General features: G+C 62.1%; 57 protein-coding genes and 3 tRNA genes (2 of these 60 cut by a window edge). 26 read left to right on the top strand and 34 right to left on the bottom strand.

The features are described from left to right. On the top strand, positions 1 to 746 hold the 3' portion of the coding sequence (locus ACFWEM_RS21460; protein ID WP_378536786.1) for a multidrug effflux MFS transporter. 436 nt of this gene lie to the left of the window's left edge; only the last 746 of its 1182 coding nucleotides appear in the window; its start codon lies off the left edge, out of view; it ends in the stop codon at positions 744 to 746. Between the two features lie 5 nt (positions 747 to 751). On the opposite strand, the gene ACFWEM_RS21455 is transcribed toward ACFWEM_RS21460, so the two are convergent. The 5 genes from ACFWEM_RS21455 to ACFWEM_RS21435 all read right to left on the bottom strand — a co-directional run bounded on the left by ACFWEM_RS21455 (position 752) and on the right by ACFWEM_RS21435 (position 8364). Next, on the bottom strand, positions 752 to 1495 hold the full coding sequence (locus ACFWEM_RS21455) for an IclR family transcriptional regulator (RefSeq protein WP_378536783.1): 744 nt from the start codon (positions 1493 to 1495) through the stop codon (positions 752 to 754). Positions 1496 to 1565: 70 nt separating this feature from the next. After that, positions 1566 to 3497 carry an ABC transporter ATP-binding protein gene (locus ACFWEM_RS21450; protein WP_378536780.1) on the bottom strand — a complete coding sequence of 644 codons (1932 nt, stop codon included), beginning with the start codon at positions 3495 to 3497 and terminating at the stop codon, positions 1566 to 1568. Then, positions 3494 to 5227: an ABC transporter ATP-binding protein gene (locus ACFWEM_RS21445; protein WP_378536777.1), complete on the bottom strand. Its 1734-nt coding sequence runs from the start codon at positions 5225 to 5227 to the stop codon at positions 3494 to 3496. The genes ACFWEM_RS21450 and ACFWEM_RS21445 overlap by 4 nt, the downstream gene beginning before the upstream one ends. A gap of 115 nt (positions 5228 to 5342) precedes the next feature. Beyond that, on the bottom strand, positions 5343 to 7697 hold the full coding sequence (locus ACFWEM_RS21440; RefSeq protein WP_378536774.1) for an MMPL family transporter: 2355 nt from the start codon (positions 7695 to 7697) through the stop codon (positions 5343 to 5345). Between the two features lie 55 nt (positions 7698 to 7752). Next, the gene (locus ACFWEM_RS21435; protein WP_378536771.1) at positions 7753 to 8364 is read right to left on the bottom strand and encodes a TetR/AcrR family transcriptional regulator; all 612 of its coding nucleotides are present in this window, start codon (positions 8362 to 8364) and stop codon (positions 7753 to 7755) included. Between the two features lie 254 nt (positions 8365 to 8618). On the opposite strand from ACFWEM_RS21435, the gene ACFWEM_RS21430 reads away from it, so the two are divergent. Continuing rightward, complete coding sequence (locus ACFWEM_RS21430) at positions 8619 to 9731, top strand: GGDEF domain-containing protein (RefSeq protein WP_378536768.1); 1113 nt, start codon at positions 8619 to 8621, stop codon at positions 9729 to 9731. A 12-nt stretch (positions 9732 to 9743) separates the two neighbouring features. Here the strand turns inward: ACFWEM_RS21430 and ACFWEM_RS21425 are convergent, their stop codons facing one another. Beyond that, positions 9744 to 10199, bottom strand: a complete 456-nt coding sequence (locus ACFWEM_RS21425) for an RrF2 family transcriptional regulator (protein ID WP_378536765.1) — start codon at positions 10197 to 10199, stop codon at positions 9744 to 9746. A 128-nt stretch (positions 10200 to 10327) separates the two neighbouring features. On the opposite strand from ACFWEM_RS21425, the gene ACFWEM_RS21420 reads away from it, so the two are divergent. Next, positions 10328 to 11269, top strand: a complete 942-nt coding sequence (locus ACFWEM_RS21420) for a sterol desaturase family protein (protein ID WP_378536762.1) — start codon at positions 10328 to 10330, stop codon at positions 11267 to 11269. Here ACFWEM_RS21420 and ACFWEM_RS21415 read toward each other — a convergent pair. From ACFWEM_RS21415 to ACFWEM_RS21405, 3 genes are all read right to left on the bottom strand, one after another. Then, positions 11235 to 11570 carry a DUF202 domain-containing protein gene (locus ACFWEM_RS21415; protein WP_378536759.1) on the bottom strand — a complete coding sequence of 112 codons (336 nt, stop codon included), beginning with the start codon at positions 11568 to 11570 and terminating at the stop codon, positions 11235 to 11237. The genes ACFWEM_RS21420 and ACFWEM_RS21415 overlap by 35 nt on opposite strands. 1 nt (position 11571) lies before the next feature. Beyond that, on the bottom strand, positions 11572 to 11922 hold the full coding sequence (locus tag ACFWEM_RS21410) for a YidH family protein (protein ID WP_378536757.1): 351 nt from the start codon (positions 11920 to 11922) through the stop codon (positions 11572 to 11574). Between the two features lie 123 nt (positions 11923 to 12045). Beyond that, a complete protein-coding gene (locus tag ACFWEM_RS21405; protein WP_378536754.1) occupies positions 12046 to 12729 on the bottom strand; it encodes a YceI family protein in 684 nt (227 codons plus the stop codon). 246 nt (positions 12730 to 12975) lie between these two features. On the opposite strand from ACFWEM_RS21405, the gene ACFWEM_RS21400 reads away from it, so the two are divergent. Next, complete coding sequence (locus ACFWEM_RS21400) at positions 12976 to 13149, top strand: hypothetical protein (RefSeq protein WP_378536751.1); 174 nt, start codon at positions 12976 to 12978, stop codon at positions 13147 to 13149. Positions 13150 to 13338: 189 nt separating this feature from the next. Here ACFWEM_RS21400 and ACFWEM_RS21395 read toward each other — a convergent pair whose 3' ends face one another. The 3 genes from ACFWEM_RS21395 to ACFWEM_RS21385 form a co-directional block, all read right to left on the bottom strand. Beyond that, positions 13339 to 14001 carry a TetR/AcrR family transcriptional regulator gene (locus ACFWEM_RS21395; protein ID WP_378536749.1) on the bottom strand — a complete coding sequence of 221 codons (663 nt, stop codon included), beginning with the start codon at positions 13999 to 14001 and terminating at the stop codon, positions 13339 to 13341. 125 nt (positions 14002 to 14126) lie between these two features. Continuing rightward, entirely contained in the window at positions 14127 to 15038 is a 912-nt protein-coding gene (locus ACFWEM_RS21390; protein ID WP_378536746.1) for an SDR family NAD(P)-dependent oxidoreductase, read from the bottom strand. An 84-nt stretch (positions 15039 to 15122) separates the two neighbouring features. Continuing rightward, entirely contained in the window at positions 15123 to 15971 is an 849-nt protein-coding gene (locus ACFWEM_RS21385) for a MaoC/PaaZ C-terminal domain-containing protein (RefSeq protein WP_378536743.1), read from the bottom strand. Positions 15972 to 16388: 417 nt separating this feature from the next. Here ACFWEM_RS21385 and ACFWEM_RS21380 point away from each other — a divergent pair, with 417 nt between their 5' ends. From ACFWEM_RS21380 to ACFWEM_RS21340, 9 genes are all read left to right on the top strand, one after another. After that, positions 16389 to 16802 carry a Zn-ribbon domain-containing OB-fold protein gene (locus ACFWEM_RS21380; protein ID WP_378536740.1) on the top strand — a complete coding sequence of 138 codons (414 nt, stop codon included), beginning with the start codon at positions 16389 to 16391 and terminating at the stop codon, positions 16800 to 16802. Further along, positions 16799 to 17956: a thiolase gene (locus ACFWEM_RS21375; RefSeq protein ID WP_378536737.1), complete on the top strand. Its 1158-nt coding sequence runs from the start codon at positions 16799 to 16801 to the stop codon at positions 17954 to 17956. The genes ACFWEM_RS21380 and ACFWEM_RS21375 overlap by 4 nt, the downstream gene beginning before the upstream one ends. A gap of 90 nt (positions 17957 to 18046) precedes the next feature. After that, entirely contained in the window at positions 18047 to 19330 is a 1284-nt protein-coding gene (locus ACFWEM_RS21370) for a cytochrome P450 (RefSeq protein WP_378536734.1), read from the top strand. A gap of 29 nt (positions 19331 to 19359) precedes the next feature. Beyond that, positions 19360 to 19554: a ferredoxin gene (locus ACFWEM_RS21365; protein ID WP_378536731.1), complete on the top strand. Its 195-nt coding sequence runs from the start codon at positions 19360 to 19362 to the stop codon at positions 19552 to 19554. A 2-nt stretch (positions 19555 to 19556) separates the two neighbouring features. Beyond that, on the top strand, positions 19557 to 20795 hold the full coding sequence (locus ACFWEM_RS21360; RefSeq protein ID WP_378536728.1) for an NAD(P)/FAD-dependent oxidoreductase: 1239 nt from the start codon (positions 19557 to 19559) through the stop codon (positions 20793 to 20795). Next, a complete protein-coding gene (locus ACFWEM_RS21355) occupies positions 20792 to 21895 on the top strand; it encodes an NAD(P)-dependent alcohol dehydrogenase (RefSeq protein WP_378536725.1) in 1104 nt (367 codons plus the stop codon). Before ACFWEM_RS21360 ends, ACFWEM_RS21355 begins: the two co-directional genes overlap by 4 nt. A gap of 19 nt (positions 21896 to 21914) precedes the next feature. After that, positions 21915 to 23348: an aldehyde dehydrogenase family protein gene (locus ACFWEM_RS21350; protein ID WP_378536722.1), complete on the top strand. Its 1434-nt coding sequence runs from the start codon at positions 21915 to 21917 to the stop codon at positions 23346 to 23348. Between the two features lie 250 nt (positions 23349 to 23598). Next, the gene (locus ACFWEM_RS21345) at positions 23599 to 25164 is read left to right on the top strand and encodes an AMP-binding protein (protein ID WP_378536720.1); all 1566 of its coding nucleotides are present in this window, start codon (positions 23599 to 23601) and stop codon (positions 25162 to 25164) included. Positions 25165 to 26782: 1618 nt separating this feature from the next. Continuing rightward, a complete protein-coding gene (locus tag ACFWEM_RS21340) occupies positions 26783 to 26968 on the top strand; it encodes a hypothetical protein (RefSeq protein ID WP_378536717.1) in 186 nt (61 codons plus the stop codon). Positions 26969 to 27057: 89 nt separating this feature from the next. Here ACFWEM_RS21340 and ACFWEM_RS21335 read toward each other — a convergent pair. The 4 genes from ACFWEM_RS21335 to ACFWEM_RS21320 all read right to left on the bottom strand — a co-directional run bounded on the left by ACFWEM_RS21335 (position 27058) and on the right by ACFWEM_RS21320 (position 28536). Continuing rightward, positions 27058 to 27148, bottom strand: a tRNA-Ser gene (locus tag ACFWEM_RS21335). A 56-nt stretch (positions 27149 to 27204) separates the two neighbouring features. Then, entirely contained in the window at positions 27205 to 27396 is a 192-nt protein-coding gene (locus ACFWEM_RS21330) for a CsbD family protein (RefSeq protein WP_003943869.1), read from the bottom strand. Positions 27397 to 27534: 138 nt separating this feature from the next. Then, positions 27535 to 27996 (bottom strand): nucleoside deaminase, encoded by a 462-nt coding sequence (locus tag ACFWEM_RS21325; RefSeq protein ID WP_378536714.1) that lies wholly within the window; start codon positions 27994 to 27996, stop codon positions 27535 to 27537. Then, positions 27997 to 28536, bottom strand: a complete 540-nt coding sequence (locus ACFWEM_RS21320; protein ID WP_003943823.1) for a tRNA adenosine deaminase-associated protein — start codon at positions 28534 to 28536, stop codon at positions 27997 to 27999. A gap of 48 nt (positions 28537 to 28584) precedes the next feature. On the opposite strand from ACFWEM_RS21320, the gene ACFWEM_RS21315 reads away from it, so the two are divergent. Further along, positions 28585 to 29559, top strand: a complete 975-nt coding sequence (locus tag ACFWEM_RS21315; protein ID WP_378537164.1) for a prephenate dehydrogenase — start codon at positions 28585 to 28587, stop codon at positions 29557 to 29559. Positions 29560 to 29585: 26 nt separating this feature from the next. Here the strand turns inward: ACFWEM_RS21315 and ACFWEM_RS21310 are convergent, their stop codons facing one another. Further along, complete coding sequence (locus tag ACFWEM_RS21310) at positions 29586 to 30173, bottom strand: putative glycolipid-binding domain-containing protein (RefSeq protein ID WP_378536711.1); 588 nt, start codon at positions 30171 to 30173, stop codon at positions 29586 to 29588. A gap of 238 nt (positions 30174 to 30411) precedes the next feature. Between ACFWEM_RS21310 and ACFWEM_RS21305 the strand changes: the two genes are divergently transcribed. The 5 genes from ACFWEM_RS21305 to ACFWEM_RS21285 all read left to right on the top strand — a co-directional run bounded on the left by ACFWEM_RS21305 (position 30412) and on the right by ACFWEM_RS21285 (position 34868). Further along, positions 30412 to 31557, top strand: a complete 1146-nt coding sequence (locus tag ACFWEM_RS21305; RefSeq protein WP_030535749.1) for a DNA cytosine methyltransferase — start codon at positions 30412 to 30414, stop codon at positions 31555 to 31557. Continuing rightward, complete coding sequence (locus tag ACFWEM_RS21300) at positions 31554 to 32429, top strand: hypothetical protein (RefSeq protein WP_378536708.1); 876 nt, start codon at positions 31554 to 31556, stop codon at positions 32427 to 32429. Before ACFWEM_RS21305 ends, ACFWEM_RS21300 begins: the two co-directional genes overlap by 4 nt. Positions 32430 to 32439: 10 nt before the next feature. Next, on the top strand, positions 32440 to 32844 hold the full coding sequence (locus tag ACFWEM_RS21295; RefSeq protein ID WP_019746481.1) for a very short patch repair endonuclease: 405 nt from the start codon (positions 32440 to 32442) through the stop codon (positions 32842 to 32844). 10 nt (positions 32845 to 32854) lie between these two features. Continuing rightward, on the top strand, positions 32855 to 33544 hold the full coding sequence (locus tag ACFWEM_RS21290) for a DUF998 domain-containing protein (protein ID WP_029254264.1): 690 nt from the start codon (positions 32855 to 32857) through the stop codon (positions 33542 to 33544). A gap of 79 nt (positions 33545 to 33623) precedes the next feature. After that, complete coding sequence (locus tag ACFWEM_RS21285) at positions 33624 to 34868, top strand: alpha/beta hydrolase family protein (RefSeq protein WP_378536705.1); 1245 nt, start codon at positions 33624 to 33626, stop codon at positions 34866 to 34868. Between the two features lies 1 nt (position 34869). Here the strand turns inward: ACFWEM_RS21285 and ACFWEM_RS21280 are convergent, their stop codons facing one another. The 10 genes from ACFWEM_RS21280 to ACFWEM_RS21235 all read right to left on the bottom strand — a co-directional run bounded on the left by ACFWEM_RS21280 (position 34870) and on the right by ACFWEM_RS21235 (position 42791). After that, positions 34870 to 36048 carry a cation:proton antiporter gene (locus tag ACFWEM_RS21280; RefSeq protein WP_378536703.1) on the bottom strand — a complete coding sequence of 393 codons (1179 nt, stop codon included), beginning with the start codon at positions 36046 to 36048 and terminating at the stop codon, positions 34870 to 34872. 34 nt (positions 36049 to 36082) lie between these two features. Continuing rightward, entirely contained in the window at positions 36083 to 36712 is a 630-nt protein-coding gene (locus ACFWEM_RS21275) for a pyridoxamine 5'-phosphate oxidase family protein (RefSeq protein WP_378536701.1), read from the bottom strand. Further along, positions 36709 to 37524 (bottom strand): ABC transporter ATP-binding protein, encoded by an 816-nt coding sequence (locus ACFWEM_RS21270; protein ID WP_378536699.1) that lies wholly within the window; start codon positions 37522 to 37524, stop codon positions 36709 to 36711. Before ACFWEM_RS21270 ends, ACFWEM_RS21275 begins: the two co-directional genes overlap by 4 nt. After that, on the bottom strand, positions 37521 to 38573 hold the full coding sequence (locus tag ACFWEM_RS21265) for a FecCD family ABC transporter permease (RefSeq protein WP_378536696.1): 1053 nt from the start codon (positions 38571 to 38573) through the stop codon (positions 37521 to 37523). Before ACFWEM_RS21265 ends, ACFWEM_RS21270 begins: the two co-directional genes overlap by 4 nt. Beyond that, the gene (locus ACFWEM_RS21260; RefSeq protein WP_378536694.1) at positions 38570 to 39613 is read right to left on the bottom strand and encodes a FecCD family ABC transporter permease; all 1044 of its coding nucleotides are present in this window, start codon (positions 39611 to 39613) and stop codon (positions 38570 to 38572) included. The genes ACFWEM_RS21265 and ACFWEM_RS21260 overlap by 4 nt, the downstream gene beginning before the upstream one ends. Further along, positions 39610 to 40644: an iron-siderophore ABC transporter substrate-binding protein gene (locus ACFWEM_RS21255; protein ID WP_378536691.1), complete on the bottom strand. Its 1035-nt coding sequence runs from the start codon at positions 40642 to 40644 to the stop codon at positions 39610 to 39612. The genes ACFWEM_RS21260 and ACFWEM_RS21255 overlap by 4 nt, the downstream gene beginning before the upstream one ends. A 156-nt stretch (positions 40645 to 40800) precedes the next feature. Continuing rightward, positions 40801 to 41577, bottom strand: a complete 777-nt coding sequence (locus ACFWEM_RS21250; RefSeq protein ID WP_378536689.1) for a helix-turn-helix domain-containing protein — start codon at positions 41575 to 41577, stop codon at positions 40801 to 40803. A 151-nt stretch (positions 41578 to 41728) separates the two neighbouring features. Beyond that, positions 41729 to 41801 (bottom strand) — tRNA-Arg (locus ACFWEM_RS21245). An 82-nt stretch (positions 41802 to 41883) separates the two neighbouring features. Next, positions 41884 to 41975, bottom strand: a tRNA-Ser gene (locus tag ACFWEM_RS21240). Between the two features lie 96 nt (positions 41976 to 42071). Next, on the bottom strand, positions 42072 to 42791 hold the full coding sequence (locus ACFWEM_RS21235; RefSeq protein ID WP_378536687.1) for a dienelactone hydrolase family protein: 720 nt from the start codon (positions 42789 to 42791) through the stop codon (positions 42072 to 42074). A gap of 61 nt (positions 42792 to 42852) precedes the next feature. Here ACFWEM_RS21235 and hisC point away from each other — a divergent pair, with 61 nt between their 5' ends. The 3 genes from hisC (at position 42853) to ACFWEM_RS21220 (ending at position 46631) form a co-directional block, all read left to right on the top strand. Next, positions 42853 to 43929 (top strand): histidinol-phosphate transaminase, encoded by a 1077-nt coding sequence (gene hisC, locus ACFWEM_RS21230; RefSeq protein WP_378536685.1) that lies wholly within the window; start codon positions 42853 to 42855, stop codon positions 43927 to 43929. A gap of 100 nt (positions 43930 to 44029) precedes the next feature. After that, complete coding sequence (locus ACFWEM_RS21225) at positions 44030 to 45724, top strand: bifunctional metallophosphatase/5'-nucleotidase (RefSeq protein ID WP_378536682.1); 1695 nt, start codon at positions 44030 to 44032, stop codon at positions 45722 to 45724. A 37-nt stretch (positions 45725 to 45761) separates the two neighbouring features. After that, positions 45762 to 46631 (top strand): MYG1 family protein, encoded by an 870-nt coding sequence (locus ACFWEM_RS21220; protein WP_378536677.1) that lies wholly within the window; start codon positions 45762 to 45764, stop codon positions 46629 to 46631. A gap of 20 nt (positions 46632 to 46651) precedes the next feature. On the opposite strand, the gene ACFWEM_RS21215 is transcribed toward ACFWEM_RS21220, so the two are convergent. Further along, positions 46652 to 47662 carry an alpha/beta hydrolase gene (locus ACFWEM_RS21215; protein WP_378536674.1) on the bottom strand — a complete coding sequence of 337 codons (1011 nt, stop codon included), beginning with the start codon at positions 47660 to 47662 and terminating at the stop codon, positions 46652 to 46654. A 399-nt stretch (positions 47663 to 48061) separates the two neighbouring features. Here ACFWEM_RS21215 and ACFWEM_RS21210 point away from each other — a divergent pair, with 399 nt between their 5' ends. From ACFWEM_RS21210 to ACFWEM_RS21195, 4 genes are all read left to right on the top strand, one after another. Further along, positions 48062 to 48682, top strand: coding sequence for a LysE family translocator (locus ACFWEM_RS21210; protein ID WP_378536672.1), 621 nt, complete (start codon positions 48062 to 48064; stop codon positions 48680 to 48682). A gap of 25 nt (positions 48683 to 48707) precedes the next feature. After that, positions 48708 to 49112: a DUF4259 domain-containing protein gene (locus tag ACFWEM_RS21205; protein WP_378536669.1), complete on the top strand. Its 405-nt coding sequence runs from the start codon at positions 48708 to 48710 to the stop codon at positions 49110 to 49112. A gap of 160 nt (positions 49113 to 49272) precedes the next feature. Continuing rightward, entirely contained in the window at positions 49273 to 50481 is a 1209-nt protein-coding gene (locus ACFWEM_RS21200; protein WP_007731694.1) for an aspartate transaminase, read from the top strand. A gap of 25 nt (positions 50482 to 50506) precedes the next feature. Further along, on the top strand, positions 50507 to 51175 hold the full coding sequence (locus ACFWEM_RS21195; RefSeq protein WP_007731695.1) for a 4-carboxy-4-hydroxy-2-oxoadipate aldolase/oxaloacetate decarboxylase: 669 nt from the start codon (positions 50507 to 50509) through the stop codon (positions 51173 to 51175). Between the two features lie 59 nt (positions 51176 to 51234). Here the strand turns inward: ACFWEM_RS21195 and ACFWEM_RS21190 are convergent, their stop codons facing one another. The 6 genes from ACFWEM_RS21190 to ACFWEM_RS21165 form a co-directional block, all read right to left on the bottom strand. Further along, positions 51235 to 52278: an L-idonate 5-dehydrogenase gene (locus ACFWEM_RS21190; protein WP_378536666.1), complete on the bottom strand. Its 1044-nt coding sequence runs from the start codon at positions 52276 to 52278 to the stop codon at positions 51235 to 51237. Between the two features lie 11 nt (positions 52279 to 52289). Further along, positions 52290 to 53045 (bottom strand): SDR family oxidoreductase, encoded by a 756-nt coding sequence (locus ACFWEM_RS21185; protein ID WP_007731698.1) that lies wholly within the window; start codon positions 53043 to 53045, stop codon positions 52290 to 52292. A gap of 95 nt (positions 53046 to 53140) precedes the next feature. Continuing rightward, entirely contained in the window at positions 53141 to 54475 is a 1335-nt protein-coding gene (locus tag ACFWEM_RS21180) for an MFS transporter (RefSeq protein WP_047271513.1), read from the bottom strand. Next, entirely contained in the window at positions 54472 to 55545 is a 1074-nt protein-coding gene (locus tag ACFWEM_RS21175; RefSeq protein WP_007731701.1) for a biotin-dependent carboxyltransferase family protein, read from the bottom strand. Before ACFWEM_RS21175 ends, ACFWEM_RS21180 begins: the two co-directional genes overlap by 4 nt. Then, complete coding sequence (locus ACFWEM_RS21170) at positions 55538 to 56245, bottom strand: allophanate hydrolase subunit 1 (protein WP_378536664.1); 708 nt, start codon at positions 56243 to 56245, stop codon at positions 55538 to 55540. The genes ACFWEM_RS21175 and ACFWEM_RS21170 overlap by 8 nt, the downstream gene beginning before the upstream one ends. Continuing rightward, positions 56242 to 56536: the 3' portion of a LamB/YcsF family protein gene (locus tag ACFWEM_RS21165; RefSeq protein ID WP_054827080.1), read on the bottom strand. 509 nt of this gene lie beyond the right edge of the window; only the last 295 of its 804 coding nucleotides appear in the window; its start codon lies beyond the right edge, outside the window — the gene reads right to left on this strand; its stop codon occupies positions 56242 to 56244. Before ACFWEM_RS21165 ends, ACFWEM_RS21170 begins: the two co-directional genes overlap by 4 nt.

The following is a 56536-nucleotide window of genomic DNA, read 5'->3' as shown; positions in this document are numbered from 1 at the left end:
TAGCGCCCATCCTAGCCCCCTCCATCGGTGGGGCACTGATGTCCGTAACGCAGTGGCGCGGAGTCTTTCTCGCTCTCTTCCTCCTGGGCATCGCGATGATTGCACTCGCGGCAGTATCGCTACCGGAGACACTTGCACCCGAGAATCGGTCGGGCAAAGGCATCGGCGCCATCGCGCGAAACTACATTGCGCTCGTCAAGGACGCCCATTTCATGGTGTTGGTGCTCGTGTGCGGTCTCGGCCGCGGCGTTTTGTGGTCGTACATCGCCGCGTCGTCCTACGTGATGCAGGAACAGTTCGGACTGAGCGCCACAGCGTACGGATTTGCCTTTGCCGGCGGCGCCCTCGTTCTGATCGGTTCGTCCCAGCTCAACGTCGTGCTTCTCGGCCGGTGGTCGCCGAATTCCATCACGATCTGGGCGATGTGGGGCAGTAGTGGCGTCGGCGCTGCATTTGTTGTTGTTGCCGCCACCGGCTCGTGGGGATTCGTCGGGTTTGCCGTCCCCATCCTGCTGATGCTCTGCGCAACGGGTTTTGTCATGCCCAACGCACCGGCGGTTGCACTGTCCCGTCATGGAGAAGCCGCAGGCTCAGCAGCCGCGCTGATCGGATTTGCACAGTTCGGCGCTGCCGCTGTGGTTGCGCCCATCGTCGGTCTTCTCGGCAACACCAGCCTTGCCGTGGCCATCTCCATGACCGGGGCTTCGGTTCTCGGCGTGATCGCGCTGCTCTGCGTGCGTCGATAGAACGGTTATGCCGAGCGTTCGAGAACCGATACCTTCCGGCTGATTCCCGCGGCCGCCGCGCGCAACGGTTCGGCAAAACGCTCGGCATCCATTCGATACCGCGGACTCGACACACCGATCGCGGCAACTGCTTCACCGTGTCCACCGAAGATCGGGGCAGCGATACTCGATGTTCCCAGGCGAACCTCTTCGGTCTCGACCGCCAACTGCTGCGAACGAACAGCGTCGAGTTGCCTGCGTAACCCGTCTTCCGAGTTCACCGTCCGATCGGTGAACTCGACAAATCCGTTGCCTGTCACCGCTCGAAAAACGGAATCCGGTGAGTACGCGAGTATCGCCTTGCCCGTTGCCGTGGCATACATCGGCAGCCGGCCGGCAACCCGCGACGGCAGGTCCACCCCGTGATGACCGGAGATCTTGTCGATGTACAGAACATCGAGGCCGTCGCGAATCGCGAGGTGAACCGTCTCCCGGGTCGCCGCGTGAAGATCCTGCACATACGTCAAGGACACCTCGCGCAGAATCCGTTGACGCGGAACCAACTGCCCCAGTTCGAAGAGCCGTAAACCCAACCTGTACCTGGTGCCGACCCGTTCCAGTAGACCAAGAGACACCAGCTCACCGGCTATTCGATGCACCGTCGCCTTCGCAACACCACTCCGATTCGCAAGTTCGGTCAGCGACAGCGCACCCGAATCCGCATCGAAGGAATCGAGTATCAGGCGCGCTTTCCCCAGCAACGAATGCATCGCCGAGCGCCTCCAGTACACAGAATGTGGTCCACCCAGCGGACCAAGTCTGCTCCAGTCTACTGAGGCATCAGATCTCCGCGCCCACAAATTGGCTGTTGTACAGACGGAAGTACGCGCCGCGGGATTCGAGCAGAGCTTCATGGCTCCCCTGCTCCACGATCCGGCCGTCCTCCATCACCACGATCAGGTTTGCATCACGAATTGTCGAAAGACGGTGTGCGATGACAAAACTGGTGCGGTCGTTGCGCAGAACCGCGGTGGCGCTCTGGACCAGTAGTTCGGTGCGGGTGTCCACCGAACTGGTCGCCTCGTCGAGGATCAGGATGGACGGCTGCGAGATGAAGGCGCGGGCGATGGTGATGAGCTGCTTCTCGCCGGCACTGACGTTGCTGCCCTCCTCGTCGATGACCGTGTCGTAGCCCTCGGGCAGGGAGTGCACGAACTTGTCGACGTAGCTCATCTCGGCTGCGCGACGAATTTCCTCGTCGGTGGCACCGGGCTTGCCGTACGCGATGTTCTCGCGGATTGTTCCACCGAACAGCCACGCGTCCTGCAGAACCATGCCGATGCGTGAACGCAGATCGTCTCGCGTCATGTCGGCGATGTCGACGCCGTCCAAAGTGATTCGGCCCGAATTCAGTTCGTAGAACCGCAGGATGAGGTTGACGAGGGTGGTCTTGCCGGCGCCGGTGGGGCCGACGATCGCCACCATCTGACCCGGCTCGGCGGTCAGGGACAAGTCCTCGATCAACGGCTGTTCCGGCTTGTAACTGAACGTGACGTTCTCGAACTTGACGCGACCCTTGTCGACCGTCGGCGACTTCGCGCCCTTCGGGTCCTCCGACTGCTCCTCTTGGTCGAGCAGCGCGAACACACGCTCGGCCGAAGCGACGCCGGACTGCAGCAGATTGGTCATCGACGCGATCTGCGTGAGCGGCTGCGTGAACTGCCGCGAGTACTGGATGAACGCTTGCACGTCGCCGAGAGTCATCGTTCCGGAAGCGACGCGCATACCGCCCACCACTGCGATGGCAACGTAGTTGAGGTTGCCGAGGAACATCACGGCCGGCATGACCAGACCGGAGATGAACTGCGCCTTGAAGCTGGACTCGTACAGATCCTCGTTCTGCTTGCGGAAGCGCTCCTCGACCTCCTGCTGGCGGCCGAACACCTTGACCAACTCGTGGCCGCTGAACGCTTCCTCGACCTGTGCGTTGATTCCGCCGGTGCTCTTCCACTGCGCCACGAAGTGCTTCTGTGAACGCTTCGCGATGAACGCTGTGACCATGATCGACAGCGGAACGGTTGCCACCGCGATCAAGGCGAGCAACGGTGAGATCCACAGCATCATCACCAGAATGCCCAGTACGGTCATCACCGACATGACCAACTGGCTGAGCGTCTGCTGCAGGCTCTGCGCGACGTTGTCGATGTCATTGGTCACGCGCGAGAGAACATCGCCGCGGGCATGGGTATCGAAGTACCGCAAGGGAAGTCGGTGAATCTTCTGCTCGACGTCCTCACGCAACCGGCGAACGGTCCGCTGCACCACGATGTTGAGCAGATACGCCTGCAACCAACTGAACAGCGACGCACAGACGAACAGCAAGAGCACGATCATCAAGACCTTGCCGACGGCGTCGAAATCGATTCCGGTTCCTGGTACAACGGCCATGCCGGACACCATGTCCGCTAGCTGACCCTGCCCCGAAGCACGCAACCCCTCGACAGCCTGTTCCTTGGTAGTCCCCGGCTGGAGTTGCTTGCTGACGATGCCGTCGAAGATCAGGTTGGTCGCGTTTCCCAGGATCTTCGGAGCGATCGATGAGAGTACGACGCTTGCGGTCACCAAAGCGAAGATCAGGACGACGATCGGCTTGTCCGGACTCAAGCGTCCAAGAAGACGTTTGAGCGAAGGGCCGAAGTTCATGGCCTTCTTGGTGGGATCGCCACCCCCGGGCGGGCCGATGGGAGGCGAGGAAGTCGGTCGATTACTCATGATGCGTCCTGTACGGCTAGCTGAGAGGCGACGATTTCGCCGTAGGTGGGACAACTGACCACGAGCTCGTCGTGCGTGCCGATCCCCACGATGGCGCCGTCGTCGAGCACGAGGATCTGATCAGCTTCCACGATGGTGGAAATACGCTGCGCGACAACGACGATGCAGGCGTCTTGCGTGACCGGCCGGAGCGCCGCACGCAGCCTCGCATCGGTAGTGAGGTCGAGTGCCGAGAAGGAATCGTCGAACAGATAGATTTGCGGCTTACGCACCAATGCTCTGGCGATGGCGAGTCGCTGACGCTGACCGCCCGATACCGTCGTACCGCCTTGCGCCACCGGTGTGTCCAGGCCTTCGGGCATGGCACGGACGAAGTCGGCAGCTTGGGCGATCTCGAGGCACTCCCACAGCCATTCGTCGGTAGCTTCGGGGTTTCCGTAGCGGAGATTGGTGGCGATAGTGCCGGAGAACAGATACGGCTTCTGCGGGACCAGACCGATCACCGAGCAGAGCAACTCCGTGTCGATGTCGCGGACGTCGACGCCGCCCACCGATACCGATCCGGAGGTGGAGTCGATCAATCGCGGAATCAGGTTGAGCAGAGTCGTCTTTCCCGATCCCGTACCGCCGATGATCGCTGTCGTCTTACCGGGCTCGGCGCGGAAGGTGATGTCACGCAGTACGGGTTCTTCGGCTCCGGGGAACTGGAACTGAGCGCCACGAAGTTCGACAACTCCCGGGTCTTTCAGTTCTCGGACCGGATTCTCGGGCGGGATCACCGACGAATCCGTGTCGAGCACCTCGGAGATACGTTCGGCGCACACCGATGCACGCGGCAGCATCACCGCCATGAAGGTGGCCATCATGACGGCCATCAGGATCTGCATGATGTAGCTGAGCATCGCCGTGAGCGAGCCGATCTGCATCGAGCCCTCGTTGATCTGATGACCACCGAACCAGATCACCGCGACGCTGGTGACGTTGCTGATCAGCATCACGAGCGGGAACATCAGCGCCATGAGGCGGCCGACGCCGAGTGCAGTCTCCGTCAGCTCACGGTTGGCGTCGCCGAAACGCTCTACCTCGTACGGTTCCCGTACAAACGCTCGGACGACGCGGATACCGGTGATCTGTTCGCGAAGAACGCGGTTGACAGCGTCGAGACGACCCTGCATGACCCGGAATCCGGGAACCATCCGGGCGATCAGGAAACCCATCGAGACAACGAGGAGCGGAACGCTGATCCCGAGGATCCAGGACAGATTCAGGTCCTGACGCAGAGCCATGATGATGCCGCCGACGCACATGATCGGCGCCATGACGAGGATGGTGCAACTCATCACGACCATCATCTGCACTTGCTGGACGTCATTGGTATTGCGAGTGATCAGCGAAGGCGCACCGAAGTGCCCGACCTCCCTGGCCGAGAACGTCCCGACCTGATGCAGCACCGACGCTCGGAGATCGCGCCCGACGCCCATGGCGACTCGCGCTCCAAAGAAGACCGCACCCACCGAGCACAGGATCTGCGTCAGCGTGACCATCAGCATCATCCCGCCGGTGGAGAGGATGTAGCCGGTGTCGCCTTTGGTCACGCCGTTGTCGATGATGTCGGCGTTGAGACTCGGAAGGTAAAGGGCCGCCATAGTCGAAATAAACTGCAGGACGACAACGCCCGTGAGTTCACCCCGGTACGGCGTCAGATAAGTGCGCAGCAGCCTGATCAGCATAGTGAGCGAAGGTTACCAATCCTGGCCGACATGTGCCGCTGGATATTTCGATACCCGGAAAACAGCTGTGCGCCTTTATTAACCGCGGGGGGTTAACAAAGGCGCACAGCAGAGATCAAGCAGATGCGGACTGCAGTTCCGCTTCCTTCTCGTCGCGGAGGGCCTTGCTGAGCTTCTCGCCCTCGATGTCGACGTTCGGCAGAATCTTGTCCAGCCACTTCGGCAGCCACCACGCCTTGTCGCCGAGTAGTGCCATGACGGACGGGATGATCACCATGCGCACGATGAAGGCGTCGAAGAACACTGCCGCAGCGAGCGCGAAGCCGATCGACTTGATGAACGAGTTCGGTTCTGCGATGAAGGCACCGAACACGGAGATCATGATGACCGCAGCCGCACTGACCACACGGGCACCGTGGTTGAAGCCGATGGTCACGGCCTCCTTCGCGGTTGCACCGTGGACGTACTCCTCACGCATACGCGTCACGAGGAACACCTGGTAGTCCATCGCCAGTCCGAACACCACGCCGATCAGGAAGATCGGCATGAAACTCACGAGCGGTTGCGGGTTCGAGATGATGCCCAACCAGCCGTGCTGGAAGATCGCCACCGTCGCACCGAATGTCGCGAGCACACTGAGGAGGAAGCCGAGCGTCGCAGTCAGTGGAACCAGGATCGAACGGAACACCAAGAGCAACAAGATGAATGCGAGGCCGACCACTACGGCAAGGTAGGGCACCAGTGCATCCTTCAGCGTGTCCGAGACGTCGCCTTCGAGTGCGGTCTGACCGGTGATGCCGTAGCTGACGCCGATCGAATCGTTGAGTCCCGCTTCTGCTCCGCGGAGACTGCCCACCAGATCCATCGTGGCCGGATCGGTCGGTCCACTCTTCGGAGTGATCAGCACCTGCGCGGTATTGCCGGCGTCGTTGACTCCGACGACCTGCGCGTTCTGAACGTCATCGAAGCTCGAGATGGTCGAGACGACCTCCGCGAACGCCTCCCCGGCGGGGACGCTGGCATCCTTGGCGTCGACGACGGCGATCAGCGGTCCGTTTCGGCCGTCACCGAAGCCCTCGTCGATCAGGTCGTATGCCTGACGCGCACTGGTCGCCGGGTCACCGGTGGCCTCCGACGGCAATGCCAGACTCAATCCCGTTGCGGGTAGGGCCAATGCGCCCAGTAGGACTACACCACCGATCAGCGGAACGAGCGGACGGCGGACGACGGCGTTGATGAAGCGCAGCGCCAACTTCGGCTTGCCCGAATCTTCGTCTTCAGACTCCTCCGCACGCTTGCTGAGGAAGGGAATCTTGCCGGCAAAAGCCTTGCGCCCGAACATGCCCAGGATCGCGGGCAGCAAGGTCAGAGCGATCAGGACCGCGATCAGCACGGTGAAGGCTGCTGCCGCACCCATGTCCGAGAGGAACGGGATGCCGACGACGCGCAACGCGACCAGCGCGATGATGACCGTCAAACCGGCGAATACCACTGCGGAACCGGCAGTTCCGACAGCGCGGCCCGCTGCTTCGGCACGGTTGTCGGTGAGCGTGAGCTCATGCCTGAACCTGGACATGATGAACAGCGAGTAGTCGATCGCCACCGCCAGGCCGATCATGATCGCCAGCGTCGGAGTCATGGAGCTGAGATCCATGAATCCGGTGGCGACAGTGATTCCGAGGCTGCCGATAGCGATACCGATGATCGCGGTGAGCAGCGGAAGTCCTGCGGCCACAAGCGAACCGAAGGTGATTGCCAGAACGACTGCGGCAACGGCGATGCCGATCAGCTCGGTGACGCCACCGGGCATCTCTGCTTCCTGAGCGGCCGAACCACTGACCTGGACGTTGAGTCCCTCAGCTCGCCCGACATCGGCTGCGGAGTTGATCGAATCGCGCAACGCCTGGTCGAGATCGGCGAAGTCACCGGCAAACGGAACCTCGACGTAACCAACTGTGCCGTCGGCACTGAGCGGCGACAACGCACGCGCGTCGTCCACGGCCTGTGCCTCGGAAGTTCCAGCCGCAGCTGCCTTTTCCTTGAACATCGCAACCATGGAGTCGTTGCCGGTAACCGGATTGACCAGCGCCTTCGCGGCCTGTTCCGGAGTGGCAGTTGCCGGGTCCACCTTGGCAGAATCGGTGACCTTGTCGATGCCGCGGATACTCGCGAGCATGTCGTCCATTGCCTTGACGTTCGCCGGATCAGCCAGCGTTGTGCCTGCCGGAGCCTGGACGACGTATCGGGCGCTCAGCGAATCCATCGGATTGGGAGCATCGGGGAATCGCTCAGCCATCAAGTCCTGCGCTTGCTGCGCCGGGGTCCCCGGGATGGAGAACGAATCCTTGGTGGGGCCGGACAGGGTGGCTGCCCCGACGCCCATCAGGACCAGGATTATCAGCCAAACACTGAGGACCGCACCTTTTCGCCGGTAGGCGAACTTGCCGATCCGATAGAGATAGGTGGCCACGACGGGCTCCTTGCTGTTTCGGTGCGTGTACGTGGACAGGTATTACGTGTAGGTCTCAGAGACGCGGTGCCGGTGCCGGCATTCCCGCTCGAATTTGACGAAAAGCGTCATGGACCAGTTCTTCTGGACCGGAAGCCTCCGACTTTCCTCCGGTCCAGATGTCGATCACCGATTTGCAGGCCCCGGCCACAACCCCGAGAAGGAGGGTCGGATACAGGTCCCGTTCGGCGTCCGTGCCGGTGCGTTCGGCCAATGCCCGAGTGACTGCACGGTTGATCCGCTGGTGCATGTCTGCCGCATCCCGATAGAGAGCAGGACTCGAGTCCGACAACATCCAGATGTTTACTTTTTCTTCCACACCCGGGCCTGAATCGCTCACGATTTCGACCACAAGGTTCTCGAGCACGTCGAGAATGGGTTCGTCCGCGGGTCGGGCCGCAAGCGCCTCGATCCACGAGGCGATCGACTCCTCGAAGCTGGCGAGGACTGCCTCCTCCTTGCTGGAGAAGTAATTGTGGAAGGTCCTCGTCGACACTCCCGCCTCGGATGCGATCGCGTCAGCGGTGACGCATTCGATCCCGAGAGCGCGAGCCAGTCGTGCCGCCGCATCACTGAGTGCGTTACGGGTTGCTGCCTTCTTGCGGTCGCGAAGGCTTGGCTCGGTCATCACTCCACCACCGTACCGAACTTGCAGACCTCTGCAAGTTTGCAGAGGTCTGCAAACTTGTGCGATCCAACACACAGCCGGGAAACTCGAGGCGTGGCTCACATCCGTGCACGTGAAATGCCTGAACAAGGGCAACAGAAAGGGGCCGCGCGCATCACCTCCGGTGATATCCCCGGCCAAGTTGACGCGTAAATCAACATGGGCTGACATACTTTGCTATTGATTAACCACAAGTAGTTCAGCAAAGGAATCTGATGGACCCGCTCCTGCACACCTGGCCGGTTTCATCCACGGTCATGCTGTGGGGATCGAAGGCCGGACGAGGTTCGGTCTTGCGTCTCGTCTACCTGACCATCGGGTTCTGCTCGCTCAATTTCTCGCTTGTGGCTTACCTGTTTCTCCTCAGTACCGAAGGCCCCGACGGACCATTTGCTCGCGCTTGGCTCGTCGGCATTGCGACGGTGAACCTGATCCCCACGACTCTCTGGTTTGTCGGCCGCATCAAAGGTGCGCGCACGCTCAAGCTCTACGGACTGTGGGCAGACCTCGCCACGGCATCGATTCTCATCACATTCACCAGCCACAACGCCGCCCTGTTCGGGGCGGTCCTCTTCGTCGCCACCGGTGCCTACTTCACCTATTTTCTCGACCGCCGCTGGCTGGCATTCCACCTCGCTTTTGCCACGACGTTTGTCATCGCGCTGACCGTGCTGGGCCTGACGAACAGTGATTACTCGGTAACCAGCGTGATCGCCCGAACTGACGTCGTGCTGTGTGCGGTAATCTTCATTCCAGCCACGATTCAGTTCACGTGGCGGCAATTGCTCGCTCGCGCAACAGGATCCAAGATGGATGCGCTCACCGGTCTGTTGAACCGACGAGGGTTGTGGGACATGTCGGAGCGCATCTGGTCGGTCGCGTCGTCGAATCGTGCCGACATCGCTGTTGCCGTCGTCGACATCGACAAGTTCAAAGCGGTGAACGACACCTACGGCCATGAAGTCGGTGATGCCGTCATCATCCGAACCGGAACGCGTCTGCAAGAGCATGTGAACGGTTTCGGTTACGCCGCGCGCACCGGCGGTGAGGAGTTCACCGTCGTGATGATCGGCACCCCGTACGGACTGCGCAAGCGAATCGCAACCCTGCCCAAGGCAGTGGCCAGCGCGTCCGACAGTCCTCTGTCGACGGTCAGCGTCGGAGCAGTGACACTACCTTTCATCCCGCACCAGGAGGAGTTCGACTACAACGAGTTCTCCCGCGCGACCATTGCGGCCGATCATCTGATGTACGACGCAAAATCCGCGGGCGGCAACGCCGCGAACACTGCGCCTATGACTGTTCCGCGTCCCCGACGGACAGTGTGAACTCGCGCTGCATCAGCGCCGGCTCCACGCCTCGGGATCTGCCGTCAGTTCGTGAACGAACTCGGGCAATTCACCACCTGCGACATCGGTGAGCGTGACGTTCTCGAGCACGGCGCGAAGGTTGACGCGCACTGCAATCCACACTTCTTTGAGCGGTGTTGCCGGTCCTCCGTAGTCGACGTCTTCCGGTCGCTGTCCCCGAATCGACGCCAGCGGTCCTTCGACAGCGCGGATGACGTCGGCAATCGTGATTTCGTCCGCGGACCGAGCGAGCCAGTATCCACCATCCGGGCCTCGGCGACTGTTGACGAGGCCGCCGCGCCGCAAGTCAGAGAGCACCGCTTCCAGGAACTTGTGGGGTATTACCTGGGATTTGGCGAGAAACTCGGCTTTGGCCGGGTCCGGACCGACTGCCGCAAGCTCGACCAGAGTCCGCACGGCGTAGTCCACCTTCGCGGTGATATGCACCGGCAATTCCTACCATTGTTCTATGAAAAGTAGCAACAAACCCGCAGGTTTCTTGCTACAAAAGCTTCCCTGACGTTACATATTGATGCATGATGTAACGAATAGAGTGAGAGAATAGGACAAATCGCGTGTGGGAAACCCTTCTCGAGTCATGGCGGTTGCTGCTCGAACCACTCCACGACCCTGTGACGCTCGCAATCCCCGCATTTGTCGTCTTCCTCGGCATCGAGTGGATCGCCGCCCGAGCGCTCGAAGATCATCCGGACGACGCCGACGGACGCGCACGGCCCGCACAGGGCGGGTACCGCCGTATCGACGCTCGGACCAGCATCCTCCTCGGACTGGTGTCGATCGCCACGAGCACGTTCTGGAAAGTGCTGGCACTGATCGGTTATTCGGCAATCTGGGTGTATCTCGCTCCTTGGCACCTCTCGCCGAGGGCCTGGTACACCTGGGTGATCCTGCTGCTCGGAATCGACGTCCTCTACTACGCGTATCACCGCATCGCGCACCGAGTTCGAGTCATCTGGGCCACACACCAGGCTCACCACTCGAGCGAGTACTTCAATTTCAGCACCGCACTGCGGCAGAAGTGGAACAACAGCGGTGAGATCATCATGTGGTTGCCGTTGCCGTTCCTCGGGATTCCGCCGTGGATGGTGTTCGTCGGCTTCTCCGTCAGCCTCGTCTACCAGTTCTTCGTCCACACCGAGCGTGTCGGAAAGCTCTGGCGCCCGATCGAATTCATCTTCAACACACCTTCACATCACCGTGTCCATCACGGTTCCGACGCCGAGTACCTCGACCGCAACTACGCTGGAATCCTCATCATCTGGGACCGGATGTTCGGAACCTTCGCAGCCGAAACCCACCGGCCCACCTACGGACTCACGACACCGGTGGGTACGTACAACATCTGGAAGCTTCAAACGCGCGAATACGCTGCCATCGCTCGCGATTGGAAGGCGTCGACCTCGTGGCGGCAGCGAGCCGGCTACGTGTTCGGCCCACCTGGCTGGGCACCGAAAGCTGAGGTCACTTCAACAGAATCCACAGCCCCGTCGCACTGAGCAGTAACAGACTCAGTGCGAGAACTGCTCCCATACCCAAAGCAGGCATTGCCTTTTCAGCTGAGAACTGGGCCAATCGTCTGGGCCGCGACCGACGTTCGTAGACCGTCACCGCGACGACAAGGATCGCCGCGAGGGACGGGCCGATCAGTGCCACCGAACCGAACGGCGGCAACCATCGCAGGCAGGCAGCAGACAGGCCGAGGATCGACAGACTCGTCCGTACGAACGAGAGCGATGTGCGCTCGGACTGCAGACCCCTATCCGGCGTGACACCTTCCGAAGGTTCGAGCGCGGTCAATTCAGTTCACAACCTCGACCACCAGGACGGTCGCGCAGATCACCAGCACGATACCGACCACCGGCGCCATCAGCGGCACCGGCAACGAACGCTCAGCACGCAGCGCTCGCTCGGCGCTGATCCAGTGGACAAAAGAAGTGATGGCGATCAGAGCGCCGCCGACGAGCAGCAACGCGGCCAGGCCGGCGCGAACCGTTGGGTTGAGAATGTCGCCGCCGAAAGCCTCGAGCCCGACGCCCGACGCGACGAAGGCCGTCGCGGTGCGGATCCAGGCCAGATACGTCCGCTCATTGGCGAGAGTGAACCGTGGGTCGGGATCTTCACCCGTTCGGAACGGTCTCCACTGGGGCATCACCCGTTCATTCCGTCCGGGCAGAAATCGCACACTGCCTTCGGAACGGACAACGAGAAAGGAAGGTCATGTCCTTAATCTTCCCTGCCCGCCCCGAAGCAGTGCGAATCGGGTGGACGTAATTCAGTTCGCGGCTAGCGAGACCAGGAAGTCCACCGAACCGCTGCCGTCGACGGTGACAAAGCCGAGCGACGGAGGTTCGACGCCGAAATCGTTCCAGGTGACCGGAATCGAGCCCGAAGCAATCAGCGAATCACCCGAATGCAGAACAGTCATGTCGACCGATACCGGCTTGGACTGACCCTTGAGCGTCAGCGTTCCTGACACCGTGACCGTCGCCGTTGTTCCGTCCGTCGGTACAGCAGACAAGTCCACCGGCGAGTCGATCGTGAACGTCGCCGTCGGATACGTGCTGGTATCCATCACATTGCCCGTGAACTGGCCATCGCGCCGATCCGAGTCGGTCTTGATGCTTGCCACCTGCACCGTTACTTCGCCAGAAGTGAGCTTTTCACCCTCGACGGTGGCGTTTCCGCTCACCTCGCCGGTGGTTCCGACGACGGTCACACTCGATCCGTTGAGAATCTCGTGCACGGTGTATCCGGCTGCCGTCTGGTTGTCTCCCTGACCGGCGACGACGGTCCACTGTCCGTCGATCGATCCGGACGCCGCCTCTGCGCCCTGAGTAGACACCACGGCCGCCGGTGCATCGTCCTCAGCGATGAACTTCCCGTACGCCCATGGCCCTACGAGCAGGGCAAGCACGACCACAACTACTGCTCCGCCGATCCACCAGATCTTTTTCATGGGTTCGACGATAGTTGCAGCTTCAACGGTTGTCAGGACTTAGCACCTGGGAGAACGCTGTGAAAGCGCTCCTCAGCAACCGAAGGCGAGGATGCAATCCGCAACCATTGGTAATCCTTTGGTAAAGTAGATTTTGCATTCCGGCCCCCAGCCTGGAGTGCACTGGCCGTGCGCATCGAATCATGCATCGATCCCGATGCGCACGGTCTGCCGAAACACGAATCACACCGGACGAGGGGGCTCGCGATGCCGGACCTCAGCCTCCTGAGCGACGACGAGTTGCGTGAGCGTCGAATCGCCCTCAGTCAATCACTGACTGCCGCAGCTGATTTGATCCCCACGCCGTCACCGTCGTTCTTCGAGAAGTTGAAGCAAGACATCGACGCGGCCACTGCCGAGTGGACCGCACGACGCTCGTGAGCGTCGTCAAGTCCGAGCATATTTCAGCGGCCAGTCCTGAAAGCCTACTCGCAGAGCCGATTTGAAACTCGGTACACATAGGTAACCCAAGCCTTCGGCCCCGACTTCGAAAGAAGTCGGGGCCGAAGTCCTGTCATGGCGACTTGTTCAGAGAACGTGCAATCAGCTCACGCCGCCTGGAGGGTTTTCTCAGTTATCGCTTACCGATTGACCGTTCAGGTCAGCAGTGTCCGCCGAAAGCAAGAGTTTCGCGGCCAGGCGGAGGCGCCGTTTAGCCTCGTCGACTGATGTGTGCCCATTCAGCCACCCGACAACACTGGCGCCCCACAAGGTCTCGAGCATGCCCATCGTGCGCGATTGCATTGGGGTGCAATGATGATCGGGACCCCACGCCTGAGTGGCCGCAATGTTGCCGAAAAGGGTGAACCAGGGTGCTGACTCATCGTTTTCTGCGGGGCGCTCGGCGCGGTCGGGGTCGTATTCACGCAACGTATTGTGGACGGCCATTGCAGCGTGGGCGAACCCTGGATCCCGGACCATCCCTTGGAACGCGCGGACGAACACTTCGCCCGCCCGCCCCGTCGCTGTCTTCTGTCGCGGCGGACGGCGAAGCACGTCCGCTGCTAGAGAGCCCAATTCCGATGTGACAGCTGCAATGATGAGGTCGTCTTTGGACGTGTAGTACTTGTACAGGGTTGAAAGGGCAGTCTGAGCAAGGCGAGCAACCTCCCGCATCTGCACGGCTTCGTAGCCACCAGCGGTTGCCAGCTCACGGGTCGCTTTCACGACTCGCTCGACACGGAAGGCCTTGGCCTCAGCTGTGCGGCCATTCACCTTTACTGCAGCGGCCATCCAGTCATTCCCCAATCATGTACCAGAAGCTGACACTGTCACGTCCCTTACCACGATATAGTCCCATCCCGACGCCAGCGCACGCCCTTAGGGCAGTGGCTTCCCTTTCATCCGGCATTCACCGGTCAGGAAGGGACCTGGGCCATGAAGATGGACGGGTGCAGACCGTCAGCCAACGGACGGAAGTCCTGCTCTACCTTTGCTGCCAGGTCTTCGAGGCTCCACGGCCCGTCGGACGTGACCGTGGAGACGACCTCAGGGCTGTTCCACAGTTTCACGTCGTAGCCCATGGCACCGATCGTGCGGCCAGACAGCCAATCGGAACTCGTTCCGGCAAGGTACGCGACGATGGGCGCGATGTTGTCCGGCGAGGCGGTGTCTTCGAAGCCACCGCCCATACTCTTCTCCTCGGGGACGGTTTGCGTCAGACGGGTAACCGCTCCCGGAGCGATAGCGTTGACCGTAACGCCGTATCGCCCTAGAGCGTTAGCCGTGGACGCGGTCAAGCCGACAATGCCCATCTTGGCTGCGGCATAGTTCGGCTGACCCGGCGACCCCTGCAACGCGGAATCGGAGGTGAAGTTGATGATGCGGTACTGGCCCTCCGGGTTTCGCTGCGCTCGCCAATAGGCTGCCGCCGGCTTGATCGTGCTGAAGTGGCCACGCAGATGAACTCGAATGACTGCATCCCAGTCTTCTTCCGGGAGGTTGAAGATCATCTTGTCACGCAGAATTCCTGCGACGTTGACGACGATGTCCAGCTTGCCGTAGTGCTCCAGAGCGAGATCGACCAGGCGTTGACCGGTCGCAACATCGGCGATGTCGCCGCCGTCCGAAACGGCTTCACCACCGCCGGCAACGATTTCGGCAGCGATGTCACGCGCCGGCCCTTGGTCTCCGCCCTGGCCATCCGTGGTCGAGCCGAGGTCGTTGATGACAAGCTTGGCGCCTTCGGCGGCGAACAATCTGCTGATCGACGCGCCGATACCTCGGCCGCCGCCGGTCACGATCGCTACGCGACCTTCGAGTGAACCCATGAATCTTTCCTTTGTTAATGCCGCGACAAACATCGCGACGAGTCTGTAACGGGGATGGGGTGTCTGTGGATTACGGCGGTGCCGTCAGCGGATTGTGGCGGTGCCGTGGTCGATGACCACGTCACCGATGTCGTCCACCGTCCGGAACCTCACACCGGTGCCGTCAACCCAGATCGAGGTAGTGATTGTCTGTCCGGGCAACAGAGGCTTGGTGAACCGCCCCGACATCGCAGTGAAGCGTGTGGGATCCGAATCGGCCACAGCATGCAGAAGAGCCCGGCCGACGTAGCCGTAGGTGCACATTCCGTGCAGGATCGGCGTGGAAAATCCACCGCGGGCGCTGAACGTGGGATCCGAATGCAAGGGATTCCGGTCCCCACTCAGTCGGTAGAGCAGCGCTTGATCCGGCCGAGTCGTATATGTGACAACGTGATCCGGCTTGTACCCCGGGAGTTCCCATGAGGTTGACGGCCCACGCTCACCGCCGAACCCTCCATAACCCCGGAAGAACGACGCCGACTCGATGGTTCCCACCAGCTGTCCGACAGAGTCGCGGGCGACGGTTTCCATCGTGAGCAAGGCACCGGATCCCTTGTCGTACACGCCGGTGATCTTGGTGGCGGTTTCAACGCGACCGTCAGTCGGGAGCGGGCCCGTCAGGCTGAACGATTGCGACGCATGCAAGAGCTTGCTGTAGTCGACGTCGTCGGGTAGCGAGGGCCCGTCTCCGGCGGTAGAGAATGCGACATTGGCGAACGTCGGGAGAACCTTCTGCGCAATGCTGTCGCTGTTTTCCGTGGTGAACTCCAACTCGTCGAGCGGGTCCGCCTGACCGGCGCCGACGCCCAGGGCGTACAGCAGAGCGTCTTTCGACGACCACGTCTTCCAGACAGACTTGCCGGCAAGTCCGACGAGTGAGCTGTCGATCGGCATGAAGGACCTCAATTCCATCCAACTAGATGTTTACGGGAGCGAAGCGGGGTTACCGGACGGTATCTGTCAGTTCAATCAGCTTGAACTCCGAAAGCGTTGTCCGACAAGTTACTACACTTAAAGAGAACACGTTACGTATGTGGTTGGCAAGCCCGCATCCAAAGTCGCCAATCTGATTTCTCGAACTTCCCAGCCAAACCTTGACATCCGGCATGAACTGGATCACTCTGATCGTGACAGAACGCGTTCCGTTTATCGAAGCGACACAAAGTTCGCCCAGTCCAAAGAAACGTAACAGATGGTATTTCGCCGAAACGAGTGCAGCGGAACGCGTTCTACTTAGAAGACAGTGCGGAACGTATTCCGTTGAATGTCTTGATGACCCATCGTAGAGCCACGCGACGAAAGGACTGTCCCTTGACAGGGCCTGTACCGGTTCCGACCCCAGCCACCGCTCCCTATTGGGAAGGTGCACAGCGGGAGGAATTCACCATTCAACAATGTAAGTCGTGCGAACAGCACTACTTCTATCCGCGCCCCTTCTGCCCGTTTTGCAACTCCGACGACGTGGCGTGGACCCCAGTCAGTGGCCGAGGCCGACTGGTGTCCTACGTGATCAACTATCGACCGACTCCACCATTCGACCCGGCGACTCCCATCGTCGTCGCCCTGGTCGAACTCGAGGAGGGACCCCGTCTGATGAGCAACGTGATCGGGGTGGATCCCGAGCCTGAAAACCTTCCGCTCGACCTGAAGCTCGAGGTCACGTTCGTCGAACGTGGAGACCTGAAGCTCCCTATGTTCACGCCGTTGCAGGAGTCGGTCCGATGACATCAATGCACAACGGAAACATTGCGATCGTCGGCGCGTCGGAGACCACCGAAATCGGCGTACTGCCGGACATGTCTGTCCTCGATCTACATGCCAACGCCGCCCGCAACGCAATGGCCGACGCCGGCCTCACACCCGCGGACATCGACGGCGTCGCGACCACCGGACTAGGACCCTTCGAGGTCACTCACCATCTCGGTATAACCCCTCGCTGGCTGGATGGAACAGGCGTCGGCGGCTGCAGTTTCATGCTTCACCTACGCCACGCCGCAGCCGCCATTGCTTCTGGTGCCGCTGACGTTATTCTCGTGACACACGGAGAGTCCGGCAGATCCCGCATTGGCGTGCCACCATGGCCGCTGGCTTTGAACTCCATGACCGGTCAGTTCGAGACTGTCTACGGCGCAACCATGCCGTATTCGACCTTTACTCTTCCTGCGCTGGGCTTTCTGCACGAGCGTGGAATGACCATCGAACACCTGGCCGAACTGGTCGTTTCCCAGCGCAACTGGGCGCTCGACAATCCGCGGGCTTTCCGCCGCAAGCCGACGTCAGTCGACCAAGTGCTGGCTGGTCCGCGCGTGGCGTACCCGTTCACCCGCGACATGTGCTGTGTGCAAACCGACGGCGGCGGCGCCTTGATCCTCACCAGCGCAGAACGAGCAGCCGACATGCCGGGATCCGATCGGCATCTCTACCTTCTCGGATCCGGTGAAGCCTCCGAATCTACATTGGTTTCACAGATGAAGGACCCCGGATCGTTCGGTGGATTCCGTCGCGCGGGCACAGAAGCGTTCGCCACGGCCGGAATCACCCACGACGACGTCGACCATGTGATGGCGTACGACGCCTTCGCCCACGTCCCGCTGTACATGCTCGAAGATCTCGGGTTTGTCGGCTTCGGTGAATCGGGAGACTTTGTCGCCGAAGGACATACGTCCAAGGGCGGCCGACTTCCGATGAACACCAACGGCGGTGGAATGTCCTACAGCCACAGCGGTATGTACGGAATGTTCGCAATCCAGGAAGCCGTGCGCCAACTACGCGGGGAAGCGTGCGAGCAGGTTCCCGACGTCGAAATCAGCTTCGTTCAGGGAGTCGGGTACTACTTCGGCGCCGCCGGCAGTTTGGTCCTCTCGAACCGACGTCCGTAAAGCGATCTTCGGCTAGCCGACTGCTACACCCCGACGATTAGAAACTTCGTCGACTGAACACCCCCGCTGGAGCCACAGAAAGGCACCTGGATGACCACTTCAATTCCATCCACCGAGCACCCGCTGACGGCGCCGGACATCGATATCACCAGCATCGAGTTCTGGAATCGGCCATTTGCCGAGCGGGACAAGACATTCGAATGGCTGCGCAAGAATGCTCCGCTGAGCTGGCACAAGCCTCTGGACCGCCCACACTTCAAACCCGACCACGGCGAGCCCGGGTTCTGGGCAGTCGTCAAGAGTGCAGATATCGCCTTCGTCAGTCAGAACCACGAAATCTTCAGCTCCGATCAACTGAAGTGGCGGGGGGTGGGGTTCGCGCCGAAAGATCCGGAAATGTACGGGGGACAGAATTTCGTGATGATGGATCCGCCCGATCACACTCGATTCCGCCAGATCATCAGCTCCGGGTTCACGCCGAAGGCAGTCAAGCGTCTGCGCGACAAGATCGAAGAACGTGCCGAACAAATCGTCGCTCGAGTAGTCGGCGCGGGCGAATTCGACTTCGTCACCGAAGTCGCGTCGAAGCTGCCTATGCTCACGATCGCCGATCTCGTCGGTGTACCCGAGAGCTTGGTCCAAGACTTCGCGAAGGCCGGCGACAACCTTGTCGGTGCCGCCGACCCCGAGGTGTGCCCGGAGGGGATGTCACCGGTCGAGTTCACCGTGCAGCAGATCGAGATCTTGGCGCAGATCGGCAACGACCTGGTCGATTTCCGTCGCAGGAACCCGGCCAACGACATCGCCACGGCACTGGCCAACACCGAATTCGACGGTAAACCGCTCTCCGAGTCGGACGTCACTGCCATGATGCTCTTGCTCAGTGTCGCCGGCAATGACACCACCAAGCAGACCACCAGCCACACCGCCATGTCGCTGGCCAAGAATCCGGACCAGAAGCGATGGCTGACGGAAGACTTCGACGGCCGCATCGCGCAGTCGATCGAGGAGTTCATTCGCCACGCCTCACCCGTCCAGGAATTTGCACGCACAGCCACTGCGGACGTCGAGGTGGGTGGACGACAGATCAACAGGGGCGACAAGCTCGTCATGTTCTACTGCTCGGGCAACCGTGATGAGGACACCTTCGACGATCCTCATCGATTCGACCTGCAGCGCAGCCCCAACAACAACCATGTTGCCTTCGGCGGTGGCGGGGTCCACTACTGCCTTGGCCACATGGTCGCCAAAGCCCAACTGCGAGCGCTGTACTCACAGATTCTCACCAAACTTCCCACCATGGAGGTTGGCGAGCCGGTGTACCTCTTCAGCGAATTCATCAACGGGATCAAGCACCTCCCGGTACGCGTGTAACAACCCCAGTAAAGAACAGGAACGGCGCTATGAAAATCATTGTCGATCGCGGACGGTGCACCGGAATCGGGATCTGCGAATCCGTAACCGAAGACTACTTCGAGGTAGCCGACGACGGATCGCTGATTCTTCACAAGGAATTGGTCGATGCCGGCGACGAAGCTCTCGTCCGGGAGGCAGTTCGTGCGTGCCCGGCCAAAGCGCTGACCCTCGACGAGACGTAACCGTGAGCACAACAGATATCGATCACGGCGCGGGACTCGTTGTCGTCGGAGCGTCACTGGCGGGCCTGCGGGCCGCGGAGTCCGCCCGCCTGGCAGGGTACGAGGGACCGATCACTCTGGTCGGCGACGAACTCCATCTTCCCTACGACCGGCCTCCCCTGAGCAAGCAGTTCCTGAAAGACGGCGCCGAGGTCGACTATCACACCACCGCGGAGGAGCTCGCCTCCCTGGATGTGAAGCTTCTCCTCGGGGCACCGGCGACCGGGCTGGACCCGGAGTCGCACCGCGTCCGGGTCGGAGACAACGACTGGATTCCCTACCAGAAGTTGATCATTGCGACAGGTGCGTCACCACGCTCGTTGCCCCACGCCCCGGATTTGGACGGCGTTATCGCGCTTCGCACGATCGATGACGCACTCGCCCTCCGCGAAAGACTGCGCCCCGGAACAAAGCTCGTGATAGTCGGCGCCGGATTCATCGGGTCCGAGCTCGCGTCGTCCGCCCGAGACCGAGGCGCAGACGTGACGATCGTCGAGGCTGCGCCCATTCCACTCGTCCGCGCAGTCGGTGAGACCGTCGGCCAGACACTCGCAAAGCTGCACGAACGCAACGGAATTCCACTCTTGTGCGACGTCCAGGTCGAAGAGCTGATCGGCACCACCCACGTCGAGGCCGTTCGGCTCAGTACCGGCACTTCGCTGCCCGCTGAGCTCGTCGTCGTCGGCGTGGGAGCGGCTCCCGCAACCGGGTGGCTGGCAGATTCGGGCATCGAACTACATCCGGTAGACGGCGGGGTGATCGCAAACGAGTTCCTTCAAACCTCGCTCGAAGACGTCTATGCGGCAGGCGATGTGGTCCACTGGCCCAACCCCGCGTTCGACGGACTCTCAGTGCGACTCGAGAACTGGACGAATGCTGCTGATCAGGCGAACCAGGCAGCTGTCAATGCCGTCGCACCCGAGGATGCCAAGCCTTACGAGACAGTCCCCTACTTCTGGAGCGACTGGTATAAGAGCCGAATCCAGTTCGTAGGCACCGCAGTCGCCGACGAAGTTGTCTTCGCTTCCGGCGATCCGGAGGCTGACAAATTCGTGGCGCTGTACCGCTCGGGTGATCGCCTGGTCGGCGCCGCCACCTTGAACGAACAACGCAAGATCATGAAGTTGCGCCGCATTATTGCCAAAAAAGGCACCTGGGCAGATGCGCTCGAGCTCCTCAACCCCACGGAGAAGAAATCATGACCACTACCGCAACGGCCGCCGTACTGCGTAACGGCGACGGCAAGTTCGAACTCGAGGAGATCGAGCTCGGGCCGCTTGCACCGGACGAACTTCTCGTGAAGGTAGTCGGCGCAGGGATGTGTCACACCGACCTCCACATACTCGATCCCGATTTGGTCGAGCAGATGGGGCCGATCATTCTCGGCCACGAAGGCTCCGGCATCGTCGAAGAGGTTGGTAGCGGGGTCCGAGGCATCGAGGTCGGTGACCACGTGCTGATCAGTTTCGATGCCTGCGGTCACTGCCGCAACTGCCGGTCCGGAATCCCTTCCTACTGTGACGAATTCTTTTCTCGCAATGTTACGGGGCGTCGCACGGACCTCAGCACGAGCGCGGTCGATCAGAACGGCCTCCCGCTGGCGAACCGATGGTTCGGGCAATCCTCCTTCGCCACGCACGCCATCGCAACCGAGCGCAATCTGGTCGTGGTGGACAAATCACTCCCACTCGAGCTTCTCGGCCCTCTCGGCTGCGGCTTGCAGACCGGAGCCGGTTCAGTCCTCAATGAGATGAAACTTGCTGCCGGACAGAGCATTGCAGTGTTCGGAGCAGGTGGCGTCGGCCTTGCCGCTGTGATGGCTGCCAAGGCTGCAGGCGCACGCGACATCGTCGTCGTCGACCTGGTCGACGCCAGGCTCGAAACAGCGTTGGAAGTCGGCGCCACCCGTACAGTCCGCGGCGACACGCCTGACCTCGTCGAAGCGATCAAGAACGGCGGACGCGGACTCGACTTCTCCTTCGAGACAACCGGTGTGCCCTCGGTGATCACGGCAGCTATCAGCGTCCTCGACATGCCGGGTAAAGCGGTGTTGGTAGGTGGAAGCCAGGCGAAAATCGAAATCGACCAGACTTTGTTGACCGGCCGGACCGTGACGTATGCCCTGGAAGGGACTTCGATCCCACAGATCTTCCTTCCCCAGCTCGTGGATCTGTGGCAGCGCGGTTGGTTCCCCTTCGACAAGCTCGTCCAGACCTACCCGCTCGAACAGATCAACCAGGCCGTGGAGGATTCGCTCTCCGGCAAGACCATCAAGCCGGTGCTGACGCCGGCACAACACTGACCACGAAATGGGATCGAGAATGACCTCAACGGATTCGCTTGCATTATCGGCGGCAGCAACCTCGAATGGACGCGATCTCCTCACCACCGGCACCTTCGGTGTGATCAACCCCGCGACAGGCGAGGTATTCGCTCAGGCTCCGTCCGTCACACCGGATCAGCTCGACGAGGTGTTCGCCGCAGCTCAGAATGCGTACACATCGTGGCGGATCGACGAGGAATTCCGTCGTAGCGCATTGCGCCAAGCAGCAGACGTCATCGAAAGCCGGATCAGCGAACTCGCCCCGATCCTGACCTTCGAACAGGGCAAATCGCTCGCCGACTCCACGATGGAATTCCATATTGCGGCGACGTGGCTGCGCTACTTCGCAGATCTCGAGATCCCGCGGGAAATCATCCGAAACGACGCAGAGGCGTTCGAGGAGGTCACCCGTCGACCGTTGGGCGTCGTCAGTGCCATAACCCCGTGGAATTTTCCGATCACGCTCGCGATGTGGAAGATTGCGCCGGCACTACGGGCGGGCAACACGATCGTCGTCAAACCGTCGCCGTACACGCCGCTGGCAACACTTGCGCTCGCCCGAATTCTCCGTGGCACCTTCCCTGACGGTGTGCTGAACGTGGTCACCGGGCCTGATCCCCTTGGCGCAACCATGGTTTCGCACCCCGTTCCGCGGAAAGTCAGCTTTACCGGGTCAACCGCGGTCGGGCGAAAGGTCGCACTCGGGGCTGCCGACGACCTCAAGCGCATCACTCTGGAACTCGGCGGAAACGATCCCGCCGTCATCCTCGGCGACGTGGACGTGGAGAAGATCGCACCCAGCCTCTTCCGAAGCGCATTCACCAACAACGGACAGATCTGCCTCGCGATCAAGCGAGTGTACGCACACGAAAGTATCCAACCCCAGCTGGTCGAGGCACTCAGTGCAATCGCCAGATCCGTCAAGGTCGACGAGGGGACCGTCGAGGGAACAGAACTCGGGCCTATCAACAACAAGCCGCAGTTCGAACGGGTCAAGGAATTGATTGCGGACGCGGTGGGCAACGGCGCGCGGGCCACCGCCGGCGGCAAACCAATTGACCGGGACGGCTACTTTCATCAGCCGACCATCCTCGACCAGGTCAACGACGGAATGCGCATCGTCGACGAAGAGCAATTCGGCCCGGTGCTTCCCATCATCTCGTTCCGCGACGAAGCCGACGCCATCGTCCGCGCCAACCGAAGTGAGTACGGTCTCACCGCATCTGTGTGGTCGGGGGATGCCGACCACGCCGCCCGGCTCGCACCGCAATTCGACGCCGGGCAGGTCTCGATCAACGCGCACGGTGCAGGTGTACTCCCCCACCTCCCCTTCGGTGGTCACAAGCACAGCGGCGTCGGAGTGGAAAACGGCCCTTGGGGTCTGCACAGCTTCACCGAACTACAGGTGATCGCAGGTCCCTCGCGCCAGTAACGACAGGCCTTTCATTCTGATCGTCACCCGGATTACCGCTCGACAAAGATGCGGCTGACGGCCACGCCGCGTCGACGCAAAAGGTGCGGTCTGCCCTTGGCAACCAACGTCCGGAGAGTTGGACGTTGGTTGCCATCGGGTTTCCAGTGGTGACGGTGATCAGTACGCGTTTGCGATCCCGACGACACACCCCCGAAAACTAAGAACACTTCGCAATAGTCACCGAAATCCCTCCAGAAAGAGGACACTCATGTCTACCGTGGTCAACAGCGAGCGCGAGGATCACCAACAACCGTCTGATCCTTCAGAGGGCGGAGCCTGGCTGCTTGGCCAAACTGACCCCACTCGGCCCGCAATCGTAATCGACGGCAAGACAAAAACTTTCGGCGAGCTCATTCGTAAGGTCAACCAGCTCAGCAACAAGTTCACCGCTGCGGGTCTGCACAGGGGCGACGTCGTCGCGGGTCTGCTGTCGAACGGTGCCGAGTACTACGAAATTGCCCTGGCATGCACGCAGAGTGGTTTGTATTTCGTTCCGATCAATACTCATCTGGCTGCGCCCGAAGTTGAATACATCGTGCGTGATTCCAGTGCGTCAGTACTCATCACGCACGCAGAACTCGCCGACAAGGTCGTCGGCCGTGTCGAAGACGCAGTGCCGCACCGAGTGGTTATCGGTAGCGCGCCGGCCGACTGGTCCAGCTACGAATCCTTCACCGATGTCTCGGACGAGACTCCCGCCACACGGACCCTCGGCTCGCTGATGATGTACACGTCCGGAACCACGGGACGGCCGAAGGGCGTACGCCGACCGCTACCCGATGCAACGCCCGAGAGTTCTCTCGAAGCGGGTGCTCAGCATTTGGCGACGGTGGGGATACCGCCGGGAACACCTGGACGTCATTTGGTTTGCTCGCCCGTGTATCACGCTGCGCCCGGCGGCAATTCACTGATGATTCTGCATGCCGGCCACACGCTGTACATCTTGCCGGGCTTCAACGCCGAAGATGTTCTTCGGTCGATCAGCGACAACGCAATCACTACCTCCCACATGGTTCCGACGCACTTTCAACGACTCCTCGATTTGCCGGCCGGCGTTCGAGTCGGTGCCGATGTTTCGAGCATCCAGTCCCTGCTTCACGCCGGTGCCCCGTGCCCCACGGCGACCAAGCGCGCGATGATCGATTGGTTCGGCCCGGTGCTGTGGGAGTACCTCGGCTCCACGGAGGGCCACGCGGCCACGTGCTCCACGCAAGAGTGGCTCGAACATCCGGGCACTGTTGGGCGACCGGCACCGGGTGCCGTAGTACTCCGGGGGCTGGACGGAGAACAAGCTGCTCCGGGCGAAGAGGGCACTATCTACTTCAAGTCTCACCCGTTCGAATACCTGGGTGACCCCGAGAAGACCGCTGCGGCGCGCTGGGGCGACTTCGCCACGTCAGGAGACGTCGGACGCTTCGACGACGACGGCTACCTGTACGTACTGGACCGGCGTGCGGATCTGATTCTCACCGGCGGCGTGAACGTGTACCCAGCGGAGGTCGAGGGCGCACTGCTCGAACATCCCGGCGTCGACGATGTCGGAGTTATCGGTGTTGCCGACCCCGAGTGGGGTCAGAAAGTGGTGGCGGTCGTTCAGCTTGCATCCGGATTCAACGGCGACGACGGCCTTCGTGCGGCGCTGGACCTGCACGTACGTGAGCAGATCGCCGGATTCAAACGACCGCGCGAATACATCTTCGTGGAGGACTTTCCGCGGTCAGCCGCCGGCAAGGTGTCTCGCGCAAAACTGCGGGAACTTGCCAACGGTCAGTAGTACTTGTCCGGCACAGCTTTTCAGTCTCACGAGCTTTCAATCCGTCACGGCAGAGGGGTTGGGCCGCCCGGCAGAAACAGGTCCCCAGAGGAACGACAACAGCCCGACCTTCGAAGTAACGAACGGCTTTGTCGTTGAACGGGTTTTACACCGCGACTGGGGCGGGCCTCCCCTATTAGATGGAGAGTGGCTCCTGATCTCCCCCGAGGTCGGGAGCCGCTCTCGTCCCAACGACGGATTTCTGCCCAATCCGAATATTTGTTCCTTGACTAAGGATTACGTTTCGGAGCGACGGATCCGCCCCGGCTTTAGGGACACGGGCTTCGACCTGGCCGGTCGCCCGATACTACGGCCGGAGCGTGTCCGTCCCCGGCAGTCGGCAGCATTCGGGACCCACAAAAAGCTCCCCACCTGAGTGAACAGGTGGGGAGCTTTGGCGGTGGCGGAGGGATTTGAACCCCGAGATAACGCTGAATCACCCGGTTTCAAGGTGAAGTGTGGTTAAGTGTGGCCACGAAAACGCGCCCACGGTTGACCATTTCCCGGAGCCGGGAAGCTATTTGCGATCCAGATCGGTAACTCACCGCAACCGTGTCTCAATTCCAGGAAAAGAGACACCCTCCAGTTTCGAAAGAGAGCGTCGGCTGTGGAGTTTAGCGGTAGATGGCGGTGGTCTACGGCCTATTCGTGGCGTTAGTCGCCGATGACGAAGATGCTCGCGGCGGCCTCGACCAACTATTTGGGACCCCGTCAGGCAGAGCTCAAACTGTCATCCACATGCGGTCGGCCGATCTTCTCTACAAGTCGGGGGCGGTTAGTGGCCCTGCGCCTTCTAATGAGAAGGGGATCGTGGAACCGTTCGCCATCGCCACGATCACGTTGACGATAGCAAAGAGGACGTTATTCATTTCTAATTCACCTCCTCTCTTCGTTTAGAGCCCGGCAGCATTCGTTGCTGCATACAGGGCAGAGGTGCCGGTTTTCAAAGATCTTCGGGGAGGTTGCACGACGCTAATGTGAAAGTCCTCGAAACTGGGGTATTTCTTCGAGCTTTATCCGGCTCTCCGGGATCCGGAGCGCATGAGTTGATCCACAATGATCCGAGCAGGCACAAGATGTAAGTTGGTGCGGGTTTTCAATGTGCCGGCCGTTGGTCGTGCAGTGGGACTTACGATTAGAACTGTCCGGCACTGAGGAAGAATACGTACTTGATTCTTTTTGAAGGTGATTTTTGACGGATCTGGATCTTTTCACAGTTGTGATTGTGAGAAGACCTGCACACTTGCGTGAGTTGTGGTCCTCGGCGTCCAGGTGCGCTACGGCAGATCGTTTGTGCCGTATTCAACTAGTAAACTGTGCGGAGCCCGAGCGCAGACAGTTTCCAAACCCATTGGTTGGTAGTCGCGCTCGGATCACTGATGGAAGGCAAACGAACCGAGGTACCGGCGACCATCGGCTTCAAGGTCGACGGCGCTCTCCTGAACCTCACTCACCTGAAATTCTCAGCCGACGACGTTGCACGTCTGGCTCACGAGTCAGGACAACATCGGGTTCAGGTGCTCATCTCGCCTACACAGAACTGCACTGGGGCGAACTGGTGGCACTGAGGGTAAAAGATGTGGAGTTCTTGCACCGCCGGATTACCGTCCACGACAATGCCGTGCAGCTCGGAGTCCATCACGCGGAGGGCCTGACCAAGATTCTCCGGACCCGATCGGTGCCCGTCCCTCAGTTCATCCTCGACGAGCTGTCTCGCCGGTGCGTCGGCAAGGCGTTGACGGATCTGGTCTTTCCTGGCCCGTGAGTGTGGCCGAAAAGTGGCCACAAGTGGCTGAAGATTCGCACGAATTGACACAAAAAAGCTCCCCACCTGTGTGAACAGGTGGGGAGCTTTGGCGGTGGCGGAGGGATTTGAACCCTCGGACGGGGGTTACCCGTCACACGCTTTCGAGGCGTGCTCCTTAGGCCGCTCGGACACGCCACCGCTGGTGACTTTACCGGATGGAGTGCCCCTGACCGAAATCGCCAGGTGGAGCGGTATTACGTGAGCTTGTCCTTGATGCTGGACGCGGCGTCCTTGACCTTCTCGCCTGCATCCTTGACGGCCGATTTCACCTGGTCGCCCTTGCCTTCGTTTTCGAGGTCCCGGTCACCGGTAGCGCTGCCAGCAGCTTCCTTGGCCTTGCCCCCGAGGTCTTCGGCCTTGTTCTGAGCCTTGTCTGCGATTCCCATGAGTTCTCCTCCGTGAACGCGAACGAATCGCCTTCCGACGATCCGCCGATACCCTGACGGCATCTGCCTCCACCATGCCCTCGTTTACCGGTTCCGGCTACCCGAGTGTGCGATCACTCTCGATGGGGAATAGCGATTTCAGGCTCGCTGCTCGCGGAAGAAATCTTCCAAAAGCCCAGCGCATTCGTCCTCGAGGACGCCTCCGCGGACTTGCGGTCGATAGGTCAATCTTTTATCTCGAACTACGTCCCATAATGATCCGACGGCACCGGTTTTCGGCTCCCACGCCCCGAAAACGACTCGGGAGACCCGGGCGAGGACCAGAGCGCCGGCGCACATCGTGCAGGGCTCGAGCGTGACCGCCAGCGTCGCACCTTCCAGACGCCAGCCGTCGCCGTAGATTTTCGCGGCAGCACGCAATGCGACGATCTCGGCGTGCGCAGTCGGATCGGACGACGCTTCCCTGGCATTGGCAGCGCGAGCAACCTCGGCGCCGTCTGCGTCGAACACCACGGCGCCGACCGGTACGTCGGCGTCGGAAGCGGAGCGTGCAGCCACGATGGCCGCACGGATCATGCGCTGATCGTCAGCGAGAGTCATCTAGCGCGGGAGCTTGTCGAGCGCTGCGCCGAACTCGGATGCGAACCCGAGTCGCTGCGCGATCATCCCCAACTGCTCGTCCGGATACAGATCGGTCTCGGCCGCGATGACGGCGAGTACGGGTTCCGGCAGGCCCAGATCGGCCAGGACGGACAGATCTCCCTCTTCCCACGGCTCGACATCATCGAGGTCGTCCGGGTCGATGTCGGGGATCTCGATGTGCAAGGCGTCGAGGACGTCGGCTGCGATGTCGTAGTCGATGGCGGCGGTCGCGTCGGAAATCAGCAACTGCGTGCCGGACGGGGCCGGACGCAACACGATGAAGAACTCGTCGTCGACGTCGAGAAGGCCGAAGACGGCACCCGAACTTCGCAACTCACGCAGCTGCGTTTCGGCGGCCGAGAGCGAGGTCAACGCGTCGGGCGTCAGTGCTTTGACCGTCCAACGCCCCTCTTCACGGACCACCGCGACACCGAAGCCTTCAAGCTCCTCCGACTGGTTCGAAGAGGCGCTCTTGTTACCCGCGCGCTGTGCACCCATGGCGCAACGGTAGCCCGCCTGGTGCCAGTGAGTGAAGTCCGAGCATCGATGTGCCAACCTGAACTCGTGTCTGCGATCGATTCCGCCCCACCAGTCTGCGTTCTCGGCCTCGGATTGATCGGCGGTTCGCTGCTTCGAGCCGCCGTCCGATCCGGCCGTCGAGCATGGGGTTACAACCGTTCCGTCGAGTCCGCCGACGCCGCCCGAGCCGACGGTTTCGACGCCGACACCGACCTGGTTTCCACACTGCGCAGGGCGAACGAGAGCGGTGCCGTCATCGTGATCGCCGTGCCCATGCCTGCCGTCGACGCCACCTTGGCGGCAATCGCCGCGCATGCGCCGAACAATCCGATCACCGACGTCGTCAGCGTCAAGGGTGAAGTGAAAGCCGCTGTCGAACGAGCGGGCTTGAGCGCCAAGTTCGTGGGCGGACATCCGATGGCCGGGACCTCGGCATCAGGTTGGGCGGTCGGGGATGCCGATCTGTTCGTCGACGCCGTGTGGGTAGTGGCAACCGACGAGGGCGTCGACGCAGACGTGTGGAAGCAGGTTGCCGATCTCGCACTCGACTGCGGCTCGGTGGTCGTGCCTGCCGAATCTCTTGAGCACGATCGAGCAGTCGCGCGTATCTCGCACTTGCCTCACCTGCTTGCGGAAACACTTGCGATCACGGGAGCGGCCGGCGGCGAACTGGCACTCGGGCTGGCTGCCGGATCATTTCGCGACGGCACTCGCGTGGCGGGAAGCGCACCCGGCCTGGTGCGGGCGATGTGCGAGGGCAACCGCGACGCCCTGCTGGTCGCGCTGGACGAAGCGCTCGACCTTCTGCAGGGTGCACGTACCGATCTGCTCGACAACGGCTCGACGGCCCGATTGGTGGACGCAGGGTTCGCTGCGCGCGGCGAATACCAGTCGCACGAGCGTTGGGACATCGAAGATATTCACGTCGGAGAACCCGACTGGATCGACCGGATGCGAGACGCCGGTCGACGCGGTGGCGTCATCCGGCGATCCGCAACCTAGAGATACGAAACCTGGAACTACGAAACCTAGATACGAGTTGCCAGACCCGGGTAGTCGAGGACAAAACCTTCGGTGTCGACGGACAGCGTCGAGCTGGACACCGGGGACAACACACTGATTCCGTCGGTGCCGCTGCTGTACGTGATGGTCGCGCCCTCGACGCGCAGGTCGAGAAGGTTGACGTAGACGACCGGAACCTCGGCGTCTTCGATGTCGTTCTGCAGGCCGACGCGGCGGATGGGCAGCGTGTTGAAGAACGGGCTGAGGATCACGTCGACGTCGAGTGCACCGTCGAACGCCGAGCGCTGATGGCTCGCGCCGTTCTCGACCATCCAGGTGCCTTCTTCGTCCCGGCTGATCGACATCTGACGCTCACCGGCAGCCAAGGCAGTCCGAACGGAGAGCCTGCGGGTGATGCCGGCCTCGTCGGTAACCAGGTCGTATGACGCGCTGAATGCCGGGTGATCGCTGCAGGCTCCACCGATGATCCGGCCGGAAGCCTTGATGCGATTTCCGTTCAGCTGCACACGAACAGACTCCATACGAGGAGCGTTGTGGGCCTGCCAGGTCAATACCGCGGGCCAGGACGCGTCATCGGAAGGTTGGATGCTCACCCGACCACGGTAATGGACGAACGGGCGGGGAGCACCGCTGGTTCGGGTTATTGCTTCGATCAGGGACCTTTTAGGGACTTCGATCGGTCCCGAAGATCTCGATGTAAGGCGTTTCACAACGGATCCTCCGTAAGGAGCACGCCGCGGACCGATTAGTTGGCAAACGGTGTCGGAGTTCTCGAGTACCGTGCTTCTAGGTCGGTTCGTGAGGAAGGGTGCTGTGACGTCGTCGCGGAGCATGGTGGGTTTGTTTGCCGGTATCGGTGGGCTGGAGTTGGGGCTCTCGGAACATGGGTGGAACACCGAATTGCTGTGTGAAATCGATCCCGGCGCCCAGGCAGTTCTCCGTTCGCGTTTCGCAGACGTGCCGTTGCACGGTGACGTCACCAAACTGCGCGCGCTGCCCAGTGACATCGAATTGGTGGCCGCCGGTTTCCCCTGCCAGGACCTCTCTCAGGCCGGCAAGACCGCAGGCATCACCGGCGCACGCTCAGGCCTGGTGGACGAGGTGTTCCGTCTGGTCAAGCGCAAGAAAGGCCCGCGCTGGCTGTTGATCGAGAACGTCCCCTTCATGCTGCAGCTCGGCAAGGGCGCAGCCATGCGGCACATCACCGACGCCCTCGAAGACCTCGGATACACCTGGGCATACCGGGTGGTCGACGCCCGCGCCTTCGGACTCCCCCAGCGTCGCCAGCGGGTCATCATGCTCGCCTCGCGCACAGACGATCCTCGCGAAATCCTGTTCGGCCAGGACGCCGGCGAGCGCCTGGGCGGCGATCCCGCGGACTACCCGTGCGGCTTCTACTGGACCGAAGGCACCCGCGGACTCGGATGGGCCGTCAATGCCGTGCCGACGCTCAAGGGCGGCTCGTCCGTCGGTATCCCCAGCCAACCGGCAGTCCGGTTGCCGTCCGGCGAGATCGTCACCCCCGGTCTCGTCGACGCCGAACGCTTGCAGGGTTTCGATCCCGACTGGACGCTGCCGTCCGTCGAGGTCCCCGGCCTTCGCCACAGCCACCGATGGAAGCTCGTCGGCAATGCCGTGAGCGTGCGGATGGCGTCGTGGGTCGGCGGCCGGTTGAGCGATCCCATCGAATACGACGCCGCCGGCGAGACGCCCCTCGAGCCGGGCGACGCGTGGCCGAGCGCGGCGTGGGGCCGTAACCGTCAGGCCTTCCGCGTACACACGTCGACGTGGCCGGTGCAGTACGACTACGAAGATCTGAGCGGCTTCCTCGAAGACACGCGGTTGCTGTCGGCGCGGGCGACGGCCGGCTTCCTCAAGCGCGCACGCATGGGCAATCTTCGGTTCATCCCCGGTTTCATCGAGGACGTCGAAAGCCATCTCGAGCGGATGGGCGGATATCCCGAGGCCGCGGCATGACGGACTCGCTGTTTCCTGAACCGGAGCCCCTGTTCCCGGAGACACTGTTTTCCGAACCTGAACACGAACCACTCTGGAGCGCACTGCAACTCGCAGGCGACAAGCCTCCGGCCGATGCCGATCGCGGCGAGAAGAAGAACTACGCCCAGCGACTGTCCAATCAACTGGCACAGACTGTGGCCGATGCTCTGCGTCCGCTGTATCCCAACATCACTCCGACGGCGTCCGGCGAAGGCCAGGAGGCAACGGTCGATGTCGCCAAGGGCCGAAAGCGCTTGGACGTCAAGGCACTCGACCCCACTCTCGGTCTGATCCTCTGCGTCTCCATCAAGACCTACAACTTCCAGGACTACAGTCCGCGCAGCGGCAAGCTGGGACGGTGGACCAAGAACATCGTCCGCAACGACCACGAATTGCGCGGCGAGGCAATGGTTCTGCATCAGCGCCAGCCCTACAGCGTGTTGGTGGCCGTCATGTTCGAGCCGTACGCCACCTGCGACGACGGGGACCCGACCAAGACCAGCGATACCGGCAAATCCTCTTTTGCACACCACGTCACGACGCTCTCGAAGCGCTCGGGCCGGGGCAAGCGCGCGGTGGTCGGCGTTCCGGGAAAGGCCTGGGTGGATCTCGGCGCCGAAGACACGCGCTACGACCTCTTCGAGAAGGTCTACATCGGACTCTACGAACCCGATGGTGCGGTTCGGTTCTTCGACGTCGACGAACCGCCGCCACGCAACGGCCGCCCCACCGACGCTCAGACGCTTTCGTTCACCGACTTCGTGACCGTCGTGCACGGTGAAGTGGAGCGTCGCAACAGGTTTGCGCCTACCTGGTCCGATCCCGAAGACAGCGACGATTCCGACGGCTGAGAGAACCACGGTGCCTGCGACTGATCCTGCCACCAGCGCTCGGATGAGCGCTCAGCGTCGGCGCGACACCAAACCCGAAATCGCACTTCGACGCGAGCTTCATCGGCGCGGGCTGCGATACTTCGTGGACCGGGCGCCGGTCAAAGGTGTTCGCCGACGCGCTGATCTGGTATTTCCACGCCGAAAAGTCGCGGTATTCGTGGACGGATGCTTCTGGCACAGCTGCCCGCAGCATGCGACGTTTCCCAAGAACAACGCGCAGTGGTGGACGGACAAGTTGGCCGCCAACGTGGTTCGAGACCGCGACACCGATGCACGTCTGGCAGAGCAGGGTTGGACCGTCATCCGCATCTGGGAGCACGAAGATCCGCTGGTAGCAGCCGAACGCGTCCAGAAAGCCCTGCTCGGTCCGTAAGCTCGAATTCGTGAAGGAACGCAACGTTGCGCGGTGGGGTTTGGTGGCTGCGCTGGCTCTGGGCGGAATTGTCTACTCGTCGTGGATTCTCGAATTCTTCCTCGACACCGGCCTCGACCCGGTCACATCGTTCCTCAGCGAACTCGATGCCGAGAACCAGAAATACCGTGATGTCTTCGGCAATGCCGACGTTCTGTCCGCGATCTTGATGTTGATCTCGGGAGCGCTTGGTCTGCTGATCACGCCCAGGCGCAGGCTCTACGTCACCGGCTGGATTGCACTTGCAGTGTTCGGCATCGCCACAATCGCCGACGCGTCGTTCCCCCTCGAATGCTCGGGCGAGGGCTGCCCGTCGAGCGCACCCGACGGCCTGCTTCCGCAGCTTCACCATGTTCACGCATTGACAAGCAGCGTGGCGGTGTTCGCGATCTTCACCGCCATGATCGCATTCACCGTGGGAGCGTTCAGATATCGCGAACACCGGTCGTTGCGCACGACCGGCCTGACCATTTTGATCCTGACTTCCCTTGCGACGGTGTGGATGTTGACGACCAACAGCATTGAGGTCTCCGGCGGCGGTAATCTCGGACTGGGTATCGCTCAACGTGCGCAGGTGCTGGGAATGTCGTTGTGGTTGTGCACCCTGGCATTTGCGATGTCGAGGCCGCCGTCCACCGGGCTCCCGGCGTCGCCGCGCTGACAGGTTTTCCGGCAAGCGATTCGGGCGATCCTGGAACTACAACTGAAAATGGCTGCCCCGAACTAGCGAAGGTGTGCCCATGTCTCTCGCGTCGTCGTTCTTCGCCCATCCGCACCAGGCGTTCACGGCTGGTTTCTATCGCAACGAATCCTTCGACTTCGAGCTACGAGTCGTTCTGGGACTGGCCACCTACGGCGCGGCAGATGCCGGCGAGGTGCTCTCGGCCATCGCTCATGTCGGAGAGAAAGACCTCGAGGGCTGGTACGAGGCCTGGTTCGACCTCGGAACACGGGTATTCGGGCAGGCCGATAAGTCAGCCGAGGCCGGGCATTCGCGGAGCGCGTCCAACGCGTATCTGCGGGCGGCGTCGTACTTCGGTGTGGCGATCAACGCCGTCGACGGCCTCAGTGACGACTCCGTTCTCGTCCCCACCTTCAAACGTCACCGCGAAGCGTGGGACCGCTTTGTCGACACCACTTCCCAACCCGTCGAACGCGTCCGGATCCCGTACGAGGACACCTACCTGCCCGGGTACTTCTTCCGCCCACCCGGCGACGTGCGGCGGCCGACGCTGATCATGGTGAACGGCAGCGACGGCCCGATCAGCGGGTTGTGGGGCAGCGGCGGCGCCGGGGCCCTCGAGCGGGGCTACAACGTGTTGATGTTCGACGGTCCCGGCCAGCAGTCGATGCTCTTCGAGCGCAACATCCCGTTCCGTCACGACTGGGAAGCCGTCATCACGCCCGTCGTCGACTATCTCGTGGACCGGCCGGACGTCGATGCGTCGAAGCTGGCGATGTACGGGATCAGTCAGGGCGGGTACTGGGTGCCGCAGTCGTTGGCGTTCGAGCATCGGATCGCGGCAGCTATCGCCGATCCTGGAGTCGTGGACGTGGCCGCGTCGTGGCTCGCCCACATCCCCAAGAACATGCAGAAGCTGCTCGACGAGGAGAAGTCGGAGGCCTTCGACCGCGACATGGCGATAGGGCTGGGGATGAAATTCTCCAAGGACAGCGCCCGGATCTGGCGTTTCCGAGCGCGTCCGTACCTCGCCGACGGCTATTACAACACTCTCACCGCAGTTCGGAAGTACCACCTCGAACACGTCGCCGGCTCGATCTCCACTCCCCTGTTGATCACTGATCCGGAGGGTGAGCAGTTCTGGCCGGGTCAATCCAAGCGCCTTGCCGCCCTCTCCGGCGGACCGACAACAGTGGTTCCCTTCACCGCTGCGGAAGGTGCGAACTTTCACTGTCAGCCCATGGCGAGGCGACTGACTGATCAGCGAATGTTCGACTGGCTCGACGAGCAGTTGGATCTCTGAATCAGGACACTTTCTCTTTTTTCGTCAACAGAGTGGCGAGCATCGGCAGCAGTAGAACGGTGATCGCACCGGCAGCGACAAGAATCGACGCGTTGTCCGAAGACATCTGATGCGCGTCGACGGCGGCGCCAGTGACAGCCACGATCATCGGTAGACCGGTAGCTCCGTACAGCGCGACTTGCGCACTTTCACGCGTGGTGAAGGGTGGCTCGACCTTCTCGAATTTCGTCACGAAAAACACCGGCACACCGCGGACCACAACGATCAGGATCAGAAACGCAATCAGTATGCCGGGACTCGCGGCGACTGCCGAGACGTCGATCGCCATGCCGGAGGTGATGAAGAAAATCGGGATGAGGAACCCGAAGGCGATTCCGTCGAGCTTGATCTCGAGGCGCTCGTCGCCCTCTGGCATGAGTCGACGCAGGATGAAGCCGGCGGCAAACGCACCCAGGATGACGTCGAGCGAAAACACTGCCGACAGCACTCCGAGGCTGACCAACAACAGAACGGTGAGGCGGACCGTCGTCTGCGCAGTGGTGTCCGCTCCTGCCCGCACCAGCCGATGTGTCCACGAGCCTTCATGAATCAGCTTGCCAGGCAGCACCGCCACGATGACGGCGATCAAGGCGAAAACGGCAAGCACGATCAGTGACAGGACGGCACCACGAGCGCTCAGCAGAACCGCCATCGCAACGACCGGCCCGAGCTCGCCGACAGCCCCGTGGTTGAGGACGGTCTTGCCCAAGCGCGTGTCGAGGAGTTTGTTGTCTTTGAGGATCGGCAGCAGCGTGCCCAGAGCCGTCGACGTCATTGCGATGGCAACAGCGGCTTCGGCGGAGATCACGTTCCTCATGCCAAGCAGCGCGACCACCGCAAATGCCAGGGCGAGGCAGAACAGCCACGTGTAGAGCGCTCGGCGTCCGCCGCGCCCACTGAGTTCCTGTCGGTCGATCTCGTAGCCGGCGAGCAGGAACAGCATGCCGAGGCCGAGTTCGCGGAGGATTCCGATCGCTTCGCTGTCAGCGGCGATGTTGAGAGCGAACGGTCCGACTACTGCGCCCGCGACCAGCAGCAACACAACTTCGGGAACCAGCCGACGCGGGATCAGGCCCGCGACTATCGGTGCGACGGCCGCGATCAGCGCGATCCAGAACAGCGAGGAGGCAATTGAAGGCACGGATCATTATCGGACATAGGTGACAAATCTGCGTTCAGTACAGGTGCTTGCGGTACGCCTCTTGTCTGGCGGGTTCGAGATCATCGACGCGCAGGCTGTGCTGCTCGGCCATCATGTCGCGCAGACTCGGTACGTCATCGGAATTGGGCCACGTCGACGGATCCCACAACTTCGCCCGCAGGATCGCTCTCGCGCAGTGCAGATATGCCTCGTCGATCCGCACGATCACCGCAAGCTGCGCCGGCTTGCCGTTCATCGCCATCGACTTCAGCAGATCAGGATCGGTCGTCAGCGTCGCCACGCCATTGATGCGCACGATCTCGTCGTGGCCAGGCGCGAGAAAGAGAATCCCGACGTGAGGATTCTCGATCATGTTTCGGTACGAGTCGGCACGCCGATTGCCCGGGCGATCCGGGAGCACGAGGGTCTTCTCGTCGGGGAAGAGCACCTGACTGATCAAGTCCCCACGCGGCGAGCAATCACAATTGCCGGCCGCATCGGACGTCGCGAGCACAAAAAACCTTGCCTGCTCGATGAATTCACGAATCAACGGCGTTGTGTAGTCGGTGTGTTTCTCCATGATCGACGGATGCGGCTGTCCGAGAATCGCATTGAGTTGCTCCAAGGATTCAACGCGTCCATTCGAAATGTTCGGCTCCATCATGTCAACACGTCGTCGAGGACGTGGTGGCGCCCGAGCGGCAACACCAACGGCTTACCCGAGATGGGGTCGGGGATGATTCGGCTCTCGAGACCGAACACGGTACGGACGTTGTCGCTGGTGAGCACCTCGCCTGGATCACCCGCCACATAGACCCGGCGATCAGCCATGGCAACGAGGTAGTCGGCATAGCGGGCAGCAAGGTTGAGATCGTGCAGAACCATGACAATCGTTGTACCCCGAGTCCGGTTCAGGTCGGTCAGCAGGTCCAGCACCTCCACTTGATGGCTCACGTCCAGGAAGGTGGTCGGCTCGTCGAGAAGAAGCAGATCGGTTTGTTGGGCGAGCGCCATCGCAATCCACACACGTTGGCGCTGACCACCGGAAAGCTCGTCCACCGATCGTTCGGCCAATTCGGTTGTGTCCGTTGCCGCAAGCGCCTCGGCGACAGCTACATCGTCCTCGCGGCTCCACCTCGAGAGCACCCGCTGATGTGGATGACGACCACGGCCGACGAGATCGGCGACAACAATGCCTTCCGGGGCGATCGGTGACTGCGGCAGCAGACCGAGCGTGCGGGCGAGCTTCTTCGCGGGTAGACGATGAACATCCTTGCCATCCAACAGAACGTGGCCACTACGCGGCGTGAGCAGACGCGACATCGACCGGAGCAGGGTCGACTTGCCGCAGGCGTTTGCCCCGACGATGGTCGTGATCTTTCCCGGTGGCACGCCGAGGTCGAGCGATTCGACGACGGTCCGTCCTCCGTAACCGAGTTCGAGGTTTTCGACAGTCAGAGTATGGGATTCGGTCACAGCGAACCTCCCGTGCGGTTGGAACGAATGATGAGGTAGACGAGATACGGCGCTCCCAGCGCGCCGGTCACCACGCCGACGGGGTAGCGGGTGCCGAAGGCATACTGTCCGCAGAAATCGGCGACAAGTACCAGTAGCGCTCCGACCAGCGCCGACGGTATGAGCAGTGAAGTTCCCGGACCGACGATGCGGGCGGCGATTGGGCCGGAGAGAAACGCCACGAAGGCGATGGGGCCCGCAGCGGCAGTGGCAAAGGCGATGAGTCCGACGGCCGCAATGATCGACAGAATGCGCGTTCGTTCCACTCTGACGCCGAGTGCTTGCGCTGCGTCGTCACCGAGCTGGATGGTCGAAAGGTTGCGCGATTGGCTCAGCAACACCGGCCCGAGGACAACCAGCGCCAGGAGCACGGGAACCGTCGAACCCCAGTTGGCACCGTTGAGACTGCCGGTGAGCCAACGCATCGTCTCCTGCAGATCCCACGCGGCGGCGGTACTGAGCAGGTAGGCAGTGACACTGTCGAGCATCGCGGCGATGCCGATACCGATCAGAATCAGCCGAGTGCCCGCCACACCGTCCCGGAAGGACAGAACGTAGATCAAGACTGCGACGCCCAGACCGACAGCGATGGCGAAGATCGAGACCTGCGAGCCGCCGAGCGAAAGCGAGATGATCGCGAAAGCCGCTGCAGCGCTTGCGCCCGAGCTGATCCCGATGATGTCGGGGCTCGCGAGCGGGTTGCGCAGCATCGTCTGGAACGTGATGCCGCCCAAGCCGAAACAGATTCCGGCGACCACAGCGAGGACAGCGCGAGGCAGCCGGAGGCGGCCGACGGTGAACGAGGCACCAGGTACGTTCTCCCCCAACACGACACGAAGCACATCCGACGGCGGGTAGAAGGTTTTTCCTACCATCAACGTGACCGCGAACGAGGCGACGACGAGGGCCGCTAGCACGGCAATCACGATGCGGCGTCGCCTACCTCGTCGGATACGGCTTGCTCCGACTGCATCGACCTCGACTTCGGGAGTAACGAATGTAGTGGTCACAGCTCACGTATCTTCTGACGGCGGACGATGTAGATGAAGAAGGGCGCTCCGATGAGCGCCGTGATGATGCCGACGTCGATTTCGCTCGGCCGCGCGACAATTCGTCCGAGAATGTCGGCGGCGACCAGAAGGGCGGCACCTGTCAGCGCAGAAAACGGTAGTAGCCAACGGTTGTCGATACCGATCAGCAACCGGCACAGATGCGGGACAACCAAACCGACGAAGCCGATCGGTCCCGCGATGGCAGTGGCTGCACCGCAGAGCAGCACTGCACCGAGCGCTGCCACTGCACGAACCACCGCGACGCGTTCGCCGAGACCTGACGCAACCTCGTCGCCGAGCGCAAGAGAGTTGAGACTACGCGCTGACAGCAGACAGATCACGAAGCCGACAATGAGGAAAGGCAGACCCTGTCGGATCACCTCGAAGCTCGCACCTCCGACGCCGCCGATCTGCCACGAACGAATGTTGCCAGCAATATCATTACGCGGCAGCATGATCGCGGTGATGAACGAGGCAAACGCAGCCGATGTTGCGGCCCCGGCGAGAGCCAACTTGAGTGGCGTGGCTCCACCTCGGCCGAGTGACCCGACTACGTAGACGAACAACGCCGCCCCGGCTGCACCGAGTATGGCCACCCAAATCATGCTGGTCTGGGTCCACAGACCGAACCACGCCATTCCGATCACCACTGCGAGCGAAGCTCCCATGTTGACGCCCAAGATTCCGGGATCCGCCAAAGGGTTTCGGGTAATCCCCTGCATCACTGCGCCGGCAAGACCGAGCGCAGCACCCACGATGATCGCGAGCACCGTCCGCGGAATGCGCTTGGCAATCGCACCCTGACCGATGTTGTCCGTTGAACCGCCGAGCGCGGCAACGATATCGGACCAGTCGACCTCACGAGATCCGATGACGATCGAAGCGCACATGAGCACCGCGAGGACAACGAGAAGGGCGATCAGCCACAGCGAATTGCCGAACGTCGGACGCCGCGTATCGCGAGCGCCCGACGTCGAATCCTGCGAGGTTACAGTCACTCCGACTTTCCAGCAGCCCCGGCGAGCAGATCGACGTAGTCGCCGAGTACCCACGAAATTGCGAGTGGAGTCGGGTTGGCCGCCGTTCCCATCGGCCCGGTCCCATTGAGGAACACGATCGAGTTGTTGGCGACGGCAGGCATCTGCGAGAGGAGCGGGTCAGCCTTGAGTGCGTCGACAAGCGCCTGGTCACCGTAGGTGACGATCAGTTCGACGTCGTCGAAGACGTCCACACGCTCGGCGCTGACCTTCTTCGAGAACTCACCACCCGTCGAGGCGTCGGCAACGCTCTTCGGCGTCGAAAGTCCAAGGTCCTCGAAGAACGCGGCGCGCGTGTCGTTCGCGGTGTAGAAGCTGACCTGGCTCAGATCAGCGGTGTCGACGTGCGTCAGGAACATGGTCGCCTTGCCGGCAAGCTGCGGATGCGAGGCAACCTCGTCGGCGATCTCCTTCTCGATGGTGGAGATCAGTTCCTTCCCTTCGGATTCCATGCCGAGGCCCATACTGTTGAACTTGATGACGTCGCGCCACGACGTTGCCCAGGGTCCCTCGGGGTATGCCACGACCGGAGCAATCTCGCTGAGGGTGTCGTAATCCTCCTGCGTCAACCCGGAGTACGCGGCAAGAATGACGTCAGGGTTCGTATCGGAGACGGCTTCGAAGTCGATGCCGTCGGTCTCGTCGAAGAGCACCGGCGGCTTCGCGCCGAGTTCGTCGAGCTTTTCCTCGACCCACGGCAGCATGCCGTTGCCGTTGTCGTCCCCGAATGTCGCGGCGGCCATACCGACAGGAACCACACCAAGAGCAAGGGGCACTTCATGATTGGCCCAGGCGACGGTGGCAACTCGCTCCGGCTTGGCGTCGATCGTCGTAGTTCCGAAAGCGTGCTCGATCGTGACCGGGAAGGAACTGGATCCGCTTCCAGCGCTGCCTCCGTCGGCGGTCTCTGAGGAGTCGGAACTGCAAGCTGTCATGCCGAGGGCGACTACGACCACTGCTGCGGCCACCGCCAAGAAGCGTTTTGAACGCATGAAAACAGAACTCTCTCGAGAAGGGGTACGGCCCTCAACCCGGCTCAATCAGGCACTTAGGTGAGGTTTGCCTAAATCGTATACGGGAGGGCATTGTGGCGCAATCGCGTGTTTGGGACACCCCGTGTAGCAATCGAGACAGGGTGCGACGGCCTATCAGCTGGCCCGGAACATCCCTGGTGTAGCCCCTGTAGTGCGTCGGAATGCCGCCCCGAACGCGCTGGTCGAGTGGTAGCCCACGCGCTCGGCGACCTCTTGCAGATCCAAACCGTGCGCAAGAAGGGTCACCGCCCGTTGGGCACGCACCGCTGACACCCACTGCCCGAAACTCATCCCGGTCTCCGAGCGAAATACCCGGGTAATGGTTCGCGGGCTGACACCGAGCGTTCGGGCCCAGTCGGACAGCGTTCGCATGTCACTCGGATCGTCACCGATCGCATCGACGATGGGTTGCAGAAGCGCCGAGTCCGGCACCAGCACCAGCAACTCGTTCGGCGACGGTGCCAGCACGTCGATCACCATCTGCTCCGTGAGCGAGCGCGAAGAGGCTCCGAGTGAATCGTCTGCCAGTCGCTCGAGGAGATTCCGCAGCAGCGGAGTTACCTCGATCGCCACCGGCACGTCGGACAGAGAAGGAACTGACGCGATGTCGAGCTGAGCGGCCCGATACCAGGTGCCCGCGGGGGCGATCGCCGAGTGCAGGACGCCGGCGGGCATCCACAGACCGACGGTCGGGGTGATCGTCCACGTGCGCGATCCCACCGTGGCGGTCGACGCTCCCCGCTCGTTCCACAACAACTCGTGGGTCGGATGCGAGTGCGCTTCCCACCGGGTCTCGCGGGAAACGAGTTCGTCCATGCCCGCGATGACGAAGGGCACCTCGACCGCCCCAGCCGAGTAGACGGGGAGCGTCCGACTGTCGACGGTCTCCAACGGTTCTCCTCGGTTCGCGCGGTTGCTCCGGAGAAAGCATAGGTCGCGGGGATCGAAATCCGCCGGGGTGACGTCACGCACATTCCAAGATTACGAACGCGCCAAAACAAAAAGAAGGCCACGGACTGTGAGTCCGTGGCCTTCTTTCTTGTGCGCCCGAAGGGATTCGAACCCCTAACCTCTTGATCCGTAGTCAAGTGCTCTATCCGTTGAGCTACGGGCGCATGTTCTATTGTCTTGCTGATCTTGCGTGTCTTGCCGTCGTACTTTCTATCATTTCTAACCCGCCGGTCAAAATCACCGGCTTGGCGGAGGCGAGAGGATTTGAACCTCCGGTCCCTCGTAAAAGGGACAACTCATTAGCAGTGAGTCCCATTCGGCCGCTCTGGCACGCCTCCCTGGGGGTTCCGATCCTTTCGGACCGCCGGATCGAAAGATTACACACCCTTCACCACCAAAGGCAAAACGTGTGGTCAGCGCCCTGTTTTGTCGACTTATCGCAGGTGGCTGTCGAACCAGTCGAAGATCCGGGTTTGAGCTTCGATGATCGACGCCGAATCCGGGTCGTCGAGGTCGGCGTCCTCGGACAGCTGTGGCGGCTCGTCGGCCCGGTGAGCCAGTCCTGCGTAACTGACCACCAGTGTCGCGACGTCGGCCTTCGCGGTCGCTTCCCGGAGCAGCGTCACGTGTTCGCGAGGCGTGCTGGGATCGTCCTCCCCGTACAGAGCCAGCCATGGCGCCTGCAGGAACGTGGCCGCGTCGACAAGGGCCTGAGCGTCCACCGACAAGGCTTCGACGATTCCCCGCGCGGCGACACTCACCGCGGCGCCGACGGGACGGCTGGTGGCTACGAGCATCGCGGCGGTCCCGGCGTCGTCGAACCCGAGCACCCCGATGGTGTCGGCGAGAACTTCGCGCGCGACGAGCCAATCGAGGGTCGCGTCGAAGTCGGCGAAGAGGTTGTCACCGAACACCTCGCCCTGCATGTGCTCGGGTTCGCGATGGAACAGGTGCGGTGCGACGCTCACCCACCCTTCGCCGGCGAGTGCGCACATCAGATTCAGCAGAGCCGGGCTGAACTGCCGGGCTTCGTGCAGCACGACGATTGCGCCTCGTGTCGGGCCGTCCGGCTCCACCACCGTCAGTGGAACAGCCGTGGCGACCTCCCCTTCGGCTCCGCGCAGATATGCGGTGGCCCGGAAGATTTCCGACATCTTCCAACTGTGACACGCAGACGGCCGCAACGCACCAAATCAGTGGGCGCATAATCGACTCGTGACCGCACACATTCGCCCTGACCTCGCCTCCATCCCCGCCTACGTTCCCGGACGCAATTTTCCGGGTGCGATCAAGCTGGCGAGCAACGAAACGACAGTAGGGCCGTTGCCCGGTGTGCGTGACGCCGTCGCCGACGCGGTCGCCAATGCCAACCGCTACCCGGACAACGCTGCGGTCGCCCTCATCGAGGCGCTGGCCAGCTTCCTGAATGTCGAGCCTGCCAACGTCGCCGCTGGTTGTGGCTCCGTGACGTTGTGCCAGGAACTCGTGCAGATCACGTGCGATCAGGGTGACGAGGTCATCTACGCGTGGCGTTCGTTCGAGGCGTACCCCGTGGTCACCCAGGTCGGCCACGCCGTCTCGGTCAAGGTTCCGCTCACCGAGGACTTCGGCCACGACCTCGACGCGATGCTGGCCGCGATCACCGACCGCACGCGGTTGATCTTCGTGTGCAACCCCAACAACCCGACCGGCAATGCACTGTCGAAGGCAGAGCTCGAGAGCTTCCTCGACGCTGTCCCGACGCACGTCGTCGTCGCACTCGACGAGGCGTACTTCGAGTACTCACGCTCGGACGCCGACGGCATCGAACTGTTCCGCAGTCGCCCCAACGTGGTTGTTCTGCGCACCTTCTCGAAGGCGTACGGCCTCGCGGGAATCCGTGTGGGTTACGCCGTCTCGGATCCGGAGATCATCGTGGCCCTCGGCAAGGTGCACACCCCGTTCACCGTGAGCGCCGTTGCCCAGGCCGCCGCGATCGCCTCCCTGGCTGCCGCAGACGAACTGCTTGCCCGCACGGAGGGCGTCATCGCCGAGCGGACGCGAGTTCGGACCGCTCTGATCGAGGCCGGTTACACCGTCCCCGAGTCGTCGGCGAACTTCGTCTATCTCCCCCTCGGAGAGCTCTCTCCCGGTTTTGCCGAGGCGAGTACCGAAGCGGGCATTCTGATCCGTCAGTACGGCGTCGAGGGCGTCCGGATGACCATCGGCGACCCGCACGAGAACGACGCGTTCCTCGCTTTCGCGAACACTGCCGTCGCGAAGCAGGCGGCGGGCATCGGCGTCACCGCGTGACACTCGATACATAACTGTTACGCCGAGGACTGGAATTCGTTTCGGCGGACGGGCACACTCAGGGAGGTTCGAGGGCGGTCCGAGTGAGGGAGCACGACGCATGACGCGACGCATGACACGAACGTGTGCCGTGCTCGCAACGACCCTTCTCGCCACCACCGCGACCTCCCTGAGTGGCGTCGCCACTGCCCAGTCGCAGGACACGGTGTCGGTCCGCTTGTTGGCCTTCAACGATCTGCACGGCAGCCTCCGCCCGCCGGAAGGTGTTCGCAGCGAGATCAGGCAGGCCGACGGCTCGCTCACTCCCGCAGGTGGCGCGGCGTATCTCGCTGCTTACGTGACGCAACTTCGCAGCCAAGCCACCAACTCGCTGCTGTATTCGGTCGGTGACAACTGGGGATCGTCGGCGCTCGAGTCGGCGATGTTCAACGACGAACCGACGGTCGAACTCCTGAACCGGATGAAGATCGACGCTTCCGCGATCGGCAACCACGAACTGGACAAAGGGCTAGCCGAGTTCCGCCGCATGCAATCCGGTGGTTGCTCCGCCGTCGACGCATGCACGTTCAGCCCGTCCTTCGACGGCGCCAACTTCCCACTGATGGCCGCGAACATGACGTACACCAACGGCACTCCGGCCACATTGCCCTTCACCGTGAACATGGTCGACGGCATTCCGCTCGGAGTCATCGCGATATCCCCCGCCAACACCTCGCAGATCGTCACACCGGGCGGGATCGCCGATTTGCAGTTCGGCGACGAGGTCGAAGCGATCAACCGCACGGCCGACGTCCTCGACTTCTTCGGTGTCAAAGCCATCACCGTCCTTCTGCACCGTGGGGACGAACCAGCCGTCGAAGGTGGACCCAACGACTGCAACGTCGAGTCCGGCCCGGCCCGCGACATCGCCTTACGCGCATCACCCAAGGTGGACGTCATCTTCACCGCCGACAGCCACCAGCAGTACAACTGCGAATTCCCTGATCCCGCAGGCAATCCCAGAGTCGTGATGCAGGGCGCTTCGCACGGCCGGATCGTGTCCGTCGCAGACGTCACCATCGATCGCAACACACGCGAGGTCGTTCGCGATCAGACGTCCGCGTTCAATCAGATAGTGACACACGATATTTCGCCGGATCCCGATATTCAGGCTCTCGCCGACCGGGCCTGGTCGGAGGCGTCGGAAAGCGCTCAGCGGCCGGTGGGGACCATTACCGCCGATCTGACACGAGACCGGGTACCCAGCGGCGAATCCACACTCGGCAACCTGGTCGCCGACGCTCAACTCGCGGCCGGATCGACACGAGGCGCTCAACTCGCGTTGACGAACCCCGGCGGCATGCGCGAAGACTTGGACTTCGGCACTTCCGGCCAGATCACCTATCGCCAGGCTTACAGTGCGCAACCCTTCGGCAACAGCCTCGAGGTGCTCTCCGTCACAGGAGCGGTCCTGAAGGACGCCCTCGAACAGCAATTCCAGATCGACGTCGACGGCACCGGTACCGAGCGCATCCTCTCACCGTCCGCGGGCTTCACCTACACCCTGGACCGGCGGGCAGCCCCGGGTGCGCGTATCTCGGAAATGCGCCTGAACGGGCAGGACATCGCACCCGACGCCGTCTACAGCGTCGTGGTGAACAAGTTCCTCGCCGAGGGCGGAGACGGCTTCACCGCACTGAAGAACTCCACCCAGATGACCGGTGCGGGCAACGACCTCGACGCCTTGACCGCCCTGTTCGCAGCCGGGTCACCGGTCTCGCCGCCAGCCACCGACCGCATCCGCACCATCGGCTGAATAGGCATCCCCGCGCTCGATTGCCTAGTCTCGACGGGTGATCATCGCGACCCATAACGGCAAGTTCCACGCAGACGACGTCTTCGGCGTATCGCTGCTCAAGCAGCTGTACCCCGACGCCACCGTCGTTCGCAGCCGTGACGAGGACGTCCTCGACAGCGCGGACATCGTGCTCGACGTCGGCGGTCGCTACAACCCGGCCGAAGGCCGCTTCGACCACCACCAGCGTGATGCCGGCGAGCGCAGCAACGGCATTCTGTACTCCGCCTTCGGCCTGCTCTGGCAGGACTACGGCCTGAAGTTCTGCGGAGGCGACGCGTCCGTCTTCCGACGGATCGACAGCCGACTGGTCGAGGGCATCGACGCCGTCGACAACGGCCAGGAGATCTACACCCTCAACGATTTCGGCACCAAGCCTTTTGATCTGTCGTCGGTATTGGACCTGTTCAACCCCATCTCGTCCACCGACGAGGAGTTCGACACCCAGTTCGAGCTGGCCGTAGTTCTCGCAACTCAGGTCTTGATTCGCCTGCGCGCCAAGTACGCCGGCGACGCGGCAGCCGAACGCGAGTTCACCGAGACCTACGAGAAGGCAACGGATCCGCGCTTCGTCGTGTTGGAACGTTTCGTTCCCCACGGCCGCGCCGCATCGGCCCAACCGGAACTGCTGTTCACGATCTTCCCGAATACCAACGGCGGCTGGTCGATTCAGACAGTGAAGCCCGCCGACTCCAAGTTCGGTTCACGAAAGCTGTTGCCGGAGCAGTGGCGCGGCCTCAACGGTTCGGATCTTGCCGCCGAGACGGGCGTCGACAGTTCGGTGTTCTGCCACAAGGCCGGGTTCATCGCAGCTGCACAGACCCGTGACGGTGCCCTCCAATTGCTCGAACTGGCACTGGCCGAGTAGTTCTCAGCTCACATTCCAGTTCACATTCCCAGGGCCGTCTTCACCGTCGGCCAGGAATCGTGAAGCGCGTCTTGCCAGTACGGCCATGAATGCGTGCCGTCGTTCCGATACGCGAACACTGCGGGAATCGACAGTTCCCCCAACTTCGCTTCGAACAGTTGTGTACAGGTGTTCGCGAGCGCCTCGAGAGGTCCGCCTTCGATGGCTGTCTGCAGTCCGCTCGGGGTGAAGATGTTGTCGTATTCTCCGGGCGCACCCGTGCCCGAGGAAACGTAGATCGTCTTCCCACGCAGCGTTTCCGCGTTGGTGGACGGGTCATGCTTTTGCCAGTCGGGATCCGAGACCGGGCCCCACATGTTGGTGGCGTCGCCGGCCTTGCTGGCCACGGTGAGCCGCACGGAATCCTGCGAGGACGACTCGGAGTTGTCGAGACAGCCACTGTACGAAGCTAATCCGGTGTAGAGCTTCGGGTGATGTGTGATGAGGTTGGCCGCACCGAGTGCACCCATGGACACCCCACCGACCACGTTCGTCCCGTTTCCGGAGAACGCCGAATCGATCAATGCCGGAAGCTCCTCGGCGAGAAACGATTCCCACTTGTTCACACCGAGATTCGGATCGTCGTTCTTCCAGTTGGTATAGAAACTGCCGGTACCGCCCACGGGGAGAGCGACGTTCACGTTCTTGTCGGCGAAAAATGTTTCGATGTCGGTCTTCTGGGTCCAGGTGCTCTCCGAGTATCCGGATTCCGAACCGGCACTGACACCGTCGAGTAGGTAGAAGGACGGACGCGAACCGGCGCTCGACGCGGGATGCAGAACCTGCACTTGCACCTCGCGTCGCATAGCCGGCGAATCGACGAACACGGCACTGCGAGTGGGCGACAACCGCTCTATGCGATTGATGTGAGCCCCGGTCTGACCGGCCAGATCTCCTGGTGGGTTTTCAGGCGAAGGTTCGGCATACGCCACTCCGCCCACAACAAGCGCGAGCACAACCAACACAATCCCGACAAACCCAAATCTCCGCATCCGTCAAGCGCCCCCTGAGCATCGCACGACTATCGCTAACCCTTGATTGGACAGGACGAACGTCCCGGGGTCAACCCACTGGTTGGGATTTATTACTCGCGGGTATCCAATGGAGTTGGACAGTTCTCCACCGATGCACACACAGGTGTGGATAACTTCATTCACATCCACTTCCCAGTTGTGCATAACCTGTGGACAAAAGGATGAATTACAACGGAGTCATTCCTCCTACCTGCAACGATCCGTTTCCCCACAGTGTGCATAACTTTGTCGAACGGGGCTCGCGAGACGCCGGTTTCCGGGCGTGTCCACGCAGTTCACACCGCCGCGCCATTCTTTGTTCACAGGCACGACACCACCGGCCGACAACGCGCCCCACCCCGACTTCATACTTGTTGCATGCTGACCGCTCTGCTCGCCGCCACAGCTGTGCTCGCCCTACTGACTCTGGTCCCGGGGCCGGACATGGCCGTCGTGACGCAGGCTGCGCTCGGCGCCGGAAGATCCGCCGGATTCCGGGTAGCGGCCGGCATAGTCTCCGGCCTCCTCGTGTGGGGGCTGCTGACCGTCCTCGGGCTGTCGGCGATCCTGGCCGCATCCGCCGAGGCTTACACCGTCGTCAAGCTCGCGGGCGCCGCCTATCTGATCTATCTCGGGGTACGAGCACTGTGGGAGAGTCGGTCTTCGCGCATGCAACACGATGTCGGCACTCCACGGTCGCAGAAAGCCGGAACGTGGAAGACGGGCTTCACCACCAACCTGCTCAACCCCAAGATCGCCGTCTTCTACACCGGACTGTTGCCACAGTTGGTTCCGGCCGGATGGCCCACAGGACCGTCGCTTGCACTGCTGGTGCTCATCCACGCAGCCATCACCATCGTGTGGCTCAGCGGCTACGTCGTCCTTCTCTCGCGGGCACGTAGCACCTTCGAGAAGCCCCGAGTGCGACAGGCACTGGAGCGCATAACCGGAACAGTTCTTCTAGGATTCGGAGCGAAGATCGCGCTCGAAGCGCGCTGAGACCGCAATCGGAAAAGAGCAGACAGTGGGCGCGTGGGGATCGGGACCGTTCGAGAACGACGGTGCAGGGGATTTGATCGTGTCCATCGGGCACGGTGATTTCACCTTCGAATCGGTGGAGTGGGCATTCGAAGACGACTACCTCGAGGTCGACGGCGGCCAAATCGCCGTCGCCTTGCTCGAATTGGTGCTGATCGTGCGCGCCGATCGCAAGCGCGACCCTGCCGCCCAAGACCTCGATCTCGACTCCTTCACCTCGGCCCTGACCAGTGAACGGCTCACCTGGCTGATCGAAATGGTGGAGCGCACCATCGCATCGACCGATTCGGAACTGTTCGAACTGTGGGACGAGCAGGGACCGGAAGAGCTTGCTTCGTGGCGCGTTCCCGTCGTGGACGGTCTCGAGGATCTGCGCGTTCTGTCGGTCTGATTCCGTCGCCGCTCCATCACGTTTGCTTATCGGGCCACAACGGTTCGGTCTTGGTCAGATGCCCTGGTAGGACCCTATGGTCGAACGGATCACCGAGTGAGAACTGTGGCTCGTCGACGACGGGAATCCACGCTCACCCCGGACCCAGGAGCAGACCATCATGGCGACTTTCGTTCCGGCTGCGCGCGTCGACAGAATCAGGGAGTCGCCGAGTGTGGCTGCCGCACAACGAGTGCGCGAGCTGAAGGCCCAGGGCCGTGAAATACTCGACCTGACCGTCGGGGAGCCCGATTTCGACACACCCGACAACATCAAGTCTGCGGCGATCACTGCGATCAACACGGGTCAGACCAAGTACACCGCAGTCAACGGCATCCCGGCTCTACGCGAGGCAATCGCAGCACGCGCGGCTTCGCGAACCGGAATCCAGTACGCGGACAACCAGATCACCGTCGGCGGCGGCGCGAAACAGGTCATCTTCCTCGCTCTCATGGCGACGGTCGAAGCCGGCGTCGAGGTTATCGTTCCCGCCCCTTACTGGGTTTCGTACCCGGATATGGTCCTCGCTCACGACGGAACTCCGGTGATCGTTCAGTGCGAGGAGTCCGACAACTTTCTTCTCACAGCCGAAGCACTATCCGCTGCAATCACTTCGAACACCAAGTGGGTCATCCTCAATGCCCCGGGCAACCCCACCGGATCTGTGTACACCCGCGAGCAGCTGCAGGCCCTCGCCGAAGTGATCGAGGCCAATCCCCATGTCAGTGTGTTGGTGGACGAGATCTACGACGAGATCAACTTCGGCGACGCTCCGATCCCGAGTCTGCTGCAGGTCGCTCCGCACCTCCGTGATCAGGTACTGGTCACCAACGGAGTCTCCAAGTCTCATGCCATGACCGGGTGGCGACTCGGATACGGACTCGGAAATTCCGGATTGATCGGCGCCGTCAACAAACTGCAGGGTCAGAGTTCTTCCTGCCCGTCCTCGATCAGCCAGGCCGCAGCCGTGGAAGCCCTTACCGGCGACCAGAGTTTCCTCACCGAATCCGTACGAAGTTACCGACGACGACGCGACCTCTCGGCTCACCTCCTCAGTGTTGTCCCCGGGCTCGAGCCCGTCGTACCGCAGGGCGCGTTCTACCTGTTCGTCAACTGTGCCGGCTTGATCGGCAAGCAGACCCCGGATGGCACCGTGATCGAGTCCGACCAGGATCTCGTCCTCTATCTCCTCGACGAGGCGTCGGTTGCCACCATTCAGGGTTCGGCTTACGGCGCATCGCCGTACTTCCGTATCTCCTTCGCCACCTCCGAGGCCGTCCTCGAAAAGGCCGCGGCACAGATCGCCGCGGCAGTCGAACGCCTTTCCTGATCTTTCATACTTTCTGGAGTACAAGATGATTCACGTCAAGACGAAAATTGATCGCGCGGACAAGGACCTGATTGCCGAACTGGGGACGTTCTCCGCGGCCACGATTCACGAGGCACAGGGACGTAAGGGGTCGCTGCATCCGGCGATCAAACCGATCGACCGCGATATGAAGTTCTGCGGCTCCGCCTTCACAGTCAAGTGCCATCCCCGTGACAACCTCATGCTGCAGGTTGCGATCAGCTACGCACAGCCGGGTGACGTCCTGATCGTCTCTTCAGGTGATCAAGCCGCCGGCCAGTTCGGCGATGTCCTCGCCAATGCCTGTGTTGCGCGCGGCATTACCGCACTGGTCACCGACGGCGGAGTGCGCGATACCCGGGAGATCCGCGAACTCGGATTCCCCGTCTTCTCCAAGCACGTGTACATCGAGGGAACCGTCAAGGAATCTCTCGGCCCGATCAACCATCCCCTGGTCTTCGGAGAACAGGTCATTTATCCCGGTGACGTCGTCAAGGGTGACTGCGACGGCGTTGTCGTGGTCCGCCGCGAGGAGGTTGCCGAGGCAATCGAACTCTCGCGTGCCCGTGACGAAGCCGAAGCCGGGTACATCGAGCGTTACAAGCGGGGCGAGACCCCACTCGAGGTGAGCAATCTGACTGCCCTGCTGGAAGCCAAGGGCCTGGTGGTCGAATAACCTGCTGTGCGCCTTTATTAACCGCCCGCGGTTAATAAAGGCGCACAGGGTCGAAGGACTCAGAACCGCAACAGCACCTTCCCCGACACCGAAGCATCCTTGGCGACTGCGAAGGCTTCCAGAGCTTCCTCGACCGGATATTCGTGTGTGAGAACAGCATCGACAGCAAGCGAACCGTCGGCGAGGGCGAGCAGCACCTCGTCGATTTCGTCGTTGAAGCGGAATGAGCCCACCAACTCCAACTCTCTCGTGATCGCCAGCGAAATGTGTACCGGTTGAGCTCCGGACGGAAGAAGCCCGAGCATGACCACCCGTCCACCGCGCGTCGCCCCGCGAATAGCGGATTCGAGCCCGCGATGATTGCCGGTGCACTCGACGACCACGTCGGCATCGGATGCGGCGACTGCCTCGGCGTCGGTGGCCTCGAGAACCCGATCCGCACCGAGCGTCGACGCGATCTGCAGCGGAACGTCGTGCACGTCGACCGCGGTGATCGACTGCGCGCCTGCTCGTCTGAGCACAGCCACGACCAGTGCGCCGATGGGCCCGCAGCCGACGACCAGCGCCTTCTTCGCGCGTACGTCTCCCGCTCGCGAAACAGCGTGCCAGGCAACGCTTGCCGGTTCGGCTACCGACGCAGTCCGCAGGTCCAACCCCTCGGGCAGTTCCCGGAGCATGCGCGTCGGGAGCACTGCGTATTTCACGAAGGCGCCCTCGGTGTGTGGGTACTGCGCTGCACTTCCCAGGTATGTGCAGCAGGGCGAGAGGTTGGGCCGATCGCTCGGGAACCGAGGCGCGGTCCCACCGGGCGTTGCGGGGTGTACGGCCACGGAAGTTCCAACTGCCGGCCCCGTTCCGTCCGCCGCGGCCGTCACGACCGTGCCGACCACCTCGTGACCGAGCAGCATCGGTGCCTTCAGAATCGACTCCCCCGCCGCGCCGTGCGTCCAGTAGTGCAGATCTGATCCACACACACCGCCGTAAGCGATCTCGATCACTGCCTGCTCGGCGGTCGGCGCAGTCAACGCAACATGCTCGACCCGCAGGTCACCTGCCGCATGGGCCACCACTCCGAGCGTCGTTTCCGGTAGTACAAAACTCATGATGCGCTCTCTCAGTCGTTGCGACGGATGAAGTCGAGGCCACCGGGCACCTGGAAGGTGGGGAGCACCTCGATGAGACCAAGATTGACGTGACCAGGGGCGTCGATCGCGAACTCGATGGTATCCGCGATGTCCTTGGTAGTGATGGATTCGTAGCCTTCGTAGAAGGTCTCCCACGCTTCCTTCATGGCTTCGGGCGTGCCGCCGAGGTTGCGACCGAAGATCTCGGTCTCGACCCGGCCGGGGCAGATCTCGGTCACTCGAATCCGCTTGCCGATGCAGTCGTTTCGCAGCTGGCGCGAAATCTGGTGCACCGCAGCCTTGGTCGCGTGGTAGGCAGTGTGGCCGTAGAAGTTGTACAGGCCGGCGATGGAGCTGATGTTGACGACATGACCTAGATCGCGCTCCACCATTCCCGGCAGCAGAATGCGGCACAGGTGCAGCACCGCACGAAGATTCACGTCCACCATCGCGTCGACCGATGCTTCTTCGGCGTCGAGAATGTTTCCGGTTGCGGACACCCCCGCGTTGTTGACGAGGATGTCGATCTCCAGTCCGCCGACAGCTTCGGCGAGCGCGGCGGTGTCGGTGATGTCCACGGGCAGAGGGATCATTCCGGTGCGATCGGCAACCTCACCGAGCTTGTCGGCATTGCGGGCGACGCCGTAGACCGTCAGTCCGCGCTTGGTGAACATCTCGGTGACGGCGGCACCCATTCCGGTGTTGGCGCCGGTGACGAGAGCTGTGCGGTAATCGGAGAAAGGCATTGTGTGCTCCTACAGGAAGAAATTGGTATGACCCGGCGGCCGCCGCGGACTGCAGGCGGCCACCGGGCCGGATCAGGAGTGACTCACGCGAGAAGTCACAGAGTGTCGCGTAGCGGAACGTGGGCGCGATCGGTGATGGTGCTGACCGCGATCAGCGTGCCGATTGCAGTGATGACCGCGTAGAAGGCGGGAACGTAGATACCGAATTCGGGGATCAACCAGGTCATCAACAACGGTGCGGTACCACCGAAGAGTGCGGACGAGATGTTGTAACCCAAACCGTAGGCGGAGTAGCGAACCCGCGTGGGGAACAGTTCGACGATCAGGATGTGGATGACGGCTGTGTGCCCGGCGAAGATCACTGCCATGAGGCAGGCACCGAGAACGGCGAGGCCGACGTTGCCGGTCACGATCATGGCATAGCAGGGGATCGCTCCGATCGCCATTGCCGCAGCTGCACCGGCGATGACCTTCTTGCGGCCGATCCGGTCGGAGAGAGCACCCATGAACGGAATCGCGAAGCAGATCGCGACCAGGCTGGATGCGGTGACGAGAAGCGCTGTCCCGGTCGAGAATCCGATCTGATCGCCTTTGAGGAACGTGGGCATGTACGAGAACAGAACGTAGTAGCCCGAACCATTCATCAAGGGGATGAACAGGGCGAGGATCATGGCGCGACGGTGTTCGGGAGTGGAGAATGCTTCCTTGAGCGGATTGCGCGACAAACCGCCGGATTCCTTGAGCCGCTCGAAGTTCGGGGTATCGGAGATCGCGCGGCGGATGTACCAGCCGATGATTCCCATCGGAATGGCCATGAGGAACGGGATGCGCCACGCCCACGATGCGAGTCCGCCGCCGTTGATCGCGTCGGCGTTGAGCCACGGCGACATGGCAAACGCGATCATCGTTCCGGTCAGCAGGGCGAGGAACGACGCGATCTGCGCGTAGCTCGTGATCAAGCCGCGCTTGCCTTCCGGTGCGTGTTCGGCGAGGAACGTCATGGCGCCGGCAGCTTCACCACCGACGGAGAATCCCTGCACGATCCGCAGAAAGATCAGCAGTGCCGGTGCCGCGATACCGATGGCCGCGTAGGTGGGCAGCAAGCCGATACCGGCGGTCGCCACGCTGATCAGCATGATGACGAACACCAGCATCTTCTGTCGACCGATCCGGTCGCCGAGGATGCCGCAGACCACCGCGCCGAGGGGCCGAACGAAGAACGAGACCGCGTAGCCGGCGAACACCAGCATCAGCGCGTCGCTCGACTTCGATACGTCGAAGAACACGATGGCCAGTGCCGTCGCCATGAACGCGAAGACACCGTTGTCGTAGAGCTCGACGAAGATGCCGACGCAGCCCGCTGCGACGACTTTCCGGACCTTGCGCGGGTCGGCTACCTGGCCGTCTACCGCTTCGATGGTGTTGGTCATGCTGTCTCCAAAATAGACGCGCGGCGCGGAGCGCTCGCGGGGCGTGTGGTGCCGACGTGGCTCGGTACTCGGGCTTCCGAGGTGTGAAGAGGTATCCGGAGGGTGGTGAATACGTTCTCCACACGCCGCCTCAGCAAGGCGATGCGGTGCTGCTGTTCGCGGTGCTCTGCAACCGCCGTTGCGACGCTGCAGTTCCGGAATCGGACGCGGTGCCCGGGTCGGGCCTGTCCCAGCTGTGAGAGTGAAACGGTGGTGACGACTGCCAGCACCGGATAACCGGCGGTGACGCCTCTACCTCGATGCAGGACCAGAAGTTCGTTGCCAGCGGGTACTTCGACGGCACCGATGGGGACGCCGCGCGAGAGGACCTCGCCGGTGCCGGTGCGCTGTGGGAGCGGCTGCTCATCGGTAGATGCCAGCCGAAGCCCGATGTGATTGCTCTGATCGCCCACCACGAATTCGGTGCCGAACAGCGCGGCTGCACTCTCCCCGAAGTCGTCGATGTCGGGGCCGTCGGTCACGTCGAGCGTCCACACGTTGCCGAAGGATGGTCGGTCGGGCAACAACCGGAACAGCGGTAGCCGGAAGACCGGGTGGTCGATCGGCGGGCAGTCGGTGTCGACGACCAGCGTCTCCCCCGCGGTCAAGTGACGGCCGAATCCGAGGACCTGGTCGGGAGCGCAGCTGCCCAGGAGGTAGTCGGCCGTCAGCTCTCCGTGGACGGCGACGTAGACGCGCAATCCGTCGTGGATTCCGGTTACGGCAAGCCGCTGACCGGCTCGCCAGACGATCGGTTCCCACTGCGGTTGCCGATGTCCGTCCACGGTCACCGTTGCGGGTGCACCCGTGACGGCGATCAGCAGATCCGTGGACGCCGACGCTGAAAAGTCGAGGGCCGTCAACTCCAGTAGCGGGGCCTCGCGCCTACTACCCACCAACGCGTTGGCGATCTCCGCGCTGATCTGGTCGGCTGCGCCGCCCGTCGCCTGACCGAACTGTGACGCCGATCCACGCCCCAAATCCTGGACGGAGCTGATTCCGGGAGTCAGGACGGTGACGGTCTCAGCCATGGGGATCACCCCCTAAGGGCAGGAGCGAGCGTCCGTCGAAGTCGTCCCAGCGATCGGCGTCGATCGCACGGAAGACGAACAGATCGCCCGGGCGGTAGGCAGAAATCTGCTCCGACGCCGGATCGACCAAGATGAGCGGGGTCCGGCCGATCACTGCCCAACCGCCGGGCGCAGGCCTGGCCGAAACGACTGCCTGACGTCCGGCCACCGCAACGGAACCGGCCGCGACGTGCGGTCGCGGGCTCGATCGGCGCGGGATGGGAAGGCCGAACGCCGGGCCGTCGAGCATCGGGGCGCCGCCGGGTGAGCCGTAGCAACGCATGACCAACGGGGCTGCGGAGTGAAGGCGCACCACTTCGGCTTCGGTGACGCCGAGGAACCGCGCTGTCTCACCCAGGTCCGGGCCGTGTTCGCCCCCGTAGACGACGGGGATCTCGAACGTCCTAGGTTCACCTTCCAGTGGTCGGGGGATAGTCGTTGCTTCGCGAACCAGGCCGCGGACGGCGTCGTGGTCGGTGAGGAGGTTGTCGAACTCGACCAGCAGGGCGTCGTATGTCGGGATGACGCTGACGATGCCGTCGGCACCGAGATCGAAACGTGCAGCGATCGATCGAACGGTGTTCCAGTTCTGCTCGGCGGTCCCGCCGCTGACACTGACGCGAACGGCGGCGTCACCGCAGTCGGCGACGTAGGTCTTCACGCGGGACACCCGACATCACGGGCCCGCCGTGACGCCACGACCCGGGTCAGCGGCGCAATGGTGACACCGGCGGCCTCGAGCGCGGCGCGAATCGCCTTCGCGTTCGCGACGGCACCGGGGTTGTCACCGTGCACGAGGACCGTATCGGCGACAACCGGGATCAACGTGCCGTCCACAGCTTCGACGACTTCCTCGACCACCATCCGAACGGTCCGCTCGACCAGAACGTCGACGTCGTGAATCACCGCTCCCGGCTCGCTGCGGGGCACGAGAGTTCCGTCGGAGTTGTAT

It is taken from the genome of Rhodococcus sp. NPDC060176, assembly GCF_042728675.1.
In the GTDB taxonomy this organism is placed as follows: Bacteria; Actinomycetota; Actinomycetes; order Mycobacteriales; family Mycobacteriaceae; genus Rhodococcus_F.
The sequence above is the reverse complement of the archived record's forward strand: the minus strand, read 5'-3'. Positions and strand labels throughout refer to the sequence as shown.

What these genes read in the sequence shown, in the direction of transcription:
- ACFWEM_RS21455 (WP_378536783.1), bottom strand. Translation starts at nt 1,495, where the DNA reads ATGCATTCGTTGCTGGGGAAAGCGCGCCTGATACTCGATTCCTTCGAT.
- ACFWEM_RS21450 (WP_378536780.1), bottom strand. Translation starts at nt 3,497, where the DNA reads ATGAGTAATCGACCGACTTCCTCGCCTCCCATCGGCCCGCCCGGGGGT.
- ACFWEM_RS21445 (WP_378536777.1), bottom strand. Translation starts at nt 5,227, where the DNA reads ATGCTGATCAGGCTGCTGCGCACTTATCTGACGCCGTACCGGGGTGAA.
- ACFWEM_RS21435 (WP_378536771.1), bottom strand. Translation starts at nt 8,364, where the DNA reads ATGACCGAGCCAAGCCTTCGCGACCGCAAGAAGGCAGCAACCCGTAAC.
- ACFWEM_RS21430 (WP_378536768.1), top strand. Translation starts at nt 8,619, where the DNA reads ATGGACCCGCTCCTGCACACCTGGCCGGTTTCATCCACGGTCATGCTG.
- ACFWEM_RS21410 (WP_378536757.1), bottom strand. Translation starts at nt 11,922, where the DNA reads ATGCCCCAGTGGAGACCGTTCCGAACGGGTGAAGATCCCGACCCACGG.
- ACFWEM_RS21405 (WP_378536754.1), bottom strand. Translation starts at nt 12,729, where the DNA reads ATGAAAAAGATCTGGTGGATCGGCGGAGCAGTAGTTGTGGTCGTGCTT.
- ACFWEM_RS21400 (WP_378536751.1), top strand. Translation starts at nt 12,976, where the DNA reads ATGCCGGACCTCAGCCTCCTGAGCGACGACGAGTTGCGTGAGCGTCGA.
- ACFWEM_RS21395 (WP_378536749.1), bottom strand. Translation starts at nt 14,001, where the DNA reads ATGGCCGCTGCAGTAAAGGTGAATGGCCGCACAGCTGAGGCCAAGGCC.
- ACFWEM_RS21390 (WP_378536746.1), bottom strand. Translation starts at nt 15,038, where the DNA reads ATGGGTTCACTCGAAGGTCGCGTAGCGATCGTGACCGGCGGCGGCCGA.
- ACFWEM_RS21385 (WP_378536743.1), bottom strand. Translation starts at nt 15,971, where the DNA reads ATGCCGATCGACAGCTCACTCGTCGGACTTGCCGGCAAGTCTGTCTGG.
- ACFWEM_RS21375 (WP_378536737.1), top strand. Translation starts at nt 16,799, where the DNA reads ATGACATCAATGCACAACGGAAACATTGCGATCGTCGGCGCGTCGGAG.
- ACFWEM_RS21370 (WP_378536734.1), top strand. Translation starts at nt 18,047, where the DNA reads ATGACCACTTCAATTCCATCCACCGAGCACCCGCTGACGGCGCCGGAC.
- ACFWEM_RS21365 (WP_378536731.1), top strand. Translation starts at nt 19,360, where the DNA reads ATGAAAATCATTGTCGATCGCGGACGGTGCACCGGAATCGGGATCTGC.
- ACFWEM_RS21355 (WP_378536725.1), top strand. Translation starts at nt 20,792, where the DNA reads ATGACCACTACCGCAACGGCCGCCGTACTGCGTAACGGCGACGGCAAG.
- ACFWEM_RS21350 (WP_378536722.1), top strand. Translation starts at nt 21,915, where the DNA reads ATGACCTCAACGGATTCGCTTGCATTATCGGCGGCAGCAACCTCGAAT.
- ACFWEM_RS21345 (WP_378536720.1), top strand. Translation starts at nt 23,599, where the DNA reads ATGTCTACCGTGGTCAACAGCGAGCGCGAGGATCACCAACAACCGTCT.
- ACFWEM_RS21330 (WP_003943869.1), bottom strand. Translation starts at nt 27,396, where the DNA reads ATGGGAATCGCAGACAAGGCTCAGAACAAGGCCGAAGACCTCGGGGGC.
- ACFWEM_RS21325 (WP_378536714.1), bottom strand. Translation starts at nt 27,996, where the DNA reads ATGACTCTCGCTGACGATCAGCGCATGATCCGTGCGGCCATCGTGGCT.
- ACFWEM_RS21320 (WP_003943823.1), bottom strand. Translation starts at nt 28,536, where the DNA reads ATGGGTGCACAGCGCGCGGGTAACAAGAGCGCCTCTTCGAACCAGTCG.
- ACFWEM_RS21315 (WP_378537164.1), top strand. Translation starts at nt 28,585, where the DNA reads ATGTGCCAACCTGAACTCGTGTCTGCGATCGATTCCGCCCCACCAGTC.
- ACFWEM_RS21305 (WP_030535749.1), top strand. Translation starts at nt 30,412, where the DNA reads ATGGTGGGTTTGTTTGCCGGTATCGGTGGGCTGGAGTTGGGGCTCTCG.
- ACFWEM_RS21300 (WP_378536708.1), top strand. Translation starts at nt 31,554, where the DNA reads ATGACGGACTCGCTGTTTCCTGAACCGGAGCCCCTGTTCCCGGAGACA.
- ACFWEM_RS21285 (WP_378536705.1), top strand. Translation starts at nt 33,624, where the DNA reads ATGTCTCTCGCGTCGTCGTTCTTCGCCCATCCGCACCAGGCGTTCACG.
- ACFWEM_RS21275 (WP_378536701.1), bottom strand. Translation starts at nt 36,712, where the DNA reads ATGATGGAGCCGAACATTTCGAATGGACGCGTTGAATCCTTGGAGCAA.
- ACFWEM_RS21255 (WP_378536691.1), bottom strand. Translation starts at nt 40,644, where the DNA reads ATGCGTTCAAAACGCTTCTTGGCGGTGGCCGCAGCAGTGGTCGTAGTC.
- ACFWEM_RS21235 (WP_378536687.1), bottom strand. Translation starts at nt 42,791, where the DNA reads ATGTCGGAAATCTTCCGGGCCACCGCATATCTGCGCGGAGCCGAAGGG.
- ACFWEM_RS21225 (WP_378536682.1), top strand. Translation starts at nt 44,030, where the DNA reads ATGACGCGACGCATGACACGAACGTGTGCCGTGCTCGCAACGACCCTT.
- ACFWEM_RS21215 (WP_378536674.1), bottom strand. Translation starts at nt 47,662, where the DNA reads ATGCGGAGATTTGGGTTTGTCGGGATTGTGTTGGTTGTGCTCGCGCTT.
- ACFWEM_RS21210 (WP_378536672.1), top strand. Translation starts at nt 48,062, where the DNA reads ATGCTGACCGCTCTGCTCGCCGCCACAGCTGTGCTCGCCCTACTGACT.
- ACFWEM_RS21200 (WP_007731694.1), top strand. Translation starts at nt 49,273, where the DNA reads ATGGCGACTTTCGTTCCGGCTGCGCGCGTCGACAGAATCAGGGAGTCG.
- ACFWEM_RS21195 (WP_007731695.1), top strand. Translation starts at nt 50,507, where the DNA reads ATGATTCACGTCAAGACGAAAATTGATCGCGCGGACAAGGACCTGATT.
- ACFWEM_RS21190 (WP_378536666.1), bottom strand. Translation starts at nt 52,278, where the DNA reads ATGAGTTTTGTACTACCGGAAACGACGCTCGGAGTGGTGGCCCATGCG.
- ACFWEM_RS21185 (WP_007731698.1), bottom strand. Translation starts at nt 53,045, where the DNA reads ATGCCTTTCTCCGATTACCGCACAGCTCTCGTCACCGGCGCCAACACC.
- ACFWEM_RS21180 (WP_047271513.1), bottom strand. Translation starts at nt 54,475, where the DNA reads ATGACCAACACCATCGAAGCGGTAGACGGCCAGGTAGCCGACCCGCGC.
- ACFWEM_RS21175 (WP_007731701.1), bottom strand. Translation starts at nt 55,545, where the DNA reads ATGGCTGAGACCGTCACCGTCCTGACTCCCGGAATCAGCTCCGTCCAG.